Raw genomic sequence first — 56667 nt, forward strand, 5'->3', positions numbered from 1 at the left:
GTGAATTCGCGCGCGAGGTCGATGATCTTGGCTGCGGGGATGCCGCAGGCTTCGCTATAGGCCTCAAGGCTTTGGCGATGGGCTTCGTCGCGCAACAGGCTAAGCGAGGTCTTAGCCGCGACGGGGCCGTTAGTGGTGTCCACCTCACCTTCAAAGAACAGCGGCGCGGGCGCGTTTCCGGCGGGAACGGGGCCATTTGACGACGCCACGAGATGGGGGTCGGCGTCGCAATAGGTGTCACCCTCAACGGTCAGCCCCAGATCCGAGCCACGCAGGAAATGCCCAAAGCGCGGGTGGGTTTCGTCCACGATCACCAGATGGGTCGCGTTGGTCCAGCTTGCCTCACCCGCGGCATCGGCGGCGGCTTGCGAGGGCTGGGCGAGGTAGTCATGATTGATCCGGTCATTGTCAAACATCCACGCCATCATCGCCATTGCCAGCGCCCCATCGGTGCCCGGTTTGATCGCCATCCAGCGCGACCGCTCGCCCGAGGGGCCGTTCTGCGCATTGTTCAGGATCGGGTCGATCACCACATAGCTCAGATCGCCATCTGCGCGCGCCTTGGCCACCAGATTGCCGATGCGCTTGAACGGGTTGCCCGCATTGCCCGGCGCGGTGCCTGCGAAGATGATGAACTCGGCATTGGAAAAATCCGGCTTGGCATGGGGCATCGCCTTGAAGTCGCCAAACAGCGCGCCTGAGCCCGAGCGGAACGCTCCGCCGCAATAGCTGCCATGGCGGGTGAAGTTGTTCGACCCGAAACTTTGCTTGAGCCAGCGCAGCACAAGATTGTCGCGCCCGTCATCGACGCAGTTCATCCACATCAAGCGGTTGGCGCGCGGCCCGAATTCGGGTGCGCCCTTGACTGCTGGCGTTTCAAGGTCGCGAATTTCGCGCAGACCGGCGATACGGCCTTCGCCAAACAGATCGCCGCCCTCGACGACCTCTTCAACGAGTTGCTCAAAGCTGATCGTCTGCCATTGTCCCGAGCCGCGCGGACCCACCCGTTTCAGCGGTTTCAGCACCCGGCGCGGGTTCTCGACCTGTTGCAGCACGGCATTGCCGCGCCCGCAGGCGGTAGAGCGGTTGAGCAGCCCGTTGCCCTTACCAGCCTGCGCCATCGCGGCGAAACTTTCCGCGACCGAGCTTTCATAGGGGATGAAGGGATCGGTGCTCATCGGGGAATAGGGGTTGCCGGTGACGCGCAGCACCTTGTTGGCCGTCTTGTCCACCCGCACGCGCACACCGCACATCGTGGTGCAGCCGATGCACATCGTATAGCTCATCGCCTGATCGGGGTTGAGCGCGATATCCCCGGTCTCGGGATTGACGCTGTATTCCGCCGGGATCGAGTTGCCGGTGAGGTGTTCGTTGCGCGGCACCTCGCCCGACCACTTACCCTTGGCTAGCTTTTTTACGGTTCCGGCATAGCCCGCTCCGAACGTGGCCAGTGCCCCGGTCGCGACGGCACCTTTAAGAATGTTGCGGCGATTGGTCATGGCGGTCTCCTCAGACAGAGCGGGCGGGATGAGCGGGCGCAGAAGGGCGACGCCCGGCGGGCGGGGTCGCATCGGCCCAAGGGAAGAAGGTCGTGTAGGCGATGAGCAGGAAGATCCAGAGCCCGAAGGTGCCGATCACCCCCATCAGCCCGTCAAAGCCACTGGGCAGCAGCGCGTCATACAGGCCAGATCCGACTTTCGGCACCGCCTGACCGCCCATGAAGACCGTCCAGCGAAACATCCAAGCGGCGTGGATCGCGATCAGCCCGGTCGCCCAGCCGGTGTTGCGCGGCGCGACAAGCGCCAGCACGAAGGGCACAACGATGGCCAGCGCGCCCCAAACGGCGATTTGCTTCCAGATCGGGAACCCCGCAACCGAGGCCAGCGCTTGGCTATGGGCGGGCGACAGGCCCGAGCGTGCAATCGTGAACCAGATGATACCAAGCCCACCAACCACGGCCAGTGCGAAAACCAGATCGCGGTTGAGCGTTTCTTCGAGCGCGCCGTCGCGGTTCAGAACGCGTTCGAGCACCAGCATCACCCCCAGCGCGCCGACAAAACCGGTGGCGGCGAATTGCAGCGGCAGCAGCGGTGAGTTCCACAGCGGGCGGGCGCGCACCACGGCGACCTCGGTGCCAGTGTAAAGCAGGATCCCCAGTGCCGCGAGCCCCGCGCCAAGGCCAAGCAGGCGGGCAAAGCCGTTTGCCTCACCCTTCAGCGCCAGCAGGCGAAACAGCCAGGCAAAGCGCCAGTTTTCCTGTCCCATCGCATAAAAGGCGGGGCGGTGAATGGCCCATGCAAAGCCCAGCAACAGCGCGACGTAGCTCGGCACGATCCACGCGCCCCAAGCCATCCAGGATGTCGTATGGGTGTAGACGAAGAACTCCCAAAAGCGGAACGGCTGGTGTAGATCGGCCAGCAGCGCGACGGGGGCGACGATGCCGGTGGTGACGGCCACCATCAGCGCCAGCCGTGCCTTGGGCAGATCGCCCGCCCGTCCCAGCACGAAACCGGGCAGCGCCATCAACAGCGCCGTGCTTGAGATCGCGATCAGGAAGAAATATTGCACTGCCCAAGGCAGCCAAGCGGCCTCATGCACGGCTCCGACGAGTTCGTGGACTTGAACCTGCATCACAGACCCTCCTTATGGCTGCTCACGCTATCGGCCATCTCGGGATGATAGGCGGCCTCACCGGCCACCCGACCGTCCAGCACGTCATCCAGACCGATGTAATAGACGTTGGGATTGGTGTGCATCTCGGGGCGTAGCACCGAGACCTCGTTCTCGCGCAGCATCCGCGACACCTCGCTGCCGGCATCGTTCAGATCGCCGAAATTGCGCGCCCCGCCAACGCAGGTCTCGACACAGGCCGGCAGCAGCCCCGCCTGTGTGCGGTGGAAACAGAAGGTGCATTTATCCGCCACCTGCGTCTCATGGTTGATGAAGCGCGCGTCATAGGGGCAGGCCTGCACGCAATAGGCGCAGCCCACGCATTTGCTGGCATCCACCAGCACTTCGCCATTCTCCGCCTTGAAGGTTGCCTCGACCGGGCAGACCGGCAGGCAGGGCGGATCATCGCAATGGTTACACAGCCGGGGCAGCATCACCATTGCCGGGTCCTGACCGTCCTTGACCAGTTCATAGACCGAGACATGGGTGCGAAACGCGCCTTCGGGGACGGCGTTTTCCATGATGCAGGCCACGGTGCAGGCCTGACAGCCGATGCATTTGCGCAGATCGACCACCATGCCCCAATGTGGGACGGCGGTGGGCGTGTCGGATTGCGCGGCTTCGGCGGCTTGGCGCGCACCTGCGATTGAGGCGGCGGCGCCGATGGTCACCTTGCCGATCGCGCCAAGAAAGCCGCGGCGGGTCGTGTCCATGGGGCTGATCCTTTCTATGCTGGGTCAGCCCGAACTTTACGTTGATGCCTTGCACCGCACTATCGGTGCAAACCCCGAAGGGTCTGGGGGTTAACCCCTAATCCGCCTGCCATCCCGCCGCGACAAGGCGTCGCACCAGATCGGCGGCGCTGCTGGCCTGCATCTTGTCCATCACGTTGTGGCGGTGGTTTTCCACTGTTTTGAGACTGATACCCAGATCATGTGCGATCTGCTTGTTCTGCCGCCCCGCCAGCACGGCGCGCGCCACTTCGGCCTCGCGCGCGGTCAGGCTTTCGATGCGTCGGGTCAGCTGTGCGCGCTCGCCCAGCGATTGCGCGCGTTCGCCGCTGACACGCAGCGCCTCGTTGATGCGCTCGACAAGGGCCATGCCATTGACCGGCTTTTCAAAGAAATCCATCGCGCCAGCCCGCATCGCGCGCACCGCCATCGGCACATCGCCATGCCCCGTGATCATGATCACCGGCAGCGGGCAGTCCCGCCGCCCCAGCTCGTCCAGCAGGTCCAGCCCCGTCATTCCGGGCATGCGGACATCTGCCAGAATGCAGCCCACAATCTGATTGCCCAGCGTGGCCAGCAGATCGGCGGCGCTGGCATGCGATGCAATCGTCAGCCCCAGCGAGGACAGCAAAAACCCCAGCCCCTCGCGCGCGGCGCGGTCATCATCGACGATATGGATCACGGGCGTGTCGTTCATGCGGCATCCTCACCGATTGGCAGCCAGATCGCCACCCGCAATCCCACCCCATCCGCCGGACGCTGCGCGCGCATCCAGCCGCCATGCGCCTCAATGATTGAGCGCGACAGGGCCAGCCCCAGCCCGATCCCCTCGGGTTTCGTGGTGTAAAACGCCTCGGCGAAATGGGCCATCGCGGTCTCGGACATGCCCGTGCCGCGATCACGCAGCGACAGGCAGATCCCCGCGCCACGACCGGGCTCTTCGGCGCGTTCGGCAGTGATCAGGATGCGCCGCTGGGCGGGCTCGGTCTGCGCCATCGCGTCCACCGCGTTCTGCACGAGGTTAAGGATCACCTGCGTCAGATGTACCCGGTCGCCGATCACTTGCGGTAGCCCCTCGGCGCACAATACCTCGACGCGCACGCCCGCGCGGTGGGTCTGGGCGTGATACAGCGCGCTGCATTCCGTCAGCAGTTCGCAGATGTTGATCTGGGCGCGCTGGCTTTCGCGTTTGCGCACGAAGGCGCGGATGCGGCGGATCACGGTGGCTGCGCGCTCGGCCTGCGCGGCGATCTCGCCCGAGGCGGTCTCCATATCGCCCTGCGAGAAATTGCCCGTCTTGAGCCGCAGCAAGCAACCTTGCGCATAGTTGGAAATCGCCGAAAGCGGCTGGTTCAGCTCATGCGCGATCGACGAGGCCATCTCGCCCAGAATCGAGAGCCGCGCGACATGTTCCAGCTCGCGCATATGAAGCCGGTCGGCGGTTTCGGCGCGCTCGCGTTCGATCATCTCTTGCTTGAGTTGGGTGTTGGCCGCGTCCAGCGCCCGCGTGCGCCGCCGCACCAACGTCTCGATCCGAACGGAATAAAGCGCCCAGAACATCAGCGCGACGGCCAGCGCGATCAACCAGTCGCGGTAATCGGCGATAAAATCGCGCAGGTTGACCGGGCCGGTGCGGGCATAGGGGCCAAGCTGCAACTGGCGCAGCAGATCATGCACCGGCTGGTAATCTAGCGGCACCGTCCAGCGATTGCCCGAGGGCATCTGCATCAGCGCAATCGCCACCTGCTTGGCCAGTTCGGGCGAGGTCGCGGGCGTTTTCGCAAAGGGCCAACCGGGATAGACCCTGCTCGAGAGCGCACATTGCGTCTGGCCAGATGGCTGAAGGGCAAAAGCGTGCAGCGTCCCGTAGCGCGCCGGGTCGTCGCGCTGCAATTGCTCAAGCATGCAAGGGCGCAGCACCGCCGCATCGGCGCGCCCGTCCAGCACCGCTTGGGCGGCGCGCTGCATCGGATAGCCCGTCACCTCAAGCTGCACCTTGGCGGGCAGTCGGGGATCGGCTTTCAGCATCTCGGACCAGATCACCTGAAACCCGCCAAACGCCTCGGGGGCGGTGATCGCCAGCTTGCGCCCGGCGAGATCATCGAGGGCTTTCAGGTCTTTGGTCGTGACCAGCGTCGAGCCCACCGGCTGATCGGACTGCGCGGTGGCGATGCGACTGATATGATGGCGATATTCCAGCTCGGCATAGTTGCCCGGATTGGTGATGACGAAATCCAGATCCTGCGCCGCAAGCGCTGCGTCGAGCTGATGGATATCAAGCGGCTCGAAGCGGAAATCATAGCCGGGCAGGGCCGCATCCAGCGCGGCTTCGGTAGGCTTCCAATGGCTGAGCGAGTGATCCGAGCCGAGGTAATCCAGAACCCCGATCCGCAGCGTCTCTTGCGCCTGCGCCGCCGGGGCGAGCAGGATGAGACAAGCGAGCATCGCCAGAACATGCCGCCCACCAAACCGCAAGCGCGCGGCCACGATCTTCAATGTCACATCGCTATTCCCACAATCACGCGCCTGAGCCAGATCCGTTCGCCCAGCTTTCGGGATGCCAGAATGCTTTGGCGCGGTCAAATGGCACGCATTCCGGTTGCGCAGCTGATACGGCCTCAATCGCTGCAGGGGGGAAGAAAAAGGCGGCCTGAACCGCGCGATCGTTGTTGGGGAAGAGGCCATGAAGCCATTCCTTCCCGAGACACAGCGCCGATCCGTCTTGGGCCGTTGATCGTCTCCACGCGTCACCCCGACGGTTGGCGACAATGGGAAAGAGCGCGACGTGCTCCGCGCCCTTGCCACGCCTGTGCGCTTCTGTAGCGCCCCGCGTTGGTTTCGTCGGTTTCGACGGCACGTATTTATAACGCAGGGGAGGCGAGAAAACATTCACGGTCGAACACGGAGGCGGTCTCAATTCTGCCAGAGGTCTTGCGGAATGTCGATGTCACAGGCTTCTTGGGCCGAGAGGGGAATAAGCGACTTGTGCGGCAGGGCGCGCAGCAGCTCTCGGGCGCCTTGATCCTGTTCCGGGTCGGGCATGCGCCGCATATCATCTGCGACCAAAAGCGCCGGCGGCATCGGGATGCCGTTGAAAACGCAGGCGCGGCTGCCGCCGTCGCTATTCACCAAGGTTCGAAGTGTGTCAGTTGAAACGGAGGGCATGTCGCCCAATACGAACAGCGCGCGTTCCGCGTGCAGCGTCATAGCGCAGTCGCGCGCCATTCGCCACGTCCGAGAGAGCGGCAGGCCCCGCTCAATCTGATGCACTTGGAACGACGCAGGGAGCGCTGCGCCCACCCTCTCGGATGAGACGAGCGCAAGGAGCGCGTCGCACCCCGCTGCCTCGAGGGAGCGCGCAGCTGCAAGCACCAGAGGCGCGCCGTTCCAGTTTGCTAGAAGCTTGTCCTGAGAGCCGAAGCGACGAGAGGCGCCAGCGGCGAGAAGGATGCCGAGCGTGCGCATGGTGACTTGCGCCCGGTTCAGTCAAGCGGAGAGAAAGCGGCGGGTTGCAGGAAGATGCTTTCCTGATGCACGAGATAGGGAAGGATCTTGGGCACGAAACCCTGCCACTCCGAGTCTGCGCCGAGCTTGGCTCTTTGTGCGCTGCGGTGGCCATAATCTTCATAGGCCCAAAGGAAAGTGACCGCGTTCAGTACGCCACTGTCACTGACCCAGCATCCGGCGAGCTTCGCGTATTGACTGATGATATGAAGCCCCTCGGCCTCATAGAGCTTGAGGAATTCAGGCGCTTTCCCGGGCGTGATGCGGTAGGTTCTTTGTTCATAGATCATGATGCGCTCCGGCATGAATGGCTTTGAATCTTAGGCACTGGTGCGCCACGATGTGTTAAAGCTACGACCAAATTCTTGATGCGCGCAACATTTAAGTCGTCACTTGACGAAAAAAGCTTTGCCCGCGCGCGTCGTGGGCTACTATGCAACATTAAGGGCGTTGCGTCCGACGTCATGGTTAAGAACAACGGATGCGAGGGAGATAACGTGCAGGCCAAATCGACAGCAGCTCGGGGTGCGCCAAAAGCGCGCGGCACCGGAAACAAGCCTGGTTCGCCGCAGGGTTCTGTCCGGATGCCGTTCAACAAGCGCCGCGCTCAGATTCTGGATGTCGCGACCGACTTCTTTGCCGAGAATGGCCTTACGGGGCAGACGCGTCAGCTGGCGGAGAAGTGCGGCATTTCGCAACGCCTTCTCTACCGCTTCTTTCCGACAAAGGAAGATCTGCTCAAGGAGGTCTATAACCAAGAAATCCTTGGCGCATTCAAGGCAGTCTGGTTCGTGGATCTTCAGGATCGTTCGCGGCCGGTTTCAGAGCGCCTCGAGGCTTTCTATCGCGACTACCTTCAGTCCACATTGACGCGCAAGTGGTTGCGGCTGCTCCTTTACGCCTCTCTGGCCGAAGCAAATATGGCGCCTGACTACATCGCGGCGATCATCATGCAGGTGCTAGAGGTCGTAATGCGCGAGGTGGCGCATGAGAAGGGGGTGTCCCTGCCCGAAGAGCCTGCATTGCTCCACGAGATGGCATGGACGCTGCATGGTGCGATCTCTCACTACGCGATTAGGCGCCACATTTATCAGAGCAGCCTGTCCCTGTCCGAGGATCAGGTGGTGTCAATGCATGTTCGAGTGTTCCTTGCGGGCTTCGGGGACATGATCGACGTGTGTCGCGGCGACTGACCGCCACAATCAGCTACATTTCTTACGTTTTCAGCTGCGGCGATGGCCACGGATGCTGAAAATTTGTGCAATTTCCGTCGGGGAAGGTGAATCTTCACTTTTTCGTTTGTCGTCAATTGACGAATTAATAAATCGCCAATAGCGTCGATTCTTACAAACAAGTTCAACGGGAACGGTGCGCTGCGAAGGGACCTCAATCGAACTCGGGGCGGGCGGCCATGCAAAAGGAATCGAATGATGCTCAAGGATAAGATGCGCCAGCTCGGGCGCCGGGATTTCCTCCGCTATTCGGCGGCGGGTGCAGGGGCGCTAATGGCGCCGGGTCTGGTTCGTCCGGCGCGCGCCGAGACCGCAGGGCTGACGATGCACACATGGTCCGCCGCAGTCGACACCGTGCAGAGTCACCTCAGCGCCTTCACGGCCGAAACCGGGATTCCCGTGAATTACGGAAATTCGCCCTGGGCGCAGTATCGCGAAGGTATGGTCGCAAAATTCGTTGGCGGTGCACCGCTCGACGCGATGTGGGTGTCGGATTCGTGGCTGCCGGAATGGGCCGAGGCTGGCTGGATCGCTCCGGTCGATGAATTTGACAGCCTGATGAAATACAACGCTGAGGCCGAGGATTTCTGCACCCAGTCGATGACCTATGGCGGTCGGCAATACGGCCTGACCTATTACACTGACTACATGGCCTTCCTTTATGACGAGGCGAAGCTCAAGGAAGCTGGCTTTGATGCGCCGCCGTCGAGCTGGGATGAGCTGGTGGAGCAGTCCCGGGTCATGAAGGAAAAGGGCATCGCCGAATATCCGATGATGCTCGCGATGGCGCAGGAAAGCTGGCTGATCGAGTTCATCTCGACGCTGGTCTACTCGCATGGCGGCCGGCTGGTCGACGATAGCGGCTCGGCCGTTATGCAGGACTCGAAGGAAGGTGCTGTCGAGGCGCTGCAATGGGTGGTTGATGCGGTAGACAAGCACAAGATCGTTTCGCCCGCCTGCGTCGAAACTGGCGAACTGGCTGGCTTGAAGTCGTTTGCGGCGGGGAACCATGCCTTTGCGATGGTTGCAAAATACCGTCTGCGGATGCTTAACGACCCTGCGCAATCGCAGATCGCGGGCAATGTGAAGCAAGCGATGATGCCGCAAGGCGCGAAGGGCTCTCACGCGACAGTGGGCTGGATGCGTTTCCATGGCATGTCGACGCAAGCCGCGCAGGACAAGGCGCGCGCCGAGAACACTGCGAAGCTGATCGAATGGTTCGGCGGCAAGTCGGACGGAGCCTACACGTTCCAGAAGCTCCTGTTCCTCGATATCGGGGCAGGGTTCGGTGTGAAGCCGCTGTTCGAGGACCCGGAGATCCGCGCGGCCTACGACTCTTATGGTGATGTCAATATGATCCAGGCCCAGCAGGCGCTTGCCCGCAAGAAGGACACGATCACCCCATGGTTCGGTGAGTGGAACGACACCAATGGTTCGGCCTGGCAATCGGCGATCCTTGGAAATGTCGATGCCGCCGGGGCGGTCAAGAAATCTGCCGATCTGTGGAACGAGCTGAAGGACAGCTACTAAGCAGGCGAGGCGGGCCTTTTAGAAGGCCCGCCGACTGTCGGGCAGGGCAACGGGAGAGCATGACGTGGCGGATACAATGATTGGGGCGACACGCCCGAGATGGCGGCTAGGATACGAGGAGCGCAGCGCCATGCTGTTTCTTGCTCCGGTGATGGCTGTGCTGGGCGCGGTCGCGGTCTTCCCGATCGCCTATTCGCTATATATCAGCTTCTTCAGCATCAAGCTGACGCGCCCGAACCGGACCCCTTTCGTTGGTCTCAAGAACTATACCGATCTTTTGGGGGACGAGGCTTTCTGGGGCGCGGTCTGGCGCACGGTGAGTTTCTCGCTCGTCTCAGTCAGCGCGATCGCCGTCATCGCATTGCTTGTCTCGCTGCTGCTGAATCAGGAATTCCGCGGTCGCCGTCTTCTCTCCACGATCCTGCTGGTGCCTTGGGCGATCCCCTATGTCGCGAACGCGCTGATGTGGAAATGGATCTACGATTCCAGCTATGGCGCGCTGAACGGCATTCTTTATCAGCTTGATTTCATAGATAAATACATGGTCTGGCTGGGGGATCAGGACAAGACGCTGTTCTTGATTGCGAATGCTTTCGTGTGGAAGGAAGTGCCGCTGGCCACGATCCTTCTTCTGGTCTCGCTTAAGTCAATTCCGGCGGATCTGTATTTGGCCGCGCGCGTCGACGGAGCGACGGTTTGGCAGCGCTTCGTGCATGTCACCCTGCCTGCGATGAAGCCCGGTTTCATGCTGGTGATGATCTACGAGACGATGATGGCGATCCGCCATTTCGACCTGTTCTTCGTGCTGACCGAGGGTGGGCCTGGCAGCGCCTCGCATGTGCTGTCTTGGCACATCTATGTCGAAACCTTCCGCAACCTCTCTTTCGGTAGCGGGGCCGCGATGTCCTACCTGCTCGCAATCGCGACCTTCGCACTTTCCTACCTCTTCATCCGAACGCTGGGGCGCAAGATCTGACATGACCAATATGCCTATCACCCCTCCCGTCGACACGATCGACTACCGTCGCCGCCAGGCCATGGCGCGCATTGTCCAGCGCGTTGTGATCTTGGTCTCTGCGATTGTCCTCGCGATTTATGTGCTCGCTCCGGTTTCCTGGCTCGTCTCCTCGGCCTTCCAGACCGAGACCGAGATCGTCTCGATCCCGCCGCACTGGATCCCCGATGAGCCCACGCTGGGCAATTTCAAGGCGATTTTCACTGCCGGAGACAGCGCGCCGGTTACCTACGAGACGCGCTCGGGCACCGATCCGGCGGCGGGTAACTTTATCCCCTCGACCGCGAAGAACCTGCTGCCCTCGATGGGGAACAGCCTGATCGTGGCGACGCTGGTCGTGATCCTTAACCTGCTTGTCGGCGTGCCAGCCGCCTATGCCATCGCGAAGATACGGTTCTGGGGGCGCAACGCTTCGGTCTACTTCATCCTGCTCACACGCGTCATTCCCGATATTGCGCTGGTCGTGCCCTTCTTCCTTGTGATCCGCAAACTGGGGATGCTCGACACACTTTGGTCGCTGGTGATCACCTATCTCGCAGTCACGGTGCCATTCACGGTTTTCATCCTGATTCAGTATTTCGAGGGCTTGCCGGACGAATTGGATAAGGCCGCGCGGGTTGATGGCTGTTCGCGGCTGCAGGCGCTGATCAAAGTGTTTCTGCCGCTCTCGCTGCCTTCGCTCGTGGCCGTGGTGCTGTTCACCTTCCTTACCAGCTGGAACGAGTTCCTGCTCGCCTTGATGTTCACGCAGACCTCGGCGTCGCAGACCCTGCCGATCCTGCTGGCCTCGTTCACCTCTGATTTCACCGTGAGTTTCTCATTCCTCAACGCCGCAGGCGTGCTGGCGATAGTGCCGCCAGTCATCGTCGCCATCGTCTTCGAACGCTACATCGTTTCCGGTCTGACCGCCGGGGCAGTCAAAGGTTAGAAAGGATAACGTTTTGGCCCGGATCCGTTTCACAAACGTCAACAAGAAATACGCCAACGGCTTCCATGCCGTTCGCGATCTCAACCTCGATATCGAGGATCGTGAGTTCATCGTCCTGCTTGGCCCCTCGGGCTGTGGCAAATCCACGACCCTCAATATGATTGCGGGGCTCGAGGAGGTGTCGGATGGTGATCTGATCTTTGACGAGCAGGTTGTGAACTACGTTCCGCCGCACAAGCGCGACGTCGCGATGGTATTCCAGAGCTACGCGCTTTATCCGCACAAGACGGTCTATGAGAATATCGGCTTTGGACTGCGGATGCGGAACGTGCCGAAGGAAGAAATCGACAAGAGCGTGCGCGACGCCGCGCAGAAACTCGAGATTTCGCATCTGCTCGATCGGCGCCCGTCGCAGCTTTCGGGTGGCCAGCGCCAGCGTGTAGCGCTGGGCCGGGCGATGGTGCGTGCGCCGTCGGTCTTCCTTATGGACGAACCTCTTTCGAACCTTGACGCGGCCTTGCGCATCTCGATGCGCGCGGAGATCAAGGAACTCCATCGCGCGATGGAGACCACTTTCGTCTACGTGACCCACGATCAGGCCGAGGCTCTCACGCTTGCGGACCGTATCGTGGTGATGAACGATGGGGTGGTGCAGCAGATCGGCACGCCGGACGACATCTATGAGCGACCGGCGAACACTTTCGTCGCGTCCTTCCTCGGAAGCCCGCCGATCAACTATTTTGACGGCGTGCTCGAGGCCGGATCGAACGGTGGAATGGATTTTGTCCGCGACGAGCTGCGTCTGGTGCTGCCGGAGGCGCACGCGGCGCGCCTGAAAGGACAGGAGGGCCGCGAGGTCCGGCTGGGAATCCGGGCTGAGGATGTCGCGGAAGGCCCTGCGGAGCTTGAAGTCAACGCGCTTAGTGGCACCGTGAACTCGGTGCTTCCGGTCGGCTCGGATCAATATCTGGGAATGGATTTCGGGGGAAAAGAGCTGTTCTTCCGCGTCGGCAAGGATCTGCGCCATGCCTTCGGCGAAAAAATCACGCTCGCTGTGGATCTCAACCGCCTGCATGTCTTTGATCGTGAAACCGGTCAGTCATTGATCTGGAACGCAGTATAAAGCGATGAAACCGGCCCCATTCCTCTATCACCGGCCTGCGAACCTAGCGGACGCCCTGTCGCTTTTGCGCGCGCACGGGTCCGCCGCGAAGCCGCTTGCCGGTGGCCAAAGCCTGGGGCCGATGCTCAACATGCGTCTGGCGCGACCGGGACATCTGGTCGATCTCAATGACCTGATCGAACTGGACAGCGTCCGGGTGACGGATAGCTTCGTCGAGATTGGCGCGCTGACGCGCCATCACCGCCTTGCCAACGCGCCGGAAGTGCGGCGCAGTCTGCCGCTTTTGAGTGCCGCCGCCGCAACTATCGGGCACTACGCTATTCGCCAGCGCGGCACGATCGGCGGCAGTCTCGCCCATGCGGATCCGGCCGCCCAGTTGCCGCTGATCGCGGTCACGCTCGGCGCATCGCTGGTGATCGCGGGGCCGGAGGGAACGCGCGAGGTTGCCGCGTCCGATTTCCTGCAATCGATCATGACGGTTGATCTGCGCGATGGCGAACTCATCACCGCGCTGCGCTTTCCGCTCCCGGTTGGCGGTTTGTGGGCCTTCGAATATTTCTCCCGCCGTCACGGCGATTTCGCGCTTGTCAGCGTCGCGCTGAGTTTCGCGCGCGACGAGGAGGGCAAAATCGATGCGCTGCGGATCGGACTCGGCGGTGTTGAGACTGTCCCGTTGCGCTTGCCCGAAATCGAAGCGCGCATGCAGGGCCGACCGGCAGATGAAACCACCATTCGCGACCTCGCGGCGGCGGTCGCCGCGACGATTGCGCCCGAGGACAGTGAGCAGGTGCCTGCCGTCTACCGCCGGGAACTCGCCGAAACGCTTGTTGTTCGCGCGTTCCAGTCTGCTCTGAACCGGGAGGAGGGTGCATGAACGCTTCGACACACGAACCCCTGACGCTTTCACTAAGCGTGAATGGCGAGACACATGATCTGCAGGTGCCCGCGCGCAAGCTGCTGTCGGATGTGCTGCGCGAGGATCTTGGCCTGACAGGCACACATGTGGGCTGCGAACACGGCGTCTGCGGCGCCTGCACCGTGCTGATCGATGGGCGTCCGGCCCGCGCCTGTCTGACCTTCGCTGCCCAGATGGAGGGGCATGAGGTCACGACGATCGAGGCCGTGGGACGGCCCGATGCGCTTTCGGCGCTCCAGCAGGCGCTGCACGAGGAACATGGGCTGCAATGCGGTTTCTGCACAGCTGGCATCGTGATGACCTTCGAGCATTACCTGCGCGAGAACCCGACCCCCACCGCAAGCGAGGTGCGCGATGTGTTGTCGGGCAATCTGTGCCGCTGCACCGGCTATCAGAATATCGTGGCCGCGGTGTTGAAGGCTGCGGCACGGATGCGTGGAGAGTCGGTATGAGCAGCGCCTTCACCGAGATCGGCCGCGCCCTGCCGCGCAAGGAAGATCGACGTCTCGTCACTGGCCGCGGGCGCTATCTCGACGATCTTGCCGTTCCCGGCGCGCTGCATGTGAGCTTCGTGCGCTCGCCCCACGCCCATGCGCGCATCCTCGGAATCGACAGCGCCGAAGCCTCTGAAATGCCGGGGGTCGTTGGTATCTTCACCGGGCGCGACCTTGATCAATTGACGACGCGGCTGCGCATCGCGCCGCCGATTGAGGGGCTGCAACCGACCGAGCTCACGACTCTTCCGATCGAGAAAGTGCGTTTCCACGGCGATCCGGTGGCCTGCGTGGTCGCGACCGATCGCTACCTCGCCGAGGATGCCGCCGAATGTGTCACCGTCGAATATGACCAACTCCCTGCGGTGACCTCGATCGCGCAGGCCCTCGCGCCCGACGCGGTTCTGGTCGATGAAACCTTGTCCAGCAACATGGTCTCGCATCAGAGCCTGTGTGTCGGCGATCCAGCGGCGCGTCGGGCCGAGGCGCATCGCGTGATCGAGGCCCGTTTCGCGCTCCATCGCCACACGCATGTCCCGCTGGAGACGCGCGGTTGCCTTGCCGATTGGGATGACGGAAGAGCGCATCTGAACATGCATATCGGCAATCAGGTCCCGCACCCTTTGCGCAGCCAGCTCGCCAAGCGGCTGGGTCTGTCGGAAAGCCAGGTCACGGTGATCAGCCCCGATGTGGGCGGTGCGTTCGGTCAGAAAATCGCGCTCTACCGTGAGGAACTCACGGTGGCGGCCCTCTCGCGTCACTTGCGCCGCCCGCTGCGTTGGCGCGAAGATCGCATGGAGAACCTGATGGCCGCCGCTCATGCGCGGGAATACGAGTGCCGCACCCGCACCTCGGTAAGCGAAACCGGACGGATTCTCGGTCTTGAGCTTGAGCTCGACGAGGATTTCGGCAGCTACTGCTTTTTTCCGGCCAATTACATGGCCCGGGTTATCGCACTTATCATGACCGGGCCCTACCGGATCCAAGACTACGCCTATGAGGTCCGCGTCGCGCTGACCAACAAATGCGGCGCTGGCCCGATGCGCGCGCCAATGGCGGTAACAAGCTGGGTGATGGAGGGCACGATCGACGCCATTGCCCGCGAGCTTGGCCTCGACCCGATCGAGGTGCGCCGTATCAATGCGCTTGGCCCGGAAGACTTGCCCTATAAGATGCCCACGGGCGAACTCCTCGAGGATGTCACCCCTCGGGAAACGCTTGAGACCGCGGTTGCCGCGATCGATGTCGCGGCATTCCGCGAGCGGCAAGCGCAGGCACTTTGCGAAGGCCGGTATCTGGGGCTCGGGCTGTGCACGGTGATCGAAAGCACGACCTACGGATCGGAATTCTACAAGTCTGCCGGCATTCCGGGATCAGGGCATGAAGCGGCTTGGGTACGGATCGAACCGAGCGGGGCGGTCAATGCCTCTGTCGGGTTGATGGGCACGGGACAGGGCTACGAGAGCCCGCTTGCGCAGGCGGTTGCCGAAGGGCTTGGCGTGCGCTCGGAAGATGTCACGGTCCACATGGGCAACACCGATGTCGCGCCCTATGGCATGGGCAGCCGCGGTGGACGCGGCGCGACCGCCGGGGGCGGAACGCTCTATCTCTGTGGGCTCAAAGCGCGCGAGCGGGTGCTCGTGATTGCGGCCTCAATGCTGGATCTCAACGGGGCTGGCGAGCTGCGAATGCGCGCGGGTCAGATCGAACGAATGATTGACGACGACTGGCAGGAGACGGGTCTCACGCTGGCGGATGTCGCGCGGCGCGCCTATCTTGACCCGTTAGCGCTGCCCGAGGGGATCGCGCCCGGGCTCGACTTCTCGCATAGCTACGATCCGCCTGCGATGACCTATTCCAATTCGACCCATGCTTGCGAGGTCGAGGTCGATCCGCGCACCGGCGCAATTTCGATCGACCGGTATCTCGTCGCCGAGGATTGCGGCACCGTTCTCAACCCGATCGTGGTGCGCGGCCAGCAGCAAGGTGCGATCGCGATGGGGCTAAGCGGCGCGCTGCTCGAACAGGTTGTTTATGACGGCTCGGGGCAGAACCTCTCTGCGACGCTCGCCGATTACCTTGTCGCGTCCCCGAACGAATTGCCCGAGTTCGAAATCCTGCATCACCATACTCCGAACCGCCGCACCCCCGCTGGGATCAAGGGCATGGCCGAAGGCGGAGTGATGGGCGCAATCGGCGTGATCGCCAATGCAGTGAGCGATGCGCTCGCGCCTCGCGGCGTGACGATTGAGCGTCTTCCGCTGACCCCGCAATCCATTCGCGCGCTCCTGCGAGAGGCAGCGCCCAGCCCAAAGAAAAGGACCCAGCCGTGACAGAACAGAAACCCAGCGTCGGCTTCATCGGACTCGGAATCATGGGGCAGCACATGGCGGGGCATATCCTCGCCGCGGGTTACCCTCTCAATATCTACAACCGCACCCGCGCCAAGGGCGATGCTCTGGTCGCACAGGGCGCTCAGTGGTTTGACAGTCCCGGTGCCGTGGCCGCAGTCAGCGATATCACGATCACCATCGTGGGCTACCCCGCCGATGTCGAGCAAGTCTACCTCTCCAAGGGCGGGATCGTCGCCAAGGCGCGACCGGGAGCCGTGTTGATCGACATGACCACGTCGAGCCCGGCCTTGGCCGCGAGGATCGCGCAGGCTGCGCTTGAACGCGGGATTTCGGCGCTCGACGCTCCAGTGTCGGGGGGCGATGTCGGTGCGAAGGCGGGAAAGCTTGCGATTATGGTGGGGGGCGAGACGAGTGCCTTCAATCAGGTGCTCCCGGTATTGGAATTGATGGGGGCGAATATTGCGCTGATGGGCAAGGCGGGTTCTGGCCAGCACACCAAGATGGCCAACCAGATTGCCATCGCCTCGACCATGCTTGCGGTGGCTGAAAGCGTCAGCTACGCGCGTGTCGCCGGTCTGAACCCGTTGCAGGTTCTCAAGGTAATCGGAACCGGGGCGGCCTCGAGTTTCCTGCTCAACGGGCTTGGGCCGAAGATGGTGGACGAGGATTTCGCACCGGGTTTCTTCATCCACCACTTCGTCAAGGACATGACCATTGCGCTGGAAGAGGCCAAAAAACTGGGTCTCGATCTGCCCGGTCTCGCGCTGGCGCGCAGGTTGTATCTCACGCTTATCGACAATGGTTTCGGAGAAGAGGGCACGCAGTCGCTCTACCGGGTTTATAACGCGATCCATGCGGAGGCGGGGTGATGCGGTTCGAGGGAGATCACCTGATCCCGGCTGATCCCGAAACGGTGTGGAGCGGGCTCAACGACCCCGAGGTGCTGCGCCGCGCGATCCCGGGCTGCGAGTCGATGGAACAGACTGGTGAGGCCGAATATACTGCGACGGTTGTGGCGCGGGTCGGCCCGGTCTCGGCCCGCTTTCGCGGCAAGGTCGAGTTCTCCGATCTGGTGCCCCCGGTCTCTTACCGGATCAGCGGGCGCGGGCAGGGCGGGCCTGCGGGTTTCGCCAAGGGGGGCGCGGACATCCGGCTCGCGCATGAAGGCGAGGGCACGCGGTTGTCCTATGTCGCCGATGTCGAGGTGGGCGGCAAACTGGCCGCAGTCGGCGGGCGGTTGATTCAGGGCGTGGCGCGCAAGAATGCCGAGGATTTCTTCAATGCCTTCTCGCGGGTCGTGACCGGCGAGGTGGATACGGCGGTTCCCGCAAGCGAGGGCGCGACCCAACCGGGCGCGATGGCCGCCGTTGCGGCGGGGCATATCCCGCTCATCGACCGTGTCGCATGGCTTTTGGTCGGGCTCGGGCTTGGGCTCGGGGGCTGCTGGCTCTTTGGTTGAAAGGACGCGCGATGAATATCACCCCGGCGATCAAGGCGATGGAAGACCAGCTTGTCGAATGGCGGCGCGCGCTGCATCGCCGCCCCGAACTGGCCTTCGAGGAACACGAGACCGCCGCCTTCATCGCCGCGCGTCTGCGCTGGTTCGGACTCGAGGTTCATGAGGGGCTGGCCGGAACCGGTGTGATCGGCGTCCTTCGCAATGGCGAGGGCCCGTGCGTTGGTTTGCGCGCCGATATCGACGCGCTGCCGATAGCGGAATTGACCGGTGCCACCTATGCCTCGGAAATTCCCGGCAAGATGCATGCCTGTGGCCATGACGGGCATACCACGATGCTTCTGGGGGCCGCGCAGGCGATGGCGGCCGATCCGCCGGGGCCGGGCACGGTGGTGTTCATCTTCCAGCCCGCTGAGGAAAACGAAGGTGGCGCGCGGGTGATGATCGAAGATGGATTGCTCGAACATTTCCCGCTCGACAGCATCTATGCGCTGCACAACTGGCCGGGGCTGGAGGCAGGCAGGATCGCGATGCGCGCAGGTCCCGTGATGGCCGCTTTCGACACGTTCGAATTGAAGGTGATCGGCAAGGGATCGCATGGCGCGATGCCGCATGAGGGGATCGACCCGATCACGCTGGCCGCACAGTTGCAGCTGGCCTGGCAAACCATTGTCAGCCGCGCGGTGGATCCGACCGATGCGACAGTGATTTCGGTGACGCAGATCCATGCGGGTCACACGCTTAATGTCATTCCCGAAGAGGTGATCTTGCGCGGAACGGTGCGAACCTTGCGACCCGAAACGCGCGACTTCGTGCAGACCGAGATGACGCACCGCGCCGAAATGATCGCCGCAGCCTATCGCGCAACTGCGCAGCTCACATATCAGCGCCGCTACCCGGCCACGATTAACGCCCCCGAGGCGGCCGAAACTGCGCGCCGCGCAGCCGAGGCGATCTTGGGCCGCGATGCGGTGCAGACCGATTACGCGCCCAGCATGGCGAGCGAGGATTTCGCTTTCTTGCTGGAAAAGGTGCCCGGCGCTTATGGCTGGATTGGCAATGGATCGGCCGAGGGCGGGCGCAACCTGCACAGCCCTCACTATGATTTCAACGATGCGATCCTGCCGCTGGGCGTGCAGTTTTTCGTCGAGGTTGCACGCCGTGCGCTGACCGGGGCGAACGATTGAGGGGGCGGCCTTGACCCATCCTGCCGCGCAAGATCCGTGGTTCGAACTGGCACGGTCCGACGCGCCCGGCGCGATCGCGGTGATTTCTGGCATCGAAGGCCCGGCTTATCGTAATGTCGGCACGGCGATGGCGATCTTGCATGACGGTCGGCGCGTTGGGGCGCTCAGCGCGGGCTGTATCGAGGAAGATGTGGTCGAACATGCGCGTGCTGCGCTGGCCGACGGGCAGGTTCGCAAGCTGCACTATGGCGCGGGCTCGCCCTTTTTCGATTTGAAACTGCCCTGCGGAGGTGCACTTGAGATCACCGTTATACCCGCGCCGGACCGGGCTTTGTTGTGTGAGCTTGCTGCAAGGCGCGCGCGCCGCGAAGAGACAGCACTGTGGCTAAGCGCTGCTGGCGGTTTGGATTTCGCACAAGAGGGCGCGGAGCCCGGCAAACTGGACGCGCTGCGCGTCGCGTTTCGCCCAAAGCCGCGCTTCGTGATCTTTGGCGCAGGTGCCGAAGCGGTGTTCTTCTCGGATCTGGTGCGGGCCACCGGCGCGCCGCATCTTCTGTTCACGCCTGAGGACGCCACATTCGCCAATGCCATCGCTGCAGGTTGCTCGGTTCGTATGTTGGACCGCGCTGGGATCCTTCCCGAGGCCGCTATCGACGCGCGCACGGCCGTGATCTTTCTTTTTCACGATCATGATTGGGAACTGGAGATCCTTGAGGCGGCGCTCGCAACCCCCGCTTTCTACATCGGCGCGCAAGGCAGTGTGCGCACGCAAAACCGACGGCTGGAAGGTTTGCGGGCACGCGGTATCGATGCGGCGACGCGCGCGCGGGTGCGCGGACCGATCGGGTTGATCCGCTCTGCGCGCGATCCGCGACTGCTGGCCGTATCGGTGCTGGCCGAGGTGCTGGCTCAGGTGGAAAACGGCGTCTGAAATTCGTGCCCACGGTCCCGAGAACACCCGCGCGAATCCTATCCACTCTCGCCATCCCCTTGCTCGACAAGCAGCTCGACTTGCACCGTTATCGGGGCTTTCACCGCGCGCGGGCAGACGGTCGCGGGTGGCTTGAACTCGGAAAATGGGTTGATCGCATCCGTTTCCTCAGCTTCAGCGGGTTGGGTGCGCTACGTCGCAATTGGGGAAAGGGCGCAGGTGTCGGCCCAGAGTGCCGCCGTCAGGTTCTCATCGCGCTGTCGCCCCGCCTCGGGTTGCCTCAAGAAACGATCTTCCGCGCGTTGCATCGGCTGATGATTTACCCGGAGTCCGAGCTGTTCGAACCGGGCGCGATCCTCGGCCGCCTGAACGCCGCACAGCGCCCGCAATTCAACGCGGTCACCCAGAGTCTCGCCCGTGCAAAGCGCGAGATCCGCTCGCTCCTCAAACGCCGCGTCGAGGTCTACCGTCCCAAGCGCCTCTAGCTGTCCTAAGGGCGGCTGGTTGGATTGCAATGTCCGTCCGCCATCCACATAAGGCGGCCGGATCTTGCAGCTCGTCTCTCTCAAAATCCCACCGAAAGGACTCTAAGATGACCCATCACACACACCGCTGATTTTACCCCGTAAGAACTGCGCGTAGAGCTGAGCAACGTGCTCTATGGGTGCAGCGTCAAGCCGAGATCGAATCTTGGGTCTTCAAGGCTTTGCAGGAAGCGCTCGTGTTGGACGCAATCTCTGAAGTCTTTGATACCGCTCTTCAAGATGCGCTGAGCCAGCTTCGCAAAAACCCGCCAGACCAAGAACTGCCTGCCTTGGTAGCGGCGCTGGATGGTACCGAGCTGAGAATTAAGAACCTCGTGCGTTCGCTCGAAAACGACGCGCCCTATGCCAATTTGAAGCCCCGCATGGAGGAATTGGAGGCCCAGAAAAGGGCGCTCGAGAAAAAGATCAGCGCCATCGCAAAGACAGCCACGGCGTCCCCAGCCGCTGGCACAGCCCCGAGCCACGTCTGTGAGCGGCTCTCGCCCCTCTTGAAGGATCCAGACTGGGTGCATCTGGCCAATGAGCACTAAGCCACTTTAGTCCGAAGGATCCCCCTCACACTGGATCCAGCAAATCCACCGCACCTGAACGCCGAGATCGAAACTGATCTCGGCGATTTGCTGTGTGCCTCAGAGCAGCCAATACTCCTGATCGAGAGATTCAGAGGAGATCGGCAAATAGCGGTCAAACTGGGGGCGCGGCCCCCATCTGCCAAAGCCAAGGCTTTGACAGCCCCCCGGGATATTTCAGTCAAGAGGAAGAGGCGCGCAGCGGGGGCTTCCGCCTCGGGCCGGATCGCGCTAACACAGGCGCGATAAACAGGAGAAAACCATGACCGGCCACGGCGATCCGATCAAGATGACAGCCCATAAATCGGGCCCGCTGCGCGGCACTGCCGAGGTGCCCGGGGATAAGTCGATCAGCCACCGCGCGCTGATCTTTGGCGCGCTTTGTGTAGGCGAAACCAAGATCACGGGCCTGCTGGAAGGCGAGGATGTTTTGGATACCGCGAAAGCGATGCGCGCATTTGGGGCTGAGGTGACGCGCCACGGGCCGGGCGCGTGGTCGGTCCATGGTGTCGGCGTGGGCGGATTCGCCGAGCCCGAACAGGTGATTGATTGCGGCAATTCGGGTACGGGCGTGCGGCTGATCATGGGCTGCATGGCGACGTCGCCGATCACTGCGACCTTCACGGGTGATGCCAGTTTGCGCAAACGTCCGATGGGGCGCATCACCGATCCGATCGCGCTGTTTGGCGCGCAAAGCTATGGCCGCGCAGGTGGGCGCTTGCCGATGACGGTTGTGGGCGCACACGATCCGGTGCCGGTGCGCTACACGCCGCCGATGGCCTCGGCACAGGTCAAATCGGCGGTGCTGCTGGCGGGGCTGAACGCGCCGGGCCAGACCGTCGTGATCGAGAAAATTCCGACCCGCGATCATACCGAGCGCATGCTGCGCGGCTTTGGCGCGGATGTCAGCGTCGAGCAGACCGATGAGGGGCAGGTGATCACGCTGCAAGGCCAGCCCGAACTGGTCGCCCAAGAGGTCGCCGTGCCGCGCGATCCGTCCTCGGCGGCCTTTCCGGTCTGTGCGGCGCTGATCGTGCCAGGGTCCGATATTCTGGTGCCCGGTGTCAGCCAAAACCCAACGCGCAACGGGCTGTTTACCACGCTGCGTGACATGGGCGCGGATATCGAATTTCTCAATGAACGCGAAGAGGGTGGCGAGCCCGTTGCCGATCTACGTGTGCGCTATTCTGAGCTGCATGGCATCGACGTGCCCGCAAGCCGCGCCTCGGCCCAGATCGACGAATACCCGGTGCTGTCGGTCGTGGCAGCCTGTGCCACGGGCGTCACGCGGATGCCCGGTGTGCATGAGCTGCGCGTGAAGGAAAGTGATCGGATTGATGCAATGGCGCGCGGGCTTGAGGCCTGCGGTGTGCGCATCGAAGAAGACGAGGACACGCTGATCGTTCATGGCATGGGACCGGGGGGCGTGCCGGGCGGGGCAATCTGTGCCAGCCATCTCGATCACCGCATCGCAATGAGTTTTCTCGTGCTGGGGATGGCGGCGCAAAATCCGGTCTCGGTGGATGATGGCAGCCCGATTGCCACCTCCTTCCCGATCTTTGAGGATTTGCTGGCGCGGCTTGGGGCCACGATCCGGCGCGAGATTTGACAGGGCAGGACGCTCCGCGAGGAGTCTTTGGGGCTAGATGAAAGACTGGTTTGGTTTCATCTAGCCAGAAATACTCCCGCCGGAGGCGTCTGAGGGGGCAAGCGAGGAAAGGTCCAAGGGGATGCGCTTTACGGTTGCCATTGACGGCCCTGCCGCTGCAGGCAAGGGCACGATCAGCCGGGCCGTGGCGGCGCGGTTTGGCTTTGCCCATCTAGATACGGGCGCGCTCTATCGTGCGGTCGGGGTCAAGGGCGGCGATCCGGTGGTGGCCGCGCAAACGCTTGGGCCCCAAGATCTGGAGCGTGAAGATTTGCGCACGGGGGCAGCGGGGCAGGTGGCCTCGAAAGTTGCCGCGATCCCCGAGGTGCGCGCCGCGCTGGTGCAATTTCAGCGCGAGTTTGCGCGCCGCGAGGGTGGGGCAGTGCTGGATGGGCGCGATATTGGCACGGTGATTTGTCCGGATGCCGAGGTGAAGCTGTTTGTGACGGCAAGCCCGGAAGTGCGCGCGCATCGACGTTGGTTGGAGTTGGGGGGGGATGAGCGTGAGGTGCTGGCGGATGTACGCGAACGCGATGCGCGCGATATGAACCGGGCCGATGCGCCGCTGCGTCCGGCCGAAGATGCGCTGGTGCTGGATACGTCGGAAATGGGTGTCGACGCGGCGGTGCAAGCAGCCTGCGATTTGATCGCAGCGCGCCGCAGATAATTGGCGTTTGCGCAGCGGCACCCCATATCAGGGCAATGCTGCGTTTGATTTGCCTTTGCCTGTTGCTTGCCGGACCTGCTGTTGGGCAGGACCGCCCTCAAGGTCTGCTCTGGTCTGACACCGCCTTGCCGCGCACGTTACCCTTGCAGGTCAAAACCGCCAAGGGGCGCGATTATTACCTTGTTTTGCGCGATGTGGCGACCGGGCGCGACGTGATCGGAGCCTATGCGCGTGGCGGCGATTTCTTTCGGCTGCTAGTGCCTCCGGGCCGGTTCGAGGTGCAGATCGCGAGCGGTCAGGCTGCGGATTGGCAGGGCCGTGGCGCGCTGTTTGGGGCGCAAACGCAGCGCTTTGTGCTTGAGCCGCCGCTGGATTTCGGTGTGAGTGGTTTTGCGCGCAAAGGCGGCCATCTGCTGGATCTGCGCGATTTGGGTGCGATTGTGCAAACGAGCCTTGGGATTTGTCAACGCCTCGCGCTGGATCCCGAGAGCGTGCGTATCAAACCCGATGCACCAATGCCCGGGGTGAGCCCCCGGGATCCCATGGAAAAGCCTGAATTTGTCACGCCACGATACCGCGAGGTTAGCCGCATTTGTGATTAGCAAATGAGGTGTTTTGGATATATCTTCACGAAACGGTGAACCAAGCCGCCTTTGAGCGCGTTTTCACTGCGTCTGGTTTCGCAAGGATATTTGACCGATGATTGCCCGCTGTGTCGCCGGCCTGATGGCCTTTGCTCTGATGACAAGCCTCGCCGTTGCGAGCCCTGACGTGCCGCCCGATATCCGGTTTGATCTGATTGAGGGCGGTCAGATGAGACTGGCCGATTACAAGGGCAAGGTGGTGTTGGTGGTGAACACCGCTTCGAAATGCGGTTATGCCGGGCAATTCAGCGAGTTGCAGGCGCTAGCGGATCGCTATGGCGACAAGGGTTTGGTGGTCCTGACCGTGCCTTCCAACGATTTCAAACAGGAACTGAAATCGGGCGAAGAGGCCAAGCGCTATTGTGCAATGACCTTTGGTGCCGAATTACCGATGGCGCAGATTACACACGTTTCGGGGGGGCAGGCGCATCCGTTTTATGCCTGGTTGCGCGCCGAGAAGGGCTTTGAGCCGAACTGGAATTTCAACAAGGTGCTTCTGGGCCGCGATGGCGCGGTGATTGAGACCTTCCGGGCAGGTGCCGCGCCGCTGTCGAGCAAGATAACGGGTTCGATCGAGGCGGCGCTATCGCAGGCGATGTAGGGGCAGGGGGGAATTTTTGCGCGCTATGTCTTCTGCTATAGCTTGCGCGCTGCGGCCGTGTCAGAATTTAGGTCTGTAGCTTTGCGCGAGATATCTGCCATGGGTTTTGTTCACTTCCTTTACCGTTCCATTCCCGCTTTCGCCGATTTCGACGACAGTGATCGCGATATCCTGCGCAGTGCGTTGCTCAACAATGCCGCGCATGGGATCACGGGCTATCTGTGGCGCACGGGCGATCAGTTCGTTCAGGCGCTGCATGGGCCGGCCGATGCGATGGATGTGTTGTATCGGCGTCTGACCGAGGATCCGCGCCATAGCGATCTGGACCTGTTGCTGCGCGCGCCTGCGCCAGCGGAGTCGCCCTTTGAAAGCTGGTCGATGGGCTATGATCATTTCATCGATTCCGAACTGGGGCTAGAGCGCGATCTTGACGGCGCGCGTCCGACCCTGACGCCTGATCGTGTGCAGATGGTTTGGGACGGGCTGGTGCGCGCGGCGCATTCCGCGATGCAGTTCGGCTCGATCCAGCCGATGGCGCGCGCGCCTCTGGAAAGCGAAGTCGAATACTTGGCACGAATTTCAGCCGCACAGTAGCGCGCGCCGGGGTGAAATGGCCGTTCCCGCTGCGCACGCAGGCCAAAGAAAGCTTGCCGTAGCGGCGAATCCCACCTATATCGGCGCGGTCTGAAAGGGTCTGGCATCGCCATGGCCCGGATCGGCATATTCAATGAAAGACCGGCGGAGCCAACCGCATGGCCAGTAAACCGACTATGAAAAGGAAACTAAAACCGCATGTGCGCTAAAGCAACCATGGAAGAATTCGAAGCCCTCTTGAATGAGAGCCTCGAGATCGACACCCCCCAAGAGGGATCTGTCGTTAAAGGCAAAGTGATCGCCATCGAGGCCGGTCAAGCCATCATCGACGTCGGCTACAAAATGGAAGGCCGCGTCGACCTTAAAGAATTTGCCGATCCCGGCGAAGCGCCCAAAATCGAAGTTGGCGACGAAGTCGAGGTATTCCTTGACCGCGTCGAGAACGTGCGTGGCGAGGCTGTTATTTCGCGCGAGAAAGCTCGCCGGGAAGAAGCCTGGGATCGTCTCGAAGAAGCCTATGCGAAAGAAGACCGCGTCGAAGGCGCTATCTTTGGTCGCGTCAAAGGCGGCTTCACTGTTGATCTGGGCGGCGCTGTTGCGTTCCTGCCCGGCTCGCAAGTCGATGTGCGCCCCGTGCGCGATGCAGGCCCGCTGATGGGTCTCAAGCAGCCCTTCCAAATCCTGAAAATGGACCGTCGCCGCGGCAATATCGTCGTGTCGCGCCGTGCTATCCTTGAAGAAAGCCGCGCCGAACAGCGCGCCGAGGTCATCGCGAACCTCACCGAGGGTCAGGAAGTCGAAGGCGTCGTCAAGAACATCACCGAATACGGCGCATTCGTCGATCTCGGCGGTGTGGACGGCCTGCTGCACGTCACCGACATGGCATGGCGCCGTGTGAACCACCCCTCCGAGATCCTTGCGATCGGCGAAACCGTCAAGGTTCAGGTCGTCAAGATCAACAAGGAAACCCATCGTATCAGCCTGGGCATGAAACAGCTCCAGTCCGATCCGTGGGATGCCGTTGAGTCCAAGTTCCCGCTCGAGTCGGTTCACACCGGCCGCGTGACCAACATCACCGATTACGGTGCATTTGTTGAGCTGGAACCGGGCGTCGAAGGTCTGGTGCACGTTTCGGAAATGTCGTGGACGAAGAAAAACGTCCATCCCGGCAAGATCGTTTCGACCTCGCAAGAGGTTGAGGTCATGGTGCTGGAAATCGACACCGCCAAGCGCCGCGTCAGCCTTGGTCTCAAGCAGACCATGCGCAACCCGTGGGAAGTCTTTGCCGAAACCCACCCGGTGGGCACCATCATCGAAGGCGAAGTCAAGAACATCACCGAATTCGGTCTGTTCGTTGGTCTCGACAACGACATCGACGGCATGGTTCACCTCTCCGACCTGAGCTGGGAGCAGCGCGGCGAAGAGGCGATCCAGTCGTTCCGCAAAGGCGACATGGTGAAAGCCGCTGTCACCGAAGTGGACACCGACAAAGAGCGTATCTCGCTCTCGGTCAAGGCGCTGGATGCCGACACGTTCTCTGATGCCGTTGACGGCGTGAAGCGTGGCTCGATCATCACCGTTGCAGTGACTGCGATCGAAGATGGCGGGATCGAAGTGGAATATAACGGCATGAAGTCGTTTATCCGCCGCTCCGATCTGGCCCGTGACCGTGCCGATCAGCGCCCCGAGCGTTTCGGCGTTGGTGACAAGGTTGACGTGCGTGTGACCGCCGTTGACTCCAAGACCCGCAAACTGGGTGTGTCGATCAAAGCACGCGAAATCGCCGAAGAGAAAGACGCCGTGGAACAATACGGTTCGTCGGACTCGGGTGCATCGCTTGGCGACATCCTGGGTGCCGCTCTCAAGGGCGACAACTAAGACACTGGCAGGCCCGTCCTGTCACGCGAAAGGCCCCGCCCGATCGGCGGGGCCTTTTTGCGTCTATAAGCGATTCGGAGTATGCGCCCGGTGCGGATGATTTTTGCGCTTTGCATTGCTGTTTTCTGCATTTGCAAAAGCGGAAATCCGCTTTTATCGCAGCCAACAGGCGGTGAACCCCCCGAAATTTCAAGCCTTTGCTGTTTCTTGCTCCAAAGTTTGATCCTATAGTCGTCTCAATAGGTTCGATGAATCCGGGGGCATAACCCGGCGCCACCCTTGGGGGAATAACGATGATCCGATCTGAGTTGATTGCGAAGATTTCCGAGGATAACCCGCATCTGTTCCAGCGAGATGTCGAGAAGATCGTGAATACGATTTTCGACGAGGTCACCGAAGCGCTGGCAGCGGGCGACCGGGTTGAACTGCGCGGTTTTGGGGCATTTTCGGTCAAACAGCGCGATGCACGCGTTGGGCGCAACCCGCGCACCGGTGAGGCGGTCGAAGTGGACGAGAAACACGTTCCCTTTTTCAAGACCGGTAAGCTGCTGCGCGACCGGTTGAACGGACAAGAGGGCTGAGCCAAGATGATGCGTGCGCTTCGGCTGCTGTTTCTGGGCCTTCTGGCCATCTTGTTGATCGCTTTGGCCTTGGCCAACCGCGATATCGTCACGTTGCGGCTGCTGCCCAATGAGGCGGGAAGCTTCCTTGGCTATAGCTGGAGCCTGCAGATGCCGCTGTTCCTTGTGGTGTTCGCAGGGGTGATTCTGGGGCTGCTGATCGGGTTCGTCTGGGAATGGATCCGCGAGGCCAAGCTGCGTCGCACCGCCAGCCGTGCCACGCGCAAGGCCGACAAGCTTGAGGCCGAGGTGAAAACGCTGCGCCATAAAAGCGACGGTCCCAAGGATGACGTGTTGGCGCTGCTTGATTCGCCTGCGCGTTAAGCCATGACCACGCTTGCCATTGATCGCGGCGCGCCAGGCGCGGTGCGGGTGAAAATCTGCGGCTTGCGCAACGCGCAGGATGTGGCTGCGGCCACCCAAGCGGGCGCGCGCTATCTTGGCTTTGTGTTCTTTCCCAAATCGCCGCGCCATGTTGAGATCGCGCAGGCGCGCAATCTGGCGATTGAAGTCCCCCCCGGTGTCGCGAAAGTCGCGCTGGTGGTGAATGCTACAGATGCCGAGCTGGATGCGATCTGCGCCGCAGTGCCCCTTGATATGGTGCAGCTTCATGGCAGCGAAAGCCCGGCGCGCGTGGCCGAGATTCGCGCGCGGTTTGGCCTGCCCGTGATGAAGGCCGTGGGCGTGGCCGAGACGGGCGATCTGTCCAAGATTGCAGAATACGAGGCGGTCGCGGATCAGATCTTGGTTGATGCCAAAGCGCCCAAAGGGGCCGCGCTGCCCGGCGGCAACGGGCTGGCGTTCGACTGGCGCCTGATTGCGGGGCGCGAATGGGCTAAGCCGTGGATGTTGGCGGGGGGGCTGACGCCTGAGAATGTGGCCGAGGCGATCCGCCTGACTGGCGCGCGTCAGGTCGATGTTTCTTCGGGCGTTGAAAGCGCGCCGGGGGTAAAAGATGCGGCCCGGATCCGCGCCTTTCTTGAGGCAGCACACGGCTGAGGGCCGGGTGGGGGCTCTGCCCCCGTCTCCTGCGGAGACTCCCCCGGAGTATTTCTGGCTAGATGAAAGGGCGGGCGCTTTATCTTGGGGCGCTTTGTCGATACATCCCGAACAAGAACTCTGCGTGAGGTGAGACATGGCCGACGATCTGATCAACTCTTTCATGAACGTGCCCGATGATAACGGGCGCTTTGGTATTTATGGTGGGCGCTTTGTGTCTGAGACCTTGATGCCACTTATCCTTGCGCTTGAGGCGCAATATGAGCACGCCAAGACCGACGCGAGTTTCTGGGCCGAGATGGACGATCTGTGGAAACATTATGTTGGCCGTCCGAGCCCGCTGTATTTTGCGCCGCGTATGACCGAGGAATTGGGCGGCGCGAAGATTTACCTCAAGCGCGACGAGTTGAACCACACCGGCGCGCATAAGATCAACAACGTGCTGGGCCAGATTTTGTTGGCGCGCCGGATGGGCAAGACCCGGATCATTGCCGAGACGGGCGCGGGTCAGCATGGTGTGGCGACAGCGACGGTCTGTGCGCGCTTTGGTCTGAAATGCGTGGTCTATATGGGGGCCACGGATGTCGAGCGTCAGGCGCCCAACGTGTTCCGCATGCGTCTGTTGGGCGCCGAGGTGGTGCCGGTGAAATCGGGCCGAGGCACGCTGAAGGATGCGATGAACGATGCGTTGCGCGATTGGGTGACCAATGTGCGCGACACGTTCTACTGCATCGGCACGGTGGCGGGGCCGCACCCGTATCCCGCGATGGTGCGCGATTTCCAGTCGATCATCGGCAAGGAAGTGCGCTGGCAGCTTGAAGAGCAAGAGGGCGAAGGCCGTCTGCCCGACACGCTGATTGCTGCGATCGGGGGCGGCTCGAACGCGATGGGGCTGTTCCATCCGTTCCTGGATGATCCCTCGGTTAATATCATTGGGGTCGAGGCAGGTGGTCACGGCGTGGATGAAAAGATGGAGCATTGCGCGAGCCTCACCGGCGGGCGCCCCGGCGTGCTGCATGGCAACCGCACCTATCTGTTGCAGGACGACGATGGTCAGATCCTTGAGGGCCATTCGATTTCTGCCGGGCTGGATTACCCCGGGATCGGCCCGGAGCATGCCTGGCTGCATGACACGGGCCGCGCGCAATACGTCAATATCACCGATAAAGAGGCGCTGGAGGCGTTCCAGTTCTCGTGCCGTCTTGAGGGCATCATTCCCGCGCTGGAGCCCAGCCATGCGCTGGCCCATGTGATGAAGATCGCCCCGACCTTGCCCCCCGAGCATATCATCGTGATGAATATGTGTGGGCGCGGCGATAAGGATATTTTCGCCGTGGCCAAGCATCTGGGCTTTGACATGGGGATGTAAGGCCCGGGGGAGGTCGCTCGGGCGGCGGGCAGGGGTGGCACGCTGAGTTGTGTGCATAACGGCCTTGACCTTGGACCTGTGAGCGCTTCTTTAAAGGGGAACCCACGAACCTTCTTACTGAGTGAGGATAAAATGGCTTTTGAACTTCCCGATCTTCCCTATGCCCATGACGCGCTGGCCGGTCTTGGCATGTCGAAAGAGACGCTCGAATATCACCACGACCTGCACCACAAGGCCTATGTCGACAATGGCAACAAGGCCGTTGCTGGCACCGAATGGGAAGGCAAGTCGGTTGAAGAGGTCATCAAGGGCACCTATCAGGCCGGCGCAGTGGCGCAAAATGGCATCTTCAACAACGCCTCGCAGCATTGGAACCACACCCAGTTTTGGGAAATGATGGGTCCGGGCGGCGACAAGATGCCGGGCGAGCTGGAAAAAGCGCTGGTAGATACTTTTGGCTCGGTCGACAAATTCAAAGAGGCCTTCGCGGCTGCCGGTGCGGGTCAGTTTGGCTCGGGTTGGGCGTGGCTGGTGAAAGAGGCCGATGGCGGTCTCAAGGTCACCAAGACCGAGAATGGCGTGAACCCGCTCTGCTTTGGTCAGACCGCGCTGCTGGGCTGCGATGTGTGGGAGCATTCCTATTACATCGACTTCCGCAACAAGCGCCCGGCTTACCTGAGCAACTTCCTCGACAAGCTGGTGAACTGGGAAAACGTGGCCTCGCGTCTCTGATCGCGCAGCCAGTTTCTAGGAAAGGGCGTCCCGTCGGGGCGCCCTTTTTCTTTGCCAGCTCCTTGCCCGCGCGGTAGATTTCACAGGAACCGGTCCGCCTTGCCGGGGGTTTCTTTCCCAGACACTCACAAAAGATCGGAGGATACGATGGCACAGCGCACAGGCTCCAAAGATGGTAAGCGGGAGACCGAAGAGATACTGGGCCAGCGCCCCGAGGATATCGACACGCCCGCAGGGCAGGGCAGCGCCGGGGGCAATCTGCAACGCAAGATCGGCACGCGCGACGAGAAAAAGAAGTTGGATGAGACATCGTCTGGCACAACGCGTCCCTTGGGGGGCGATCAGCGCGAAAGCGGCAGCAAGGAGAAGATGTGATGACCAAACTGACCAATAAAACATGGGTTGTAATCGCGGATGGCGAGAAGGCGCTGTTCTTGGAAAACATGATGGATGCGCAGAATCCGAATTTGGTGGTGCGCCGGGTCGACGAGCAAGACAATCCGCCTGATAGCGAACAGGGCACTGATAGGCCGGGGCGGATGGCTGATAGCGGGCCGGGGCAACGCTCGGCCTATGATGAGACGGATTGGCACCAACTGGCCAAAATGCGGTTTGCTGATGATTTGGCCGAAACGCTATTCAGGATGGTGCATCAGGGGCGCATCAAGCGGCTGGTGATTGCCGCCGCGCCGCGCATTCTGGGCGAAATTCGTCACAGCCTGCACAAAGAGGTTGAGGCCGTGCTGGTCGGCGAGATCGACAAGACCCTGACCAATCATCCCATCGACGAGATCGAAAAGATCATCACGGATGAGCTGAGCGACGCGTAAGGGCTGCGCGAGCATAAAGAGGGGGGCCGAGCATCGCTTCGGTCCCCTTTTTCATGGCCCCTTTCCTTTCCCGTCGCGATCCGTCAGCTTGCGCGCGAAAATGATGGGGGCGAGATGGGCGAAGCAGTCAAAGGGTTTTGGGCGATGGTGGCGACTTGCGTCATCTGGGGGCTGTCGGGGCTGTATTACAAGATGCTCGACGGGGTTCCTCCGATCGAGGTGCTCGCCCACCGCACGCTTTGGTCGCTGATCTTTTTCGCGCTGATTCTCGGATTTCGCGGCCGGTTAATCGAGGTCGTGCGGGTTTTGCGTGCGCGGCGAGGGCGTAGTGCTGCGATTGTGGCGCTGGCGGCGATCATGATTTCGGCCAACTGGTTCACCTTTATCTGGTCGGTGCAGACAGGCCACGCGGTGCAGGCGAGTTTGGGCTATTATATCTTCCCGCTGGTGGCCGTTGTGCTGGGCTTGATCGTCTATCGCGAGGGGCTTGGCCGCCTGCAATGGGCGGCGGTGGCGCTGGCGGGAACGGCTGTGGCGGTGTTGACGCTGGGCTTGGGCGTCGCGCCTTGGATATCGCTGATTTTGGCTTTTACCTTCGGCACTTACGGGCTGATCAAGAAGGGTCTAAAGGCCAGCCCAATGGTATCGGTTTGCGCCGAAGTGCTGTTGCTGTCGCCCATCGCGCTGGCAGTTCTGCTGGGCTATCATTTCGGCTGGTGGGGCGGGGCTCCGGGCGCGGGCGCCTTTGGCAAAGATTGGCACACCTCGGCGCTGCTGGCGTTCTCCGGACCGCTCACGGGCACGCCGCTTTTGCTGTTTGCCTATGCCGCGCAGCGGGTGCGCATGGCGACCGTGGGGCTGGTGCAATATCTTAACCCGACGCTGCAATTCGGTGTCGCGACGCTGGCCTTTGGCGAACAGGTCACGATCTGGCACGCGATTGCGCTGGGGCTGATCTGGTGTGCGTTGGCGCTGTATTCGACGGCCAGCTTGCGGCCACGGCGCATCACCGCCGCCCCGCCCGAGGCCGTTTAGGCGAGTGCTGCAAACAGCGCGGTCTCCAATTCGGCCACGCTGTCCACCGCCACGATCATGTCGCGCAGCGAGGCATCGGCAAAGCCCTCGGCGATCATATGCGCGATGAGGTTGAGAAGCGGGGTCCAATAGCCCTCGATGTTGAGCACGAAAATCGGCTTTTCATGCAGCCCGATCTGGCGCCAGGTGAGCACCTCGAACATCTCATCCAGACTGCCCGCGCCGCCGGGCAGCACCACGACCGCATCGGCATTCATGAACATAACCTTCTTGCGCTCATGCATGGTTTCGGTGACCACGAAGGTCGACAGGTCGCGCTTTCCGACCTCTTGGGGGAACAGATGCTCGGGGATCACGCCAAAGGTGCGCCCACCCGCTGCCTGCGCGGCGCGTGCAACCTCGCCCATCAAACCGACATCGCCCGCTCCGTAAACCAGTTGCCAATCGTGGGCGGCCAGCATCTCGCCCGTGGCGCGTGCGCCCTCGCTATAAGAGGCGCGCACGCCCGGGCGTGAGCCACAATAGACACAAACTGATCTGAAAATGGTCATGATCGGGCTCCGATGTTGAAAAAGGCTGTTCTTGAGAGGTGATAGCGGGGTTGCTAAGGTCGCTCAAGGTGTGCGCGCGAAAGACGCGAAACGCCACGCGAAAGGGACAGGAATGACGCAGACAGAAGTGCAAAGCGATAAGGCACAGGCGGCGGGTTGGTCGGGCGCGCTGCGCGGTGGGGTGGCGGCCTTAGTGCTGATCGTGCTGGCGGTGATTGGCTGGGCGGTGTGGGGGCCAAAGAGTGCGCCCAAGCCCGATGCCAAGACCGCAGCACTTCCGGTGGCATCTGTGGCCCCCAAACCAGACGCGGCGGCTGCAACACAGGCGGACGTCACGGCGCCCCCGACGGGCGGGCAACAGGCTGCGCCCAATGTGGCGGCAAGCGCAGTTGCCCCTGATGCGCAGGCTGTGACGGGGGCGGACGCTGCGTCAAATGAGGCGACTGACGCGGGAGCGCAAAATGCGCCGCAATCCGCGCCGAATTCGAACGCCTCGTCCAAAACCGCGACGGTGCAATTTGATGCTCTGCGGGCGACGCCCGATGGCGCTGTCACCTTGGCGGGCCGGGTCGATCCGGGGGCTGAGGTGGATATTCTTGTCGATGGTCAATCGGTGGCGAAAGCGCGTGCCGATGGGGCGGGCAATTTCGCCTCTCTGTTCGATTTGCCCCCAAGCAACGGCGCGCGCGCCTTGTCGCTGCGGGTGACGGGGACGGATGGTGTGGCGCGCGACAGTGCGCAAAGCCTTGTGTTGCGTCCCGCGCAGACCGAGCTCGCCGCGGCGCAGGCCAGCCCCGATAGCGCGACGATGCCAAGCGCCACGCAAGCCCCGGTCGAGATGGCACAGGCTGCGCCCGCTCCGATTGTCACCGATAGCGATGGCGCGCGGTTGCTCGCACCGGCCAGCGATACGCTGGTGATCGACACGATCTCATTCGGGCAGGGGCGGCGCGCTGCCGCCGAGGGGCGCGGTGCGCCCGCAGACAGCAAGCTGAGCGCCTATCTTGATGGTGCGCTGGTGGCGCAGACAGAGCCGGGGCGTGCGGGTCGCTGGTCGCTGAACTTGCCGGGTTTGAGCCCGGGCGCGCATCGTCTGCGCATTGACGCCATCGGCACGGCGGGCAAAGTCGTGGCGCGCGCCGAAACGACCTTTGATCAACCCGACCAGATCGTTGTGGCGCAAGCGGGCGACCTACCTCAGGCCAGTTCAAAGGCGCAAAAGTCGGCAGGTGGCGACGGCGATGCGGTCAAAGTGGTGCAGATCGTGCAAGGCAACACGCTTTGGGCGATCGCGCGTGAGGTCTATGGCGATGGCATTCTGTATGTGCGGGTGTTTGACGCCAATCGCGACCAGATCCGCAACCCCGACCTGATTTATCCGGGGCAGGTCTTTACCATTCCTTCCCCGCAATAGGGGCAGCTGCGACACAATCGGGGCTGGAACCTCGGGGCGTGCACCGTTAGCGTGCGCGCCTGTCGAGCGGTGCCGGGGGCCAGCCCCCGGACCCCCGGAGTATTTTTGGCCAGATGAAGGAAAGGGCACGCGATGCCTCCGTCTCAGATCACCAACACGGGCAAGATGTCGCGCGAGGAGCGCGCGCGCGGTTGGCGCACGATTCGCGCTGTGCTGCCCTTCCTGTGGGCCCATGAGGCACCTTGGGTGAAGCGCCGTGTGGTGTTGGCGATGCTGGCGCTCATTGCGGCCAAGATCATCTCGGTCTCGACACCGTTCATCTATCGCGCGGCGGTCAACAATTTGTCTGGCGAGGGCATGAGCCCGGCTTGGGCTTTGGGGATGGGCGCGGTCGGTATTACCGTGGCGTATGGTGTGGCGCGGTTGATGACGGTGGGGTTTGGTGAGCTGCGCGACGCGATCTTCGTGCGCGTGGCGCAGCGGGCCTTGCGCCATCTGGCCTTGCAGACCTTCACCCATATTCACCGTCTGTCGATGCGCTATCACATCACCCGCAAGACTGGCGGCTTGAGCCGTGTGATCGAGCGCGGGGTGAAGGGGGTCGAGTTCCTGCTGCGCTTCATGCTGTTCTCGGTCGGGCCGCTGATTTTGGAACTGAGCATGGTCACGGTCATCTTCGCGGTGGTGTTTGACTGGCGCTATGCGGCGGTCGTGATTGTGACGGTGGCCGCCTATATCAAGTTCACGTTCAAGGTGACCGAATGGCGCGTTGCGATCCGGCGCGCGATGAACAAGGCCGATACCGAGGCCAATCAGAAGGCCATCGACAGTCTGCTGAACTTCGAGACGGTGAAATATTTCGGAGCCGAGGCGCGCGAGGCCGAGCGGTATGACGACTCGATGCGCGGCTATGAGCAGATGGCGGTCAAGACCGGGCAGTCGCTGGCGACGCTGAATGCGGGGCAGTCGCTGATCATTTCGATCGGTTTGGTCTCGGTGATGGTGATGGCCGCGATGCAGGTTCAGGCGGGCACGTTGACGGTAGGCGATTTCGTCATGGTGCAGGCCTATATGATCCAGATCACCATGCCTTTGGGCTTTTTGGGCACGGTCTATCGCGAGATCCGTCAGGCTTTGGTCGATATGGGCGAAATGTTTGATTTGTTACATCAGCCCTCAGAAATTGAGGATAAATCAGACGCGAATGTTCTAAATGTGCAAGGCGGCGAGGTGGTGCTGGACAATGTCGCGTTCCATTACGACCCGACGCGTCCGATCCTGAAGGGGATTTCGCTGACGGTTCCGGCGGGCAAGACCGTGGCGCTGGTCGGGCCTTCGGGGTCGGGGAAATCGACCATCGGGCGGCTTCTGTTTCGGTTTTATGATGTGACAGGCGGGGCGATCCGGATTGATGGGCAGGACCTGCGCGATGTGACGCAAGTCAGCTTACACGATTCCATTGGCGTGGTGCCCCAAGACACGGTGCTGTTCAACGACACGATCCGCTACAACATCGCCTATGGGCGCGCCAATGCCAGCGAAGACGAGATCATCGCCGCGGCCAAGGCCGCCAAGATTCATGATTTCATCATTGATCTGCCCGATGGTTATGACACCTCGGTGGGTGAACGTGGGCTGAAGCTGTCGGGGGGCGAAAAGCAGCGGGTGGGCATTGCGCGCACGATCCTGAAAAACCCGCCGATCTTGTTGCTTGATGAGGCGACCTCGGCGCTCGATACCCAGACCGAGCGCGACATTCAGGACAGTCTCAAGGCGATGGGGCAGGGGCGCACGGTGATTACAATTGCGCACCGGCTGTCTACGATTGCCGATAGCGACGAGATTGTGGTGCTGGAGAAAGGCGTGATTGTCGAACGCGGCCATCACGAGGACCTGCTGGCGCGCCACGGGCGCTACGCGGCGATGTGGGCGCGCCAATCGGCCGAGGAAGAAGAGGCGCAGGAAGGCGCGGCCTAGCGCCTCCCTGCTTTTGCCGGAGCCCTATTCCGCTGCATCCCGTCCCTGCACGAGATGGGGTTTTGCGCCGCCTTCATGGGGCAGCGCGTCGTCCCAGATCAACTCGCGTCCGCGCATTTTGCGCATCGCGCGTTCCAATGCGAGATCACGTGCAGCGCGACTGTCGATGCCTTGCATCAGGGCTGAAAGCGCGCGCGCGCCGCGATAGGCGCCCGCATTGATCCAGACCCGGATTGACAGCAGCGCGGGCGTCAGCACCAGCGTCAGCACCGTCGCCGTGCCCAGCCCGAACACCACCGCCGTGGCCAGTTGTTTCCACCACATCGCTGTGGGGCTGTTGACCGAATAGCCGCCATTGAAGAAGTCGAGCGAGAGCCCGAACATCATCGGCGCAAGCCCCGCCATCGTGGTGATCGTGGTCAGCAGGACGGGGCGCAGGCGGGCCTCGGCGGTGCGGATAATCGCCTCGATCTGGGGCATGTAGCGCGAGAATTCCTGATAGGTGTCGATCAGGATGATGTTGTTGTTCACCACGATTCCCGCCAGCGCCACGATCCCCACACCGGTCATGATGATCGAGAATTGCTGGCCCATCACCAGCATCCCGATCAGCACCCCGGCGGTGGACAGGATCACGGCAAGAAGCACCAGTACCGCATTGTAAAAGCTGTTGAATTGCGCCAGCAGGATCACGAACATCAGCGCCAGAGCGCCGGCGAAAGCCTTCATCAAAAAGGCCTGACTTTCGGCCTGCTCCACCATGTCGCCCGACCATTCGTAGTTCACGCCATAGGGCAGTTCGGCCTGCGTGCTGAGCCAGTCTTCGAGGGCGGCGATGCGTTCATTTCCGGTGATCGGGGTGCCGTCGTCATTGGACAGCCCCTCAACCACATCGGCCTTGATGTCATAATAGCGCGTCTGGTCGATCCGGTCGATCTGGCCGAGTTTGGGCACCGGTGTGCGGGTGATGAAATTGGCCAGCGGCACCAGCCCCTCGGAGGTGCGCAGCTTGAGCGTATCGAGCGTTGACAGCACCCGGTCCTGTTCGGGCAGGCGGGCGCGGATCTCGATTTCCCCGTCCGAACTCGGCACTCGCATCGTATCGAGCAAAAGGCCGCGCGTGACCAGTTGCACCATGCCGCCCACGGTGGCGACATCGGCACCAAAGCGGCCAGCGCGGGTCACATCGACGTCGATTTCCCAGTCGATACCGGGCAGGGGGCGGGTGTCTTCGATGGCGGTGATACCCTGCATCTGGGCCATATGCGCCTCGACGGTATCGACCGCCTGACCGAGTGTCGCGAAATCATCGCCCTTGAGGCGCAGCTGAATCGGCTTGCCCGAGCTGGGCCCGCGATCTTGCGCCAGATAATCGGCCTTGATGCCGGGGATCGTGGCGACTTTGGCCATGATCTTTTCCATCACGACATCGCCCTTGAGATCGGTGTCGGATTTGCGCGTCTCCCACGGCGTCATCTCGACCTGAATCTGCCCGATCGTGTCGCGCGGCGCGCTGGCCCCGCCGGTATTCTGGTTCAGCCCGCCCGCGCCTGCGAAGGAAAACACTGCGCCCACGCCCGGCGTGCCAATGACGCGGGATTCGGCCTCGCGCAGCAGCGCGTCCTTTTCCGACAGCGACAGGTTGCCGCGCGCGCGCACATAGATGATCGCTTGTTCGACCTCGGAATCGGTGAAGAATTGGGTGCCGTTGTTGTGCTTGCCGAAATAGCCGAAGGTGAAGATCACCGCGCCCACGATCAGGGCGACGCTGACCAGCGGCATGATCGGATTGCCCGCGATGAAGGCGATGACATGACCAAACGGGCGGCGGCGATAGCCGGCCTCAACGGGGCGGCGTTTGCGCGCGGGCTTGGCGGCGGTCATCGTGATAGACGCCGCCATTGCGGCAAGCACGAACAGCACCGCGCCGGGCAGCGAGGCGGAGACTTGACCCGAGGGCGTGTGCCCGCCCGACAGGTAATCGGGGTTCAGCGTCAGCATCGCGCCCAAGAAAACCAGCGCCACCGAAACCACCGCCAGTGCAAAACGCAGCCAATAGGGCCAGTGCTTGATCACGCCCGCGCCCATCTCAAGGCGGCGCGACAGACGGCCCGCGACGCCCCCCATCACCGGCAGATAGACCAGCGCCACCACCAGCGACGCCGAGAGCACGAAGATGATCGTCATCGGCAGCATGCCCATGAATTCACCGGGCACACCGGGCCAAAACAGCATCGGCAGAAAGGCACATAGCGTGGTCGCGGTCGAGCTGACAACGGGCCAGAACATGCGCTTGGCGGCTTCAGTATAGGCGGCCATCGGCCCCGAGCCTTCCGAGATTCGCTTGTCGGCATATTCCACCACGACAATCGCGCCATCGACCAGCATCCCGACCGCCAGAATCAGCCCGAACATCACGATATTAGAGATCGGCACGCCCATCGCGCCCAGCAGCAGAAAGGTCAGCAGGAACGAGGTCGGGATTGCAAAGCCCACCAGCAGCGCCGAGCGCGTGCCAAGTGTTGCCAGCACCACGATCATCACCAGCGCAATCGCCGTCAGCACCGAGCCCTCAAGCTGGCTGACCATCGCGCCCACGGTCTTCGACTGATCGAGCGAGATCCCCACATCGACCGCGCGTTGCAGCGGTTCGGGCCAACGCGCCTGTGCATCCGCCACCGTCTTGCGCACCAGATCGACCGTGTCGATGATGTTGTAGCCCTTGCGCTTGACCACTTGCAGCGCGACCGTGGGCTGGCCGTTGAACCGTGCGGTGCCGGTGCGATCCTCGAAGGTCAGGCGAATATCGGCCAGATCGCCCAGCGTCACCATCCGCTCGCCGTTCTTCTTGACGGGCAGGTTGTAGACGTCTTGCGCGGTCTCGAACGTGGCCGGGATCTTGACCGAAAACGCGCCGCCATCAGTTTGCACCACCCCCGCCGCGATCAACTGGTTGTTGGACTGCACGGTGGCGATCAATTCAGGCGCGGTGACGTTGTAGGATTCCAGTTTCAGCGGGTCGATCACCACCTCAAGCATCTCATCGCGATTGCCTGCGATCTGCGCTTCTAGGACGGGTTCCAGCCCCTCGACTTCATCCTGCAGATCGCGCGCAAGGCGTTGCAGCGTGCGCTCGGGCGCATTGCCCGACAGGGTGACCACAACCACCGGAAATTCCGAGAAATTGATCTCGTTGATGGCGTATTTTTCAAAGCCGTCGGGGAATTTGCCCTCGGCGGTGTTCATCGCGTCGCGCACATCGGCGATGATCTTGGTCTTGTCCCAGCCGAAATCGAATTCCATCATCACGCCGGCATAGTTTTCCTGCGCGATGCCGGTGAGTTTCTTGATCCCGTCAAGCCCGGCCAGCTCGGTTTCCATCGGTTTGACCAGCAGCTTTTCGGAATCGGCCGCCGAGATGCCGGGAAAGGGGACCGAAATGAACAGCATCGGAATTTCGATATCGGGCTCGCCCTCTTTGGGCAGGCTCAAATAGGCGGCAAGGCCTGCAAGAATCGAGATCACCACAAAGGCAATCACCATGCGCGCGCGCGCTGCCGCCCAATCGACGATCCCGGTCATTGCGCGGGTGCCGTGTCAGGGGCGGGCGTGCCCGGCATTGGGGTGTCTTGCGCCACATCGCCGGGGGCGTGATCCACCAAGGTCACCACAACGGGCGAGCCTTCGGTGACGTAGTCTTGGCCCACCACGATTACATCCGCGCTCTCGGGCAGGCCCGACAGCCAGACGCCCTCGGGGGTGTCACGCAAAAATTTAACCGGGGCGAAATGGGCCACGCCGTCGCGCGCAATCCGCACGCCCAACTGGCCCGCATCATTGAGCGTCATCGCCGAGGCGGGCAGGAAATGCGCCTTGGTGCCATCGGCGGCAATGATCATTTCAACCGTCTGGCCCTCGCGGATAGCGAAGTCGCCATTGGCGACCTCGGCCTCGACGGTGAAGGTGCGCGTGGCAGGATCGGCGCTTTGGGAGACGTAAGAAACGCGACCCAGAACCTCGCGGCCCGTCGCCAGACGCGCGCCAACCTGCGCGCCCATTTTCACCCGGTCAATTTCGGTTTCGGGCACATAGCCCACCAGTTTCATCGGGTTCAGTGCGATCACCGTGGCGCAAAGCCCGCCGGAGGCGATATACGATCCAAGTTCGGCCGTGTCGCCCTCAAGGATGCCGTCGAAAGGGGCGGTGATCTTGAGGCGGGCAAGCTCGGTCTGGGCGGCCCGGACGCCTGCGGTGGCGGCCTCAAGTGCGGATTGCGCTGAGGCGGCTGAGGTGTCGGAACGATAGCCCCCCGCCTGCAACTTCTGCGCCGCCGTCGCGTTAAGCTGCGCTTCGATCAGGCGCGCCTGCGCCTCGGCCAATGCGGCGGGGCGGGTGCCGGGATCAAGCGCGCATAGCACATCGCCTTGGGCGACCACGTGGCCTTGGGGCAGCGGTTCGGAAATCACCCGCGCCGAGGTTTCCGCGCGCAATTCGACCCGGCGCGCGGCCTTCGTCTGCCCGCGCGTCAACACGCCCTGATCGACAGCACGCGCCACCGAAGCGACGGCCTGCACCGGCACGGCACCCTCAACGGGGGCGGCTTGCGCGGTGATTTCGGCCTCGGGTTTCGCGCCAGATTTGCCCGCAAAGCTCATCAGGCGATCACGCTCAAATACCAGTAAATACAGCACGCCCAGCACAAGGATCGCGTTGATGATCGGAATCGGGCGCATGGCAAGGCTCCTGACGCGGGGCGCAATGGAAATGGGCGATGGGGGCAGAGTGAACCGCAGAGTTCAACTTAAGGTGAGCGCCGCGTGATCTCAAGCCCTCGGTTCGCATGACGCGGCGGGCCTTGGCAGTCTTTGAGCAGCCGTGTAAGAGGGGCCGGAAGACTAGCGAAAAGAGGCACGCGTGAGCGAGACCGACAGTTTTATCGACGAAGTGACCGATGCGGTCCGCCAAGACAAACTTTTTGCGGCGTTTCGCAAATGGGGATGGATTGGCGGTCTGGTGATCCTGGGGATCGTGGGCGGCACCGGCTGGAACGCCTATCAACAAGAGCAGGCGCAAACCAAGGCGCGCGACTTTGGCGATCAGGTGATGGCGGCGGTCAAGGCCAAGGACACCGATGCAGCGCTCGCAGCGATCCAGCCCGATGGTGCGGGACGCGCGGCCATTCTCAAGATTATGCAGGGCGATCAGGCCGAAAGCGCGGGCAATTCCAAAGCCGCGCTTGGCTTTTACGAGGCCGCAGCGGCCGAGCCGGGCCTGCCCGTTTCGATCACGCAATTGGCCCAGCTCAAGGCGGTGATCGCAGCAGGGCCTGAAATGGACAGCGCCAAACGCGACGCGACGTTGGCACTTTTGGCCAAGCCGGGCGCGCCCTATCGGCTTTTGGCGATTGAACAACAGGCTGCCGATAAGCTGGCAAGCGGTGACAAGGATGGGGCCATTGCCTTGGCCAAGCAGATCCTTGAGGACGCCGGGCTTACACCGGGCTTGCAACAGCGCGCGACAGAGTTGATTGTGGCGCTGGGTGGCACGGTGCCGCCAGTGCCGGGGGCGGCGCAGCCCGCCCCGCAAGAGTAATGTGACGATCCAGACGGGCGCGCTGCAAAGGCGGCCCGGTGCAGGGTAGGGGGAACGGGCGTGAATCTGAGCAAGACTATCTTCGTGCTGGGGATGGCCGCCACTTTGGCAGGCTGTTCACAAAAAGAGGTCATCTTGCAGGGCGAACGTCTTAGCCCGCGCGATGCGCTGCGCGCCGATGAGGGACTGGCCCCTTTGCCGGCCCCGGCAGATCAGGCCCAGGCGATCAAGCTGCCCGCTCAGGTCGCTAATTCCGAATGGCCGCAACGCGGTGGCGCGCCCACCCATGCGCTGTTCAACGCCGCCCTTGGCACGGGCACCACGCCGATCTGGTCAGCCGATATTGGTGCGGGCAATGCCAAACGCTACCGCATCACCGCCGACCCCATCGTGGGCGGGGGCCGGGTCTATACGCTGGACAGCCAAGCCCGGGTCAGCGCGACCGCGCTCAATGGCGCACGTGTCTGGCAGACCGACATCACACCGCCCGGCGATCACGAGGGGGATGCCTCGGGTGGGGGCGTCGCTTATGACAAGGGCACGGTTTACGTCACGTCTGATTTCTCGGAACTGGTGGCGATTGACGCGGCCAGTGGCGCAATCAAATGGCGGCAATATTTCGATACCGGAATCGGCGGAGCTCCTACGGTCGAGGGTGGCACCGTCTATGTCGTGGCGCGCGACAGCTCGGCTTGGGCGATCCGCACCAGTGATGGCAAAGTGCTTTGGCAAGTGCCGGGCGCGCCGTCAGATTCGGGGATGACGGGCGTGTCCTCGCCTGCGGTCAACGGTCGCATGGTCGTGTTCCCCTTCCCCTCGGGCTTCATGTCGGGCGTGCTGCGTCAAAGCGGGATGCAGCTGTGGCAATCCAAGGTGCCGGGCGCGCGTCCCGGTGTGGCCTATGCCTCGATCGTCGATCTGACGGGCGACCCGGTCATCGTGGGCGATACCGTTTATGCGGGTGCCTCGACGGGTAAGCTGGCGGCGTTCGATGTGAACTCGGGAGAGCGTCTGTGGACGGCCACGCAGGGCGCGAACAGCCCGGTGCAAGTCGTTGGCGGCTCGATCTTCCTGACCTCGGATGCCGGTCAGCTCGTACGCCTCAATGCGGCGACGGGCGATCAGATCTGGGCGCGCGATCTGCCCTATTACGTCAAGGACAAGCCCAAGAAACAGCGCAATATCGTGGCCAATTATGGCCCGGTTCTGGCGGGTGGCAAACTGTTTGTCGCGTCCTCAGATGGCATCTTGCGGGTGTTCAACCCGGTCAATGGCGCGCTTATCGGGCAGGCCAATATCCCCGGCGGGGCAGCTTCTGACCCGGTTGTTGCGGGCCGTGTGCTGTATGTTGTGGGCGGTGACGGGAAACTGCACGCTTTCAAGTGACGCCATTCGGGTGTAAGGGGGCCGCTCGTATCCGCCCAAGGAGGGCAACATGAGCTTTACCCTGGCCATCGTCGGCCGCCCCAATGTCGGCAAATCGACCCTGTTCAACCGTTTGGTGGGCAAGCGTCTGGCGCTGGTCGACAACACGCCCGGTGTTACCCGCGATCTGCGCGAAGGTGATGCGCGTTTGGGGGATTTGCGCTTTATCGTCATCGACTCTGCCGGTCTGGAACTGGCCGAGGATGACAGCCTGCAAGGCCGCATGCGTCGCCTGACCGAGCGCGCCGTCGAAGAGGCCGATATCTGCCTGTTCCTGATTGATGCGCGCGTCGGTGTGACCCCGGCAGATGAAATTTTTGCCGATATTCTGCGCAAGAAGAACGCGCATGTGATCTTGGCGGCCAACAAGGCCGAAGGGGCTGCGGGCGATGCGGGGGCCCTTGAGGCCTGGTCGCTGGGCTTGGGGGAGCCGCTGCGCATTTCGGCCGAGCATGGCGAAGGTCTCGATGATCTTTATACCGCTTTGGTGCCGCTGGCCGATGAATTCGCTGAACGCAACGCCGCCAACACGCCCGAGACCGATGTCGTGCTCGATGATGAGTTGGAAGAGGGTGATATCCCCGCCTATCAGCCGCCCTCTGCCGCGAAACCGCTGCAACTGGCCGTGATCGGGCGGCCCAATGCAGGCAAGTCCACGCTGATCAACAAGATCATCCGGGAAGATCGCCTGCTGACCGGCCCCGAGGCGGGGATCACGCGCGATGCGATCTCGGTGACCAACACGTTCATGGGTACGCCGATGCGGATCTGGGACACGGCGGGGATGCGCAAACGCGGCAAGATCAATGACAAGCTGGAAAAGCTGTCTGTGGCCGATGGCTTGCGTGCGGTGCGCTTTGCCGAGGTCGTGGTGGTCCTGATCGATGTCAATATTCCCTTTGAAACCCAAGACTTGCGGATCGCGGACTTTGCCGAGACCGAAGGGCGCGCGGTGGTCGTGGCGGCCAATAAATGGGATCTCGAAGAGGACAAACCCGAGAAGCTGAAAGAGTTGCGTGAGGCGTTTGAACGTCTGCTGCCGCAGCTTCGCGGCGCGCCGATGGTCACCGTTTCGGCCAAAACCGGTAAGGGTATCGACCGGCTCCATGCTGCGATTCTCAAGGCCCATGAGGTCTGGAACCGTCGCATCACTACCGGCAAGCTGAACACTTGGCTCGGCGCGATGGTCGAGGCGCACCCGCCACCCGCTCCGGGCGGTCGCCGCATCAAACTGCGCTATATCACGCAGGCCAAGACGCGCCCGCCGGGGTTTGTGGTGAAAACCACCTATGCCGACAAGATTCCCGCGAGTTACGAGCGCTATCTGGTCAACGGCCTGCGCGAGGCGTTTGACATGCCGGGCACGCCGATCCGGCTGTATCTGCGCGATCAGGGGCAGGATAACCCGTTCAAGGATCGCAAAAAGTCGATTCCCTCGCGGTTGAAGAAACACGTCGATGCCAAGAAAAAGGCCGATCACAAAGAAACGGCGCGCAAGCGGCGCGAGAGCAAAAAGCCCGATTAAGCGGGTTCGGCGCGCGGCCTAAGGGTAGCTGCGCTGCGCTTTCGCTGTGGCCAAGGTCTGATTTCCGGCCTTGGCCGTCACCGTCCACTCATAAAGGTGGCGACCCGACGGAGGGCAGGGGCTTTTATAGCTAAAAGCGCCCGCGGGAATCGTGCCTTTGGCGGGCATCTTGACCTTCACCGTGCCACCGCCGTGGTTGTAGCCGGGCACGTCGCGATCCTTGAGCCGAAACGTCAACGCAGTGACGCCCGCGGGCACGCCGCTAAGCGTAAAGGTGGGGCTGGGCACCACATTGGGTCGCCCGGTGGTGCAGCGCGGAATATTGCCCCAATCAAAAGCAAGCTTCATTTCGGCGCTGGCGGCGGTCGCGGTGGCTGATAGGGCGAGTGCGGCGAGGATCGGGGTAAGCTGGGGCATCGTTAAGCTCCTGCGCAGTCTGACGGGGCAGGGAAGCGCCCTGCGCGCCAGACCAGTCTACCCCATTCCCGCGGTTTGACCAAAACAGTCCGCGAGGGCATGAAAAAAGGCCCCGCGACGGGGCCTTTCTGGTTCGGTTTCAAAGCGTTGGTTAGACTAGCGCGCCATCCACCAGCCGCGTCTTGCCACCCAAATACGGGTGCAAGGCGGCAGGCAGCGTGACCGAGCCGTCCTTTTCTTGACCGTTTTCCAGCACCGCGATCAGGCAGCGTCCGACCGCCAGACCCGACCCGTTCAGCGTGGCGACGAAATCGGGCTTGCCACCATCGGCGGGCTTGAAACGGCCATTCATCCGGCGCGCTTGGAACTGGCCGCAGGTCGAGATCGAGGAAATCTCGCGATAGCTGTTCTGGCCGGGCAGCCAGACCTCGAGATCATGGGTTTTCTGCGCGCCAAAGCCGATATCGCCAGTGCACAGCACGATGCGGCGATAGGGCAGGTCCAGCCCCTCCAGCACCGCTTCGGCGCATTTCGTCATGCGCTCATGTTCGGCCAGGGCTTCGTCGGGGTGGCAGATCGTCACCATCTCAACCTTCTCGAACTGGTGCTGACGCAGCATCCCCGAGGTGTCTTTGCCCGCCGATCCCGCCTCGGAGCGGAAGCAGTTCGTGTGGGCACACATCCGCTGGGGCAGGGCGCTGGCGTCAAACATCTCGCCTGCGGCGTAATTGGTCAGCGTGACCTCCGCGGTGGGAATCAGCCACCAGCCATTGGTGGTCTGATAGCTGTCTTCGCTGAATTTCGGCAATTGCCCGGTGCCCAGCATCGCGGAATCGCGCACCAGAACGGGGGTGATATTTTCGCTCAGGTCGTGCTGATCGACATGCAGATCGAGCATGAACTGCGCCAGCGCGCGATGCACCCGCGCGACGCCCCCTTTAAGCACCACAAAGCGCGCGCCCGACAGTTTCGCCGCCGTTTCAAAATCCATCGCTTTGCCGACGGCAGGCAACTCGTAATGTTCCAAGGGCGCGAAATCGAAGCTGCGCGGCGTGCCCCAGCGGCTGAGCTCGACGTTTTCGTCCTCATCTGCGCCATCTGGCACCTCATCAAGGGGCAGATTCGGCAAGCCCATCAGCAGATCACGCAGCTTTGCATCCAGATCGCTGGCCTCGGCCTGCATCGCGGCGACCTCGGACTTCTTTTCTCCCACCAACGCGCGCAGGCGTTCGAACTCGGCGTCGTCGCCTTTGGCCTTGGCCGCGCCGACCTGTTTGGAGGCGGCGTTTTGCGCGGCTTGCGCGGTTTCGGCGGCGTGAATCGCGGCGCGGCGCGCTTCATCCAGCGCCAATAGCTCGGGAGAGACCGGCGAGAGCCCGCGGCGCGCGAGTTTGGCGTCAAAATCGGCGGGGTTTTCACGGATTGCGCGAATATCGTGCATCTCATCTCTCCAAGACTGTTGCGCCCACGGCTTTAGCGCATGAAACTGACGCGTGAAAGCCCCCGGCCGATGCCGCCGCGACACAGTGCCCATCCAGCAGGCTTGCGCGGCGGCTGAATTTTGCTGTAAGGGGTCACATTCAAGAACCGGAATATAACCGGGGAAAGCACGTCCGCCCGGATGGAAGGGAAACCGAGATGAAACTGACACTCTTGCCGCTGGCTTTTGCCATGATGGTCTTGCCCGGGCTAGCCATGGCCGCCGATGGACCAATCACAATCGAACCCCAGATCGTGACCGATTGGAAATCGGTCTATGGTCAGGTGGAGGCCAAGAACACCATCGCGGCGCGCGCGCAGCTTTCGGGCACGATCACGGCGCTGGACGTCACCGAGGGCGATGAGGTCACGGCGGGGCAAACGATTGCCACGATTGTCGATCAGACGCTGGTCTATCAAATCGGGGCGGTCGATGCGCAGATCAATGCGCTGCAGGCCCAGCTTGAAAATGCCAAGACCGAGTTGAAACGCGGCGAGGATCTGAAGGCGCGCGGCGTCTCGACCTCGCAAAACGTCGATCAGTTGCAGACGCAGGTGAATGTTTATGAGGGCCAGATCGCCGCGCAACAGGCGCAGCGCAAGGTCTATCAGCAGCAAGAGCAATACGGCACCGTCACCGCGCCCATCGCGGGCAAGGTTGTGTCGGTCCCCGTGACCAAGGGCGCTGTGATCATGGCGGGCGAGACGATTGCAACGATCGGGGGGGGCGGATTTTTCCTGCGCCTGTCGGTGCCCGAACGTCATGCCGATACGCTCAAGCAGGGTGACACGATCATGATCACCGATTCCGACGGCAAAGAGATCGCGGGCAAGCTGGCCAAGATCTATCCCCAGATCGAAGGTGGGCGCGTGCAGGCCGATGTCGAAGTGCCCGATCTGAATGCACGCTTTGTGGCGGCGCGTTTGCTGGTGAAGCTTCCGATGGGCAATCGCCAGACCATCGTGATTCCGGCCAGCTACGTTGTGACCCGCTCGGGGCTTGATTTCGTGCGCGTCAAAGAGGGCGATCGCACCTATGAGCGCACCATCGTGCCGGGCGTCGTGATCAATCTGGACGATCAGGAAATGCTGGAAGTTCTCACCGGGCTGAACCCGGGCGATGTGGTGGTGCCCCATGAGTGAGCAGACAACCGGGCCTGAGACGCCCGAAGAAGATCAGGTTCATGTCAAGCTGGGCATTGCGGGCGCGCTGACGAAGGCGTTCATCCGCTCGTCGTTGACGCCTTTGATGGTGCTGGCGGCGGTGGCGGTGGGTCTTGTGGCGCTGCTCTCGCTGCCGCGCGAGGAAGAGCCCCAGATCGCCGTGCCGATGGTGGATATCCATATTCAGGCCCCCGGTCTGAAGGCCGATGATGCGATGAAACTGGTGACTGAGCCGATGGAAACCATCGTGCAAGGCATCAACGAGGTCGAGCACGTCTATTCCCAAACCCAGGATGATGGCGCGCTGGTGATGGCACGCTTCAAGGTCGGCACCTCGGCGGATGCCGCCGTTTTGCGCGTGCATGAAAAGATGCAGGCCAATATGGACCGCATCCCCAAAGGCATCCCTGATCCGGTGATCGTGGGCCGCGGGATTGACGATGTGGCGATCGTGTCGCTGACCTTCACGGGCAAAGATGGCGCACAGATCGACAGTGACGAGCTGACCCGGATCGCGCGTGAAATGCAGACCGAGGTCACCAAGATCAGCAATGTCGGTCTGACCTATATCGTGGGCGAGGCCACCAGCGAGATCCGCATCGAGCCAGAGCCTGCCAAGCTGGCGCTGTATGGCGTCACCTTGCAGCAACTCTCGCAAAAGGTCACGCAGGCCAACCGCTCGTTCAACACCGGCATGATCCGCGACGAGGGCAAGCAGATCGCGCTGGCGGCCGGTAAAACTCTGGTTGCGCCAGCCGAAATCGCGGGTCTGTTGCTGACCACGCGGGACAATCGCCCTGTCTATGTGGCGGATGTGGCCAAGATTTCCTATGTGCCCGATGCTGCGGATGCGATCGTGTCGAACGTGCAGCGCGACAAGGCTGGCAAGATCGAACGCACCCCGGCTGTGACGCTGGCGATTGCCAAGCGCGCGGGCTCGAACGCGGTGGTCGTGGCCGAACAGATCCTCGAGCGGATGCATCAGTTGCATGGCACGCTGATCCCCGATGATGTCGAGGTCAAGGTCACGCGCGATTACGGCGAGACCGCCAATGAGAAAGCCAACGAGTTGCTGTTCCACCTTGGGCTGGCGACGGTGTCAATCATCGGGCTGGTTCTGGTGGCGATTGGCTGGCGTGAATCCATCGTGGTGGCGGTTGTCATTCCGGTGACCATTCTGCTGACGCTGTTTGCCGCCTATGTGATGGGCTTTACGCTGAACCGGGTGTCGCTATTCGCGCTGATTTTCGCGATCGGGATCTTGGTCGATGACGCGATCGTGGTGATCGAAAACATCGCGCGACATTGGGCGATGAAGGGGCCGGGGTCCCGCGTGACCAAGGCAATTGAGGCCGTGGCCGAGGTCGGCAACCCGACCATCGTGGCAACCCTGACCGTCGTCGTGGCACTTTTGCCGATGCTCTTCGTGTCGGGCATGATGGGCCCCTATATGTCGCCAATTCCGGCGGTGGCTTCGGCGGCGATGGTGTTTTCGTTCTTCGTGGCCGTCATCATCACGCCTTGGCTGATGGTCAAGGTTGCAGGCAAGGCGCAGTTGCATGGCCACGCCGCCGATGACGACGCCTATGGCGGGCATCAGGCAGGGGGGCGCCTTGGCAAGCTATATGCCAAGGTCGCGCGTCCGATCCTGAAAACCAAGGGGCGCGCGGGGCTGTTTCTGATCGTGGTGACGGTGCTGAGCTTTGGCTCGTTGAGCCTGCTCTACACTAAACATGTCACGGTCAAACTACTGCCCTTCGACAATAAATCCGAGCTGTCGGTGGTGATTGATATGCCTGCGGGCACCTCGGTTGAAGAAACCGATGGCGTGGCCCAACAGGTCGCGGATATCGTGACCGAAATGCCCGAAGTGCTGTCCACGCAAACCCATGCCAGCACGGCTGCGCCCTTCAACTTCAACGGTCTGGTGCGCCACTACTACCTGCGCAACCAGCCCAATAAGGGCGATGTCGAAATTCAGCTTCTGCCCAAGGCCGAGCGTGACCGCTCCAGCCATGAAGTCGCGATCGACATCCGCAACAAGATCAAGGCGATCAAACTGCCCAAAGGTGCCAGCCTGAAGACGGTCGAACCGCCCCCCGGTCCGCCGGTGATCGCAACCCTTCTGGCCGAGGTCTATGGCCCCAACCCGGAAATCCGACGTGCGGCGGCGCGCCAGATCGAGCAGGCCTTCAAGGAAGTGCCTTACATCGTGGATGTGGATAATTCGTTCGGCATCCAGCCCGATAAACTGCGCGCGACGGTGAATTCCGACGATCTGGAATTCTACTCGGTGCAAGAGGGCGATGTGTGGGACACGCTGGCGATGCTGAACGGCAAAACCACGGTGGGCTATTCCCATCGCGGCAAGGAACGCCAGCCCATTCCGATCGTGATGGAGCGCTCGAAATCCAACCGGGTGATGAACGAGAACACGCTGTCCACCCCGATCCCGGCCAATGTTCTGCCCGGCGCGCGCGGTGTGGTGGAACTGGGGGATGTGGTGAGCGTGGCCAAAGAGAAGGCGTCCTATCCAATCTTCCGCCATAACGGGCGCGAAGCCGAGATGGTCACCGCCGAACTCGCAGGCCAATACGAGGCGCCGCTTTATGGCATGTTGGCGGTCGATAATATCATCAACAACATGCAATGGGCGCCGGGCGAAAAGCCCATCATTTCGTTCCACGGCCAGCCTCAGGACGAAAGCCATGTCACGCTGCTGTGGGATGGCGAATGGGAAGTGACTTGGGTCACGTTCCGCGACATGGGCGCGGCGTTTGCCGTGGCCTTGCTCGGGATCTACATCCTCGTCGTGGCGCAGTTTGGCAGCTTCCGCCTGCCGTTGGTGATCCTGACGCCGGTGCCGTTGACCTTCCTTGGCATCATGCTGGGCCACTGGATCTTCCACGCACCGTTCTCGGCCACTTCGATGATCGGGTTTATCGCGCTGGCAGGGATTATCGTGCGCAACTCGATCCTGCTGGTCGATTTCATTCGCCACGCGGATGAAACCGGCAAGACCAAGACCGAGATCCTGATCGAGGCCGGCGCGATCCGCTTCAAGCCGATCTTGCTGACGGCGGTGGCGGCGATGATCGGCGCGGTGGTGATCTTGGCGGACCCGATCTTTCAGGGTCTGGCGATCTCGTTGCTGTTCGGTCTGCTCAGTTCGACCTTGCTGACGGTGCTGGTGATCCCGGCGATCTATCGGATCTTCAAGACCTGATCAGGCATCACCTGAAACACGAGCGCTCGCGCGAGGAAATCCCCTCACGCGGGCGCTTTTTTTGTCGGGCTTTACATAAGATGAGCGGCGCGCTTGGGGATGGGGCAGGAGCCTCCGGCGGGAGTATTTCCAGCTAGATGAAATACAGTCGCGCTCTCTCTTTTCATCTGGCCAGAAATACTCCCGCCGGAGGCATCCATCCGGATGATTTAGCGCTGCGCGATGGCAGGTTCACTCGGGTTGAAAGCCGTGGATCAACTGGCGCAGCCCGATCAGCCCGCCGATCACGATGGCGGCCAGCGTCACAGGGGCCGAAAAAGCCAGCACCGACATCGCGCTGACGCCTTGCCCGATCGAGCATCCCAAAGCGATGGTGCCACCGATACCCATCAGGGCCGCGCCGCCAACCTGACGGCCCAGTTCACGCGGGTCCTCGCAGGCCTCCCAGCGAAATAGTCCGCGGATCAGCGAGCCCATGAGAGCCCCAATCAGCACCCCTCCGACCAGCCCAACCGAAAAGGTAATCCCGCCTGCGGTTGATGTCATGAAATAGAGGATCGTACGTCCTAAGGGGGCGGTGAAGGACGGGGCCTCGACCCCGGTTTCGCCCATGCTTTCGGCAAAAAGCCACGAGGTGCCAATCAGGCACCAGACCACCGCCAACCCAGCGGCGACGCCCCAAGCGATGCGGCGTTTATCGGTGCGCAAGGGTTTGTAGGCGAGGCCCCAAGCCAGAAAGCCTGCGGCAATGGGCAGGGCAAAGACCAAGGGGGACAGGCCGCTGCGGGCCGAAAGCCAATGCGCGATGCCTTGGGGCGAGGTTGCTGGCTCTTGGGCGAAGATCAGCAGGCGCAGATGGGCCAGCGGGCCGGACAGCGTGACAAAGGCGAAAATGCCCATCACCACGACCACAACCAGCGCGCGCAGATCACCGCCGCCAAAGCGCACCAACGCGCCAAAACCGCAATTGCCCGCCAGCGCCATGCCATAGCCAAACAGCAGCCCACCCACGATCGAGGACAGCGGCGACCATTGGATGGTATGATAAAAGCTGTGGGTGATATCGGCCCAGCCCAAGGCCTCGGCCAGGAAAGAACCCGTAATCCCCACCGCCAGCACCACGCCCCAAAGGCGCAATCGGCGCTGATCTTCGCCGTAAGCCGCGCTTTCCAGCGCGCCCAGCGTGCAAAAATCACCCAGACGGGCCGCCAAACCCAACACCACGCCGCCGATCAATCCGACCAAAGCGGCCAGCACGCCCACTGGCAGGTGTTCCATTTCGCGCCTCCCTCCCGGGCAGGTTAGACCCGGTTTCCTGATAGAGATTATTGCAAGGCCAACCCTTAGTCGGTGTTGCAAAACATTTCATAGACCACCTCGATCAGGCGCCGCGCGCGCGGATCGGACAGCGTGTAATAGATTGCTTTGCCCTCGCGGCGGGAACTGACCAGCCCTTCAAGGCGCAACCGTGCCAGTTGCTGACTGACAGCGGCTTGGCGCGATTCAAGAAGGTTTTCCAACTCGGTCACGGATTTTTCGCCCGAACTCAGATGGCATAGAATCATCAGCCGCCCCTCATGGGCAAGGGCCTTCATCAAATTCGCAGCATCCTGGGCGCGCAGCATCAACTCATCGGCGTCCAAACGCGCGCACCTCCCATCCTGACCTGGGACGGGAGAGGTAAGGTCGGAATCGCGCCCATCTGGTGCCATTTGTCGCACCGCCATTTCCTTTTTGCCGGTTGCCTAAAATGGCGCAACCACACTGGTTATCTTTAACACGCTTTAACACGGCGATTCGCTGGAACAAAGCCTGCGTCGTCATTTTTCGCCAGATGCCGTGCACTTATTGCGCCGGGTCGGGCAGATCTGCGCCCGCTTTTTGCAGCGCTTGGCCCAGCAATCCCCAGAAGAAATCTTCGCTTGCATAGCCCTCGATCCGGGCAATTTCGGTGCCGTTATCCAGCAAAACAAAGGTCGGCGTATAGATCGCCTTGCCTCCGGTGAGGGTGACGCCCTCGGGCATCGGCTTGTGCAGATCTGCGCGCTCGAGTGGGGCGATCTGCCCCTCGGGGGTCTTGGGATAGATCGGGCCAAGATCGTGGTTCCACATCCGGCAATAGACGCAGCCCGTCTGTTCGATCATCAGCAGACGAAAGCGCGATTGTGCCGCAGGGGTAGGGTCGCCGGTGGGTGCGCTCGCGGGCGCAGGTGCGGCCGGGTCCGGGGCCGGGGCGGTATCGGCCAATCCAAGAGTTGGCCCAACTGCCATCACGGCAGCGAGAAAAACTGCGCAAGCGAACTCACGAAACATTGACGATACTCCCATTACATATAAAGATCGTAATATGTTTCACGGGGGCGTCAAGAAACGGTTGGGAGGCCGTAGTCCTCATCATGGGAGGGTTTCGTGCCGATTGACCCAAGTTTCGGGGGCGCATTTTTCGCCGGGTTGCTGTCTTTCCTGACACCCTGCATTTTGCCTATGGTCCCGTTTTACCTGTCTTATATGGCGGGCTTGTCGATGAGCGAGCTGCGCAGCGATGGTGCGATTGCGCGCGGTGCACAGATGCGCATGATCGCTTCGGCGGTGGCATTCGCGCTGGGTGTGACGACGATTTTTGTGCTGATGGGGATGGGCGCGACGGCGCTTGGCTCGGCATTTCGCGAATGGATGGGGCCGCTTTCCTACGTCGCGGCAGTCATTCTGCTGGTCTTCGGGCTGCATTTCCTCGGCGTGATCCGCATTCCGTTCCTCTATCGTGAGGCGCGCATGGAATCCAAAACCGACCCGTCCACGTTCTTTGGGGCCTATGTGATGGGGCTCGCTTTTGGCTTTGGCTGGACGCCCTGCGTTGGCCCGGCCTTGGCAGCGATTTTGATGGTGGCCTCGGGGATGGGCGATATCACGCAGGGCGGGCTGTTGCTGTTCGTCTATGGGGTCGGGATGACCTTCCCCTTCGTGATCGCGGCCTTCTTCACCAAGCCGTTCCTCGCGCTGATGCGCCGCCACCAGTCCAAACTGGCCTATGTGGAAAAGGCGATGGGTGTCATGCTGATTGTGTTTGCGATCTTGATTGTGACCGGCGGGCTGCGCTGGATCGGTCAATTCTTGATCGAGGTGATGCCCAGCGGAAGCTTGGGCTGAGCAATGGGAGAGAGATGATGCGTTTTTTGACTTCTACCTTTGGCGCGATCATGGCGTGCCTGGTCTTGGCGCTGCCAGTGGCGGCGGCGGAACTGGGCGATGACGGGCTGCACAAAGAACCGTGGTTCCAGGATACCTTCAAGGACATGTCTGACGATCTGGCCTCGGCCAATGATGCGGGCAAGCGGTTTCTGGTGATCTGGGAGCAGCGTGGCTGCATCTATTGCAAGAAGATGCACGAAGAGGTGTTCTCCGATCCCGAGATCGCGAAACTCATCACCGACAACTATTATGTCGTGCAGATGAACCTGTTTGGCGACGTCGAGGTGACCGATTTCGACGGCGAATCTCTGCCCGAAAAAGACATGGCCATGAAGTGGGGGGTAATGTTCACGCCCACCATGATGTTCTTCCCCGAAAACGTCGATGGCGTGGCGGCCAACAAGGCTGCCGTGGCGCAAATGCCGGGGGCTTTTGGCAAGGGTACGACGAAGGCGCTTTTGACCTGGGTGAAGAATCACGGATATGAGAGCGGGCAGAACTTCCAGAAATATGTGGCCGAGCAGATGGCACAATAATTGCCCCGAAATGATCAGTTTTTCAGAAAAGCCCCGCATGGGAAATCCTGTGCGTGGCTTTTCTGCACTTGCAGCATGTATTGTTTTTAAAGGATTTTTCTTGATGTGTTTGGTGGAACATATCGGAAAATATGCGAAATTTTGAATTTATCATTGCGCCATACTGACGCGCTCGCTTAAATGTGTCTCAGGGAGAGAATTTGGGAGGACTTCTATGAAACGCCACGTTGCGTTGGCCGCAGTGGCCGCCACGTTCGCAGCTACCGCCGCGTTCGCCGAGACCGCGCCGATGGATGTAAAGTTCACCGACACCGGGGAGGTGACGACGTCGCTGACCGGGCAGCCGGGCGATCCGACGAAAGGTGCTGAAGTTGCATCGACGAAGTCACAGGGCAACTGCGTGTCTTGCCACGTTGTCTCTGCGCTGAATGCGTCGTTCCAGGGTAATATCGGCCCCGAGTTGAATGGTGCCGGCGATCGTTGGACCGAGGCACAACTGCGCGGAATCGTCGTTGATGCCAAGCACACGTTCGAGGGCTCTGTGATGCCCGGAATGTATAAAACCGGACCGTTCATTCGTCCCGGCGATGGCTATACCGGCAAGGCTGCGCCTGCCGATTTGCCGCCGATCCTGAACGGTCAGCAAGTTGAGGATGTGGTCGCTTTCCTTATGACACTTAAGGAAGAGTGACCTTTTCTGAGTAACCCGAGAGGAGAGAGACAAGATGACGATGACCAGACGTGACGCGCTGGCGCTGGCGATGGGTGGTTTTGCCGCCTCGGTGCTGCCGCTGCCCGCGCTGGCCGATGCTACGGCCGATGCGATCGCGAAGTTCACCGGCGGTGCCACCGCAGGTGAGGGCGGCCTGACGCTGACCGCTCCCGAGATCGCCGAAAACGGCAACACGGTCCCGGTTTCGGTTGACGCACCCGGTGCCACCGAGATCGCTATTTTCGCCCCCGGCAACCCGACGCCGGGTGTCGCGGTGTTCAAATTCGGCCCGCTGGCTGGTTCGCAAGCCGCTTCGATCCGCATCCGCCTGTCGAAAACGCAGGATCTGGTTGCCGTCGCAAAGATGGCCGATGGCAGCTTCGTGCAGGCGAAATCGACCGTGAAAGTCACCATCGGCGGCTGCGGCGGCTGATCGGATAGCAGGAGAGACATGATATGAAAAACGTCAAACCCCGCGTGAAAGTGCCGAAATCAGCGTCCGCCGGTGAGGTCATCACCATCAAGACCCTGATCTCGCATCCGATGGAATCGGGTCAGCGCAAAGACAAAGACGGCAAGGTGATCCCGCGGGAAATCATCAACCGTTTTACCTGTGATTTCAACGGTGAGAACGTGATCGACGTCACGCTCGATCCGG

The 56667-nt window shown here is 61.8% G+C and carries 55 protein-coding genes (2 of these 55 running past the window's edge); 40 read left to right on the plus strand and 15 right to left on the minus strand.

Going from position 1 to position 56667, the window contains the following annotated elements; genetic code table 11:
- From AB4874_RS01760 to AB4874_RS01790, 7 genes are all read right to left on the minus strand, one after another.
- Positions 1–1499, minus strand: the 5' end (the start) of a protein-coding gene (locus AB4874_RS01760; protein WP_368390709.1) for a molybdopterin dinucleotide binding domain-containing protein. It extends 1579 nt beyond the left edge of the window; the window shows 1499 of its 3078 coding nt (coding positions 1–1499); its start codon is at positions 1497–1499; its stop codon lies off the left edge, out of view.
- 10 nt (positions 1500–1509) lie between these two features.
- A complete protein-coding gene (gene nrfD, locus AB4874_RS01765; RefSeq protein ID WP_368390710.1) occupies positions 1510–2631 on the minus strand; it encodes an NrfD/PsrC family molybdoenzyme membrane anchor subunit in 1122 nt (373 codons plus the stop codon).
- On the minus strand, positions 2631–3383 hold the full coding sequence (dsrO, locus tag AB4874_RS01770) for a sulfate reduction electron transfer complex DsrMKJOP subunit DsrO (RefSeq protein ID WP_368390711.1): 753 nt from the start codon (positions 3381–3383) through the stop codon (positions 2631–2633). The genes nrfD and dsrO overlap by 1 nt, the downstream gene beginning before the upstream one ends.
- 97 nt (positions 3384–3480) lie before the next feature.
- On the minus strand, positions 3481–4098 hold the full coding sequence (locus tag AB4874_RS01775; RefSeq protein ID WP_368390712.1) for a response regulator transcription factor: 618 nt from the start codon (positions 4096–4098) through the stop codon (positions 3481–3483).
- Entirely contained in the window at positions 4095–5903 is a 1809-nt protein-coding gene (locus tag AB4874_RS01780) for a sensor histidine kinase (protein WP_368390713.1), read from the minus strand. Before AB4874_RS01780 ends, AB4874_RS01775 begins: the two co-directional genes overlap by 4 nt.
- 411 nt (positions 5904–6314) lie before the next feature.
- Positions 6315–6866 carry a nucleotidyltransferase family protein gene (locus AB4874_RS01785; protein ID WP_368390714.1) on the minus strand — a complete coding sequence of 184 codons (552 nt, stop codon included), beginning with the start codon at positions 6864–6866 and terminating at the stop codon, positions 6315–6317.
- 17 nt (positions 6867–6883) lie between these two features.
- Positions 6884–7195, minus strand: coding sequence for an NIPSNAP family protein (locus tag AB4874_RS01790; protein ID WP_368390715.1), 312 nt, complete (start codon positions 7193–7195; stop codon positions 6884–6886).
- Positions 7196–7402: 207 nt separating this feature from the next.
- Between AB4874_RS01790 and AB4874_RS01795 the strand changes: the two genes are divergently transcribed.
- From AB4874_RS01795 to rarD, 28 genes are all read left to right on the plus strand, one after another.
- Positions 7403–8098 (plus strand): TetR/AcrR family transcriptional regulator, encoded by a 696-nt coding sequence (locus tag AB4874_RS01795; protein WP_368390716.1) that lies wholly within the window; start codon positions 7403–7405, stop codon positions 8096–8098.
- A gap of 237 nt (positions 8099–8335) precedes the next feature.
- Positions 8336–9667: an extracellular solute-binding protein gene (locus AB4874_RS01800; protein WP_368390717.1), complete on the plus strand. Its 1332-nt coding sequence runs from the start codon at positions 8336–8338 to the stop codon at positions 9665–9667.
- A gap of 130 nt (positions 9668–9797) precedes the next feature.
- Entirely contained in the window at positions 9798–10643 is an 846-nt protein-coding gene (locus AB4874_RS01805) for a carbohydrate ABC transporter permease (RefSeq protein WP_368390718.1), read from the plus strand.
- Between the two features lies 1 nt (position 10644).
- Positions 10645–11610 (plus strand): carbohydrate ABC transporter permease, encoded by a 966-nt coding sequence (locus AB4874_RS01810; RefSeq protein WP_368390719.1) that lies wholly within the window; start codon positions 10645–10647, stop codon positions 11608–11610.
- Positions 11611–11623: 13 nt separating this feature from the next.
- Positions 11624–12733, plus strand: a complete 1110-nt coding sequence (locus AB4874_RS01815; RefSeq protein WP_368390720.1) for an ABC transporter ATP-binding protein — start codon at positions 11624–11626, stop codon at positions 12731–12733.
- Positions 12734–12737: 4 nt separating this feature from the next.
- Positions 12738–13607, plus strand: a complete 870-nt coding sequence (locus AB4874_RS01820; protein WP_368390721.1) for an FAD binding domain-containing protein — start codon at positions 12738–12740, stop codon at positions 13605–13607.
- A complete protein-coding gene (locus AB4874_RS01825) occupies positions 13604–14101 on the plus strand; it encodes a (2Fe-2S)-binding protein (protein ID WP_295534278.1) in 498 nt (165 codons plus the stop codon). Before AB4874_RS01820 ends, AB4874_RS01825 begins: the two co-directional genes overlap by 4 nt.
- Complete coding sequence (locus tag AB4874_RS01830) at positions 14098–16476, plus strand: xanthine dehydrogenase family protein molybdopterin-binding subunit (protein ID WP_368390722.1); 2379 nt, start codon at positions 14098–14100, stop codon at positions 16474–16476. The genes AB4874_RS01825 and AB4874_RS01830 overlap by 4 nt, the downstream gene beginning before the upstream one ends.
- Positions 16473–17366, plus strand: coding sequence for an NAD(P)-dependent oxidoreductase (locus tag AB4874_RS01835; RefSeq protein WP_368390723.1), 894 nt, complete (start codon positions 16473–16475; stop codon positions 17364–17366). The genes AB4874_RS01830 and AB4874_RS01835 overlap by 4 nt, the downstream gene beginning before the upstream one ends.
- The gene (locus AB4874_RS01840) at positions 17366–17956 is read left to right on the plus strand and encodes an SRPBCC family protein (RefSeq protein WP_368390724.1); all 591 of its coding nucleotides are present in this window, start codon (positions 17366–17368) and stop codon (positions 17954–17956) included. The genes AB4874_RS01835 and AB4874_RS01840 overlap by 1 nt, the downstream gene beginning before the upstream one ends.
- 11 nt (positions 17957–17967) lie before the next feature.
- Positions 17968–19140: a M20 aminoacylase family protein gene (locus AB4874_RS01845; RefSeq protein ID WP_368390725.1), complete on the plus strand. Its 1173-nt coding sequence runs from the start codon at positions 17968–17970 to the stop codon at positions 19138–19140.
- Between the two features lie 10 nt (positions 19141–19150).
- Positions 19151–20071: an XdhC family protein gene (locus tag AB4874_RS01850; protein WP_368390726.1), complete on the plus strand. Its 921-nt coding sequence runs from the start codon at positions 19151–19153 to the stop codon at positions 20069–20071.
- Between the two features lie 59 nt (positions 20072–20130).
- On the plus strand, positions 20131–20556 hold the full coding sequence (locus AB4874_RS01855; RefSeq protein WP_368390727.1) for a hypothetical protein: 426 nt from the start codon (positions 20131–20133) through the stop codon (positions 20554–20556).
- Positions 20557–20792: 236 nt separating this feature from the next.
- Complete coding sequence (locus AB4874_RS01860) at positions 20793–21146, plus strand: hypothetical protein (protein WP_368390728.1); 354 nt, start codon at positions 20793–20795, stop codon at positions 21144–21146.
- A 301-nt stretch (positions 21147–21447) separates the two neighbouring features.
- Positions 21448–22794 carry a 3-phosphoshikimate 1-carboxyvinyltransferase gene (gene aroA, locus AB4874_RS01865; RefSeq protein WP_368390729.1) on the plus strand — a complete coding sequence of 449 codons (1347 nt, stop codon included), beginning with the start codon at positions 21448–21450 and terminating at the stop codon, positions 22792–22794.
- 121 nt (positions 22795–22915) lie between these two features.
- Positions 22916–23500 carry a (d)CMP kinase gene (locus tag AB4874_RS01870; RefSeq protein WP_368390730.1) on the plus strand — a complete coding sequence of 195 codons (585 nt, stop codon included), beginning with the start codon at positions 22916–22918 and terminating at the stop codon, positions 23498–23500.
- A gap of 35 nt (positions 23501–23535) precedes the next feature.
- Positions 23536–24102 carry a hypothetical protein gene (locus AB4874_RS01875; protein WP_368390731.1) on the plus strand — a complete coding sequence of 189 codons (567 nt, stop codon included), beginning with the start codon at positions 23536–23538 and terminating at the stop codon, positions 24100–24102.
- A gap of 97 nt (positions 24103–24199) precedes the next feature.
- Positions 24200–24745: a glutathione peroxidase gene (locus AB4874_RS01880; protein ID WP_368390732.1), complete on the plus strand. Its 546-nt coding sequence runs from the start codon at positions 24200–24202 to the stop codon at positions 24743–24745.
- Between the two features lie 99 nt (positions 24746–24844).
- Positions 24845–25339 carry a BLUF domain-containing protein gene (locus tag AB4874_RS01885; RefSeq protein WP_295534310.1) on the plus strand — a complete coding sequence of 165 codons (495 nt, stop codon included), beginning with the start codon at positions 24845–24847 and terminating at the stop codon, positions 25337–25339.
- Between the two features lie 198 nt (positions 25340–25537).
- Complete coding sequence (gene rpsA, locus AB4874_RS01890; RefSeq protein WP_295534315.1) at positions 25538–27217, plus strand: 30S ribosomal protein S1; 1680 nt, start codon at positions 25538–25540, stop codon at positions 27215–27217.
- Between the two features lie 293 nt (positions 27218–27510).
- Positions 27511–27798 carry an integration host factor subunit beta gene (gene ihfB / locus AB4874_RS01895; protein ID WP_295534317.1) on the plus strand — a complete coding sequence of 96 codons (288 nt, stop codon included), beginning with the start codon at positions 27511–27513 and terminating at the stop codon, positions 27796–27798.
- A 6-nt stretch (positions 27799–27804) separates the two neighbouring features.
- Positions 27805–28161, plus strand: coding sequence for a LapA family protein (locus AB4874_RS01900; protein WP_366929951.1), 357 nt, complete (start codon positions 27805–27807; stop codon positions 28159–28161).
- A gap of 3 nt (positions 28162–28164) precedes the next feature.
- On the plus strand, positions 28165–28836 hold the full coding sequence (locus tag AB4874_RS01905) for a phosphoribosylanthranilate isomerase (RefSeq protein WP_368390733.1): 672 nt from the start codon (positions 28165–28167) through the stop codon (positions 28834–28836).
- A gap of 136 nt (positions 28837–28972) precedes the next feature.
- A complete protein-coding gene (gene trpB, locus AB4874_RS01910; protein WP_295534322.1) occupies positions 28973–30205 on the plus strand; it encodes a tryptophan synthase subunit beta in 1233 nt (410 codons plus the stop codon).
- Between the two features lie 132 nt (positions 30206–30337).
- Positions 30338–30937 (plus strand): superoxide dismutase, encoded by a 600-nt coding sequence (locus tag AB4874_RS01915; RefSeq protein WP_295534325.1) that lies wholly within the window; start codon positions 30338–30340, stop codon positions 30935–30937.
- A gap of 147 nt (positions 30938–31084) precedes the next feature.
- Positions 31085–31312 (plus strand): hypothetical protein, encoded by a 228-nt coding sequence (locus AB4874_RS01920; protein WP_295536937.1) that lies wholly within the window; start codon positions 31085–31087, stop codon positions 31310–31312.
- On the plus strand, positions 31312–31767 hold the full coding sequence (locus AB4874_RS01925; RefSeq protein WP_295536939.1) for a host attachment family protein: 456 nt from the start codon (positions 31312–31314) through the stop codon (positions 31765–31767). Before AB4874_RS01920 ends, AB4874_RS01925 begins: the two co-directional genes overlap by 1 nt.
- A 114-nt stretch (positions 31768–31881) precedes the next feature.
- Positions 31882–32802 (plus strand): EamA family transporter RarD, encoded by a 921-nt coding sequence (gene rarD / locus AB4874_RS01930; protein ID WP_295536941.1) that lies wholly within the window; start codon positions 31882–31884, stop codon positions 32800–32802.
- Here rarD and AB4874_RS01935 read toward each other — a convergent pair.
- Entirely contained in the window at positions 32799–33353 is a 555-nt protein-coding gene (locus AB4874_RS01935) for an LOG family protein (protein WP_295536943.1), read from the minus strand. The two genes, rarD and AB4874_RS01935, sit on opposite strands and share 4 nt — an antisense overlap.
- 112 nt (positions 33354–33465) lie before the next feature.
- Between AB4874_RS01935 and AB4874_RS01940 the strand changes: the two genes are divergently transcribed.
- The gene (locus AB4874_RS01940; protein WP_368390734.1) at positions 33466–34767 is read left to right on the plus strand and encodes a LysM peptidoglycan-binding domain-containing protein; all 1302 of its coding nucleotides are present in this window, start codon (positions 33466–33468) and stop codon (positions 34765–34767) included.
- A gap of 132 nt (positions 34768–34899) precedes the next feature.
- Positions 34900–36744 carry an ABCB family ABC transporter ATP-binding protein/permease gene (locus AB4874_RS01945; RefSeq protein ID WP_368390735.1) on the plus strand — a complete coding sequence of 615 codons (1845 nt, stop codon included), beginning with the start codon at positions 34900–34902 and terminating at the stop codon, positions 36742–36744.
- A gap of 24 nt (positions 36745–36768) precedes the next feature.
- Here the strand turns inward: AB4874_RS01945 and AB4874_RS01950 are convergent, their stop codons facing one another.
- Positions 36769–40326 carry an efflux RND transporter permease subunit gene (locus AB4874_RS01950; protein ID WP_368390736.1) on the minus strand — a complete coding sequence of 1186 codons (3558 nt, stop codon included), beginning with the start codon at positions 40324–40326 and terminating at the stop codon, positions 36769–36771.
- Positions 40323–41477, minus strand: a complete 1155-nt coding sequence (locus AB4874_RS01955) for an efflux RND transporter periplasmic adaptor subunit (protein WP_368390737.1) — start codon at positions 41475–41477, stop codon at positions 40323–40325. Before AB4874_RS01955 ends, AB4874_RS01950 begins: the two co-directional genes overlap by 4 nt.
- 181 nt (positions 41478–41658) lie before the next feature.
- Between AB4874_RS01955 and AB4874_RS01960 the strand changes: the two genes are divergently transcribed.
- From AB4874_RS01960 to der, 3 genes are read left to right on the plus strand one after another with little or no spacing between them, the layout of a single operon-like run.
- On the plus strand, positions 41659–42336 hold the full coding sequence (locus AB4874_RS01960) for a hypothetical protein (RefSeq protein WP_368390738.1): 678 nt from the start codon (positions 41659–41661) through the stop codon (positions 42334–42336).
- A gap of 60 nt (positions 42337–42396) precedes the next feature.
- Positions 42397–43722: an outer membrane protein assembly factor BamB family protein gene (locus AB4874_RS01965; RefSeq protein WP_368390739.1), complete on the plus strand. Its 1326-nt coding sequence runs from the start codon at positions 42397–42399 to the stop codon at positions 43720–43722.
- Positions 43723–43771: 49 nt separating this feature from the next.
- A complete protein-coding gene (gene der / locus AB4874_RS01970; RefSeq protein WP_295536957.1) occupies positions 43772–45286 on the plus strand; it encodes a ribosome biogenesis GTPase Der in 1515 nt (504 codons plus the stop codon).
- An 18-nt stretch (positions 45287–45304) separates the two neighbouring features.
- Here der and AB4874_RS01975 read toward each other — a convergent pair whose 3' ends face one another.
- On the minus strand, positions 45305–45703 hold the full coding sequence (locus AB4874_RS01975; protein ID WP_295536959.1) for a YbhB/YbcL family Raf kinase inhibitor-like protein: 399 nt from the start codon (positions 45701–45703) through the stop codon (positions 45305–45307).
- 151 nt (positions 45704–45854) lie between these two features.
- Positions 45855–47144, minus strand: coding sequence for a serine--tRNA ligase (gene serS / locus AB4874_RS01980; RefSeq protein ID WP_368390740.1), 1290 nt, complete (start codon positions 47142–47144; stop codon positions 45855–45857).
- 197 nt (positions 47145–47341) lie between these two features.
- Between serS and AB4874_RS01985 the strand changes: the two genes are divergently transcribed.
- Both AB4874_RS01985 and AB4874_RS01990 read left to right on the plus strand, forming a co-directional pair.
- A complete protein-coding gene (locus tag AB4874_RS01985) occupies positions 47342–48325 on the plus strand; it encodes an efflux RND transporter periplasmic adaptor subunit (RefSeq protein ID WP_295536964.1) in 984 nt (327 codons plus the stop codon).
- Positions 48318–51572, plus strand: coding sequence for an efflux RND transporter permease subunit (locus AB4874_RS01990; protein ID WP_368390741.1), 3255 nt, complete (start codon positions 48318–48320; stop codon positions 51570–51572). The genes AB4874_RS01985 and AB4874_RS01990 overlap by 8 nt, the downstream gene beginning before the upstream one ends.
- A 231-nt stretch (positions 51573–51803) precedes the next feature.
- Here AB4874_RS01990 and AB4874_RS01995 read toward each other — a convergent pair whose 3' ends face one another.
- From AB4874_RS01995 to AB4874_RS02005, 3 genes are all read right to left on the minus strand, one after another.
- Positions 51804–52850 (minus strand): YeeE/YedE family protein, encoded by a 1047-nt coding sequence (locus AB4874_RS01995; RefSeq protein ID WP_368390742.1) that lies wholly within the window; start codon positions 52848–52850, stop codon positions 51804–51806.
- Between the two features lie 65 nt (positions 52851–52915).
- Positions 52916–53197 carry an ArsR/SmtB family transcription factor gene (locus tag AB4874_RS02000; protein ID WP_295536811.1) on the minus strand — a complete coding sequence of 94 codons (282 nt, stop codon included), beginning with the start codon at positions 53195–53197 and terminating at the stop codon, positions 52916–52918.
- Between the two features lie 220 nt (positions 53198–53417).
- Positions 53418–53885, minus strand: a complete 468-nt coding sequence (locus tag AB4874_RS02005) for a thioredoxin fold domain-containing protein (RefSeq protein WP_368390743.1) — start codon at positions 53883–53885, stop codon at positions 53418–53420.
- A gap of 96 nt (positions 53886–53981) precedes the next feature.
- Here AB4874_RS02005 and AB4874_RS02010 point away from each other — a divergent pair, with 96 nt between their 5' ends.
- From AB4874_RS02010 to soxZ, 5 genes are all read left to right on the plus strand, one after another.
- The gene (locus tag AB4874_RS02010) at positions 53982–54719 is read left to right on the plus strand and encodes a cytochrome c biogenesis CcdA family protein (RefSeq protein WP_295536776.1); all 738 of its coding nucleotides are present in this window, start codon (positions 53982–53984) and stop codon (positions 54717–54719) included.
- Between the two features lie 17 nt (positions 54720–54736).
- A complete protein-coding gene (locus AB4874_RS02015; protein WP_368390744.1) occupies positions 54737–55297 on the plus strand; it encodes a thioredoxin family protein in 561 nt (186 codons plus the stop codon).
- A gap of 214 nt (positions 55298–55511) precedes the next feature.
- Positions 55512–55988, plus strand: coding sequence for a sulfur oxidation c-type cytochrome SoxX (gene soxX, locus AB4874_RS02020; protein WP_295536780.1), 477 nt, complete (start codon positions 55512–55514; stop codon positions 55986–55988).
- A gap of 34 nt (positions 55989–56022) precedes the next feature.
- On the plus strand, positions 56023–56442 hold the full coding sequence (gene soxY, locus AB4874_RS02025) for a thiosulfate oxidation carrier protein SoxY (RefSeq protein ID WP_368390745.1): 420 nt from the start codon (positions 56023–56025) through the stop codon (positions 56440–56442).
- Positions 56443–56465: 23 nt separating this feature from the next.
- Positions 56466–56667 carry the 5' portion of a thiosulfate oxidation carrier complex protein SoxZ gene (soxZ, locus tag AB4874_RS02030; protein WP_295536784.1) on the plus strand. Its footprint extends 125 nt past the window's final position, so the window shows 202 of its 327 coding nt (coding positions 1–202); its start codon is at positions 56466–56468; its stop codon lies beyond the right edge, outside the window.

This window comes from Thioclava arctica (assembly GCF_040892615.1).
Lineage (GTDB): Bacteria > Pseudomonadota > Alphaproteobacteria > Rhodobacterales > Rhodobacteraceae > Thioclava > Thioclava arctica.

Excerpts from the sequence above, each read along its gene's own strand:
- soxX (WP_295536780.1), top strand. The coding sequence starts at position 55,512 with ATGAAACGCCACGTTGCGTTGGCCGCAGTGGCCGCCACGTTCGCAGCT.
- der (WP_295536957.1), top strand. The coding sequence starts at position 43,772 with ATGAGCTTTACCCTGGCCATCGTCGGCCGCCCCAATGTCGGCAAATCG.
- serS (WP_368390740.1), bottom strand. The coding sequence starts at position 47,144 with ATGCACGATATTCGCGCAATCCGTGAAAACCCCGCCGATTTTGACGCC.
- aroA (WP_368390729.1), top strand. The coding sequence starts at position 21,448 with ATGACCGGCCACGGCGATCCGATCAAGATGACAGCCCATAAATCGGGC.
- dsrO (WP_368390711.1), bottom strand. The coding sequence starts at position 3,383 with ATGGACACGACCCGCCGCGGCTTTCTTGGCGCGATCGGCAAGGTGACC.
- AB4874_RS01975 (WP_295536959.1), bottom strand. The coding sequence starts at position 45,703 with ATGCCCCAGCTTACCCCGATCCTCGCCGCACTCGCCCTATCAGCCACC.
- AB4874_RS01885 (WP_295534310.1), top strand. The coding sequence starts at position 24,845 with ATGGGTTTTGTTCACTTCCTTTACCGTTCCATTCCCGCTTTCGCCGAT.
- AB4874_RS01945 (WP_368390735.1), top strand. The coding sequence starts at position 34,900 with ATGCCTCCGTCTCAGATCACCAACACGGGCAAGATGTCGCGCGAGGAG.
- nrfD (WP_368390710.1), bottom strand. The coding sequence starts at position 2,631 with ATGCAGGTTCAAGTCCACGAACTCGTCGGAGCCGTGCATGAGGCCGCT.
- AB4874_RS01800 (WP_368390717.1), top strand. The coding sequence starts at position 8,336 with ATGCTCAAGGATAAGATGCGCCAGCTCGGGCGCCGGGATTTCCTCCGC.
- AB4874_RS01805 (WP_368390718.1), top strand. The coding sequence starts at position 9,798 with ATGCTGTTTCTTGCTCCGGTGATGGCTGTGCTGGGCGCGGTCGCGGTC.
- AB4874_RS02015 (WP_368390744.1), top strand. The coding sequence starts at position 54,737 with ATGCGTTTTTTGACTTCTACCTTTGGCGCGATCATGGCGTGCCTGGTC.
- AB4874_RS01915 (WP_295534325.1), top strand. The coding sequence starts at position 30,338 with ATGGCTTTTGAACTTCCCGATCTTCCCTATGCCCATGACGCGCTGGCC.
- AB4874_RS01875 (WP_368390731.1), top strand. The coding sequence starts at position 23,536 with ATGCTGCGTTTGATTTGCCTTTGCCTGTTGCTTGCCGGACCTGCTGTT.
- AB4874_RS01790 (WP_368390715.1), bottom strand. The coding sequence starts at position 7,195 with ATGATCTATGAACAAAGAACCTACCGCATCACGCCCGGGAAAGCGCCT.
- AB4874_RS01810 (WP_368390719.1), top strand. The coding sequence starts at position 10,645 with ATGACCAATATGCCTATCACCCCTCCCGTCGACACGATCGACTACCGT.
- AB4874_RS02005 (WP_368390743.1), bottom strand. The coding sequence starts at position 53,885 with ATGTTTCGTGAGTTCGCTTGCGCAGTTTTTCTCGCTGCCGTGATGGCA.
- AB4874_RS01920 (WP_295536937.1), top strand. The coding sequence starts at position 31,085 with ATGGCACAGCGCACAGGCTCCAAAGATGGTAAGCGGGAGACCGAAGAG.
- AB4874_RS01955 (WP_368390737.1), bottom strand. The coding sequence starts at position 41,477 with ATGCGCCCGATTCCGATCATCAACGCGATCCTTGTGCTGGGCGTGCTG.
- AB4874_RS01830 (WP_368390722.1), top strand. The coding sequence starts at position 14,098 with ATGAGCAGCGCCTTCACCGAGATCGGCCGCGCCCTGCCGCGCAAGGAA.
- AB4874_RS01825 (WP_295534278.1), top strand. The coding sequence starts at position 13,604 with ATGAACGCTTCGACACACGAACCCCTGACGCTTTCACTAAGCGTGAAT.
- ihfB (WP_295534317.1), top strand. The coding sequence starts at position 27,511 with ATGATCCGATCTGAGTTGATTGCGAAGATTTCCGAGGATAACCCGCAT.
- AB4874_RS01940 (WP_368390734.1), top strand. The coding sequence starts at position 33,466 with ATGACGCAGACAGAAGTGCAAAGCGATAAGGCACAGGCGGCGGGTTGG.
- AB4874_RS01990 (WP_368390741.1), top strand. The coding sequence starts at position 48,318 with ATGAGTGAGCAGACAACCGGGCCTGAGACGCCCGAAGAAGATCAGGTT.
- trpB (WP_295534322.1), top strand. The coding sequence starts at position 28,973 with ATGGCCGACGATCTGATCAACTCTTTCATGAACGTGCCCGATGATAAC.
- AB4874_RS01900 (WP_366929951.1), top strand. The coding sequence starts at position 27,805 with ATGATGCGTGCGCTTCGGCTGCTGTTTCTGGGCCTTCTGGCCATCTTG.
- AB4874_RS01845 (WP_368390725.1), top strand. The coding sequence starts at position 17,968 with ATGAATATCACCCCGGCGATCAAGGCGATGGAAGACCAGCTTGTCGAA.
- AB4874_RS01985 (WP_295536964.1), top strand. The coding sequence starts at position 47,342 with ATGAAACTGACACTCTTGCCGCTGGCTTTTGCCATGATGGTCTTGCCC.
- AB4874_RS01925 (WP_295536939.1), top strand. The coding sequence starts at position 31,312 with ATGACCAAACTGACCAATAAAACATGGGTTGTAATCGCGGATGGCGAG.
- rarD (WP_295536941.1), top strand. The coding sequence starts at position 31,882 with ATGGGCGAAGCAGTCAAAGGGTTTTGGGCGATGGTGGCGACTTGCGTC.
- AB4874_RS01950 (WP_368390736.1), bottom strand. The coding sequence starts at position 40,326 with ATGACCGGGATCGTCGATTGGGCGGCAGCGCGCGCGCGCATGGTGATT.
- AB4874_RS01775 (WP_368390712.1), bottom strand. The coding sequence starts at position 4,098 with ATGAACGACACGCCCGTGATCCATATCGTCGATGATGACCGCGCCGCG.
- rpsA (WP_295534315.1), top strand. The coding sequence starts at position 25,538 with ATGTGCGCTAAAGCAACCATGGAAGAATTCGAAGCCCTCTTGAATGAG.
- AB4874_RS01870 (WP_368390730.1), top strand. The coding sequence starts at position 22,916 with ATGCGCTTTACGGTTGCCATTGACGGCCCTGCCGCTGCAGGCAAGGGC.
- AB4874_RS01935 (WP_295536943.1), bottom strand. The coding sequence starts at position 33,353 with ATGACCATTTTCAGATCAGTTTGTGTCTATTGTGGCTCACGCCCGGGC.
- soxY (WP_368390745.1), top strand. The coding sequence starts at position 56,023 with ATGACGATGACCAGACGTGACGCGCTGGCGCTGGCGATGGGTGGTTTT.
- AB4874_RS01840 (WP_368390724.1), top strand. The coding sequence starts at position 17,366 with ATGCGGTTCGAGGGAGATCACCTGATCCCGGCTGATCCCGAAACGGTG.
- AB4874_RS02000 (WP_295536811.1), bottom strand. The coding sequence starts at position 53,197 with ATGCTGCGCGCCCAGGATGCTGCGAATTTGATGAAGGCCCTTGCCCAT.
- AB4874_RS01820 (WP_368390721.1), top strand. The coding sequence starts at position 12,738 with ATGAAACCGGCCCCATTCCTCTATCACCGGCCTGCGAACCTAGCGGAC.
- AB4874_RS01880 (WP_368390732.1), top strand. The coding sequence starts at position 24,200 with ATGATTGCCCGCTGTGTCGCCGGCCTGATGGCCTTTGCTCTGATGACA.
- AB4874_RS01785 (WP_368390714.1), bottom strand. The coding sequence starts at position 6,866 with ATGCGCACGCTCGGCATCCTTCTCGCCGCTGGCGCCTCTCGTCGCTTC.
- AB4874_RS01905 (WP_368390733.1), top strand. The coding sequence starts at position 28,165 with ATGACCACGCTTGCCATTGATCGCGGCGCGCCAGGCGCGGTGCGGGTG.
- AB4874_RS01995 (WP_368390742.1), bottom strand. The coding sequence starts at position 52,850 with ATGGAACACCTGCCAGTGGGCGTGCTGGCCGCTTTGGTCGGATTGATC.